Below are 55312 nucleotides of genomic sequence, written 5' to 3' on the forward strand. Positions count from 1 at the left end.
CCTGGAAATGATCGGCGTCCTGTTCGGGCTGACCCGTCGCGACGCCCGCGCCGCTGCGGCCGCGGTGCTGCGGCGACTCGGGCTGCGGGAGGCCGCCGACCGGCGCGTCGGCACCTACTCCGGCGGTATGCGCCGCCGCCTCGACCTGGGTGCGAGCCTGGTGGGGCGGCCGCGCCTGCTGCTGCTCGACGAACCGACCACCGGCCTGGATCCCGCTGCGCGCCACGGCCTTTGGTCACTGGTCACCGAATTGGTCACCGGCGGTACCGATGTCGTCCTCACCACGCAATATCTGGAGGAGGCCGATGCGCTCGCCGACCGGATCGTGGTGCTCGACGGCGGCCACATCCTGGCCGACGGCACACCCGGTGAGCTGAAGGACGCCCATGCCGCCGATGTCGTGACGATACGCACAAGGCGCGCAACGGATCTCGACACGATCCGGGTCACGCTGACCGCGGCCGACCCCAGCGTCGACCGCGAGTCCCGCACCATGACCTGGACCTCGTCGTCCGGTGGCGAGGACGCCGCCCGCTGCTTCGCGGTGCCGGGCGTCACCATCGAGGAGGTCACCGTTCGCAAACCGACGCTGGAGGAGGCCTTTCTGAACCTGACTGCCCCGACCGACGGCCGATTCGAGGTCTTTTCGCGAACAGAGGTGCGGCGATGACCGCGGCGACACTCGACCATCCGGTGGCGCGGCGCGCGAATCCCGTTGCCGCCACTGCGGCCATCGCGCGGCGGGTGCTGCTGATGACGGTGCGCAACCCGCCGGTGATCGTCATGGCGGTGCTGCAGAGCGTGGTGTTCCTGCTGATCTTCCGCTACGTATTCGGCGGCGCCATCGCGGCGGGCGGGCTGCGCTACGTCGACTTCATGGTGCCGGGCATTCTCACCGTCGGCATGGTCTTCTCGGTGATGGGCGTCGGGGCGGCGATGGCGGAAGATCTGCGGCGCGGCGTCATCGACCGATTCCGTTCGCTGCCGATGCCGCGGATCGCCGTACTGTTCGGGCGCGCACTCGGCGCGCACGCGCTGACCGTATTCGTGCTTCTGGTGACGGCCGCGGTCGCGTTCGCGGTGGGTTTCCGTGCGCACCAGGGTGTTACGGGTGCCGTGGCGATGCTCGGGCTGTGCCTGCTGACGGCGGTCGCGTTCACCTGGGTGTTCATCGCGATCGGGCTGGCCACCGGCGATGTGCAGTCGGCGCAGGGACTGGCATTCCTGGTGTTGCCGCTGTCGTTCGTGTCCAGCGCCTACGTTCCGGTCGACACGATGCCCGGCTGGCTGCGGGTGTTCGCCGAACACCAACCGCTCACGGTGATCATCGAGGCGAATCGGTATCTCACCCAGGGCGTGGCCGGACTGCACGGGTTCGGGCACGCCGGCGGCTACTACGTCGCGGCCGCGGTGGCGTGGTGCCTCGGTATCCTCGGCATCGCCATCGTCGCCGCGCTGGCACTGTTCCGGCGCCGGTGACCTCGACCGAACGAGAGCCCGCATGCCGCAACGCCTGAAAACCAGCAGCACCGACCTGGTGTTCGGCGCGCTGGCCAACCCGACCCGCCGCGAAATCCTGGACCTGCTGCTCGACGGTGAGCAGTCGGTCCAGGACATCGCCGAACGGTTCGATATGGCCCGGCCCAGTGTGTCCGAACATTTGAAGGTGCTGCGCGATTGCGGGCTGGTCGGTGAGGAGAAGCGCGGCCGCCACCGCTTCTACCGGGTGGAACCGCAACCGCTGCACGATCTGCAATCCTGGCTCGCGCCGTTCGAACGGTTCTGGCGCGACAGGATGCGCACTCTCGGCACGGTGCTCGATGCCATGCCGGACGACCCCGCCGATGCGGCCGCGCCGCGGTCGCCTCGCGCCGGAGCGTGACCACGGCCCAGCGTGTATCCGAACCGAAGGGAGTGTGCTGGTGATCGACGACCCGACCACGATCGTGCTCGACCAGTTCTATCCGCATCCGCGGCCGAAGGTGTGGCGCGCGATCACCACCCCGGAGTTGATGGGGCAGTGGCTGATGGAGCCGATCGGTTTCGAGCCCGTCGCCGGTAATCGCTTCCGGATGAAGGCGCGCCCGATGCCCGCCGTGAATTTCTCCGGCGAGGTCCGCTGCGAGGTACTGGAGGTCGTCGAACCCGAACGTCTCCGCTTCACCTGGAACGACGCAGCCGCCACCCGCGACACCGGTTGGACCGTCACCTGGGACCTCTACCCGGAGGGGCGAGGCACCCGAATGCTGCTGACCCACAGCGGTTTCGACCCCGACGACCCCACCGCCCAACTGTCCCGCACCATCATGCGCGGCGGCTGGCCCGGCATCGTCCGCCGCCTCGGCGAGGTATTGGACGCCGGTTCCTCAGGCGAATAGTGAACCGCCCCTGAGTATTCCGGTGCCGGGTGCGAAGTGATCCGCGCGGCGGATCGACAGCCTTCGCCTGGTGATCATGGCAGGGCGAATATGGTTGTCGCTCACTGGGCGCCGATGTTGATCATCCAGGTGATGCCGAACCGGTCGACGAGCGAGCCCGCCACATCACCCCAGACCTGCCTTTCCAGTGGAAGGGTGACGGTGCCGCCTTCGGACAGCTTCTGGAAATGGTCATGAAGTTCGCTGTCGTCACCGTCTATGAAGACCGCGACGTTATTTCCCGGCCGATATGGCGGCCAGCCTGGCCTATCCTCGGGAAAGTCCCATGCCATCAGCGTGTAGCCGGCCGGGGTGTCGAGGCGGGAGTGCATGACCTTGTCTGCGTGGGGTGCGTCCGGTGAGCCGAAGTCCGCGACGGTTCCCAACTCCAGCTCGCCGCCGAAGACCTGCTGGTAGAACTCCATCGCCTGCCGCGCGTTGCCGTTGAACATGATGCACGGATTGACCTGAGATCCCACTTGGAACCCTCTCTTGTTACGGGACCGCCGGGCTGTCCGGTGGTCGTCGAAACAAAGCTCTCAAATAATCACGACACCTCCTGTCGTGATTTCGAGGAGATTCCCGCGGGTTGTCGCCGCGGACCGGTCGATGAAAGCTGAACCGCCTGAGCAGATTTCGGGTGTCGGACGCGAAAATATCCGCCGATTCGGGAACTATTGGCTTCGGGCAGGCGAATACGCGAGCCCGGCGTGCGGATACCGGTGCGCGATCGAGGAATCCGCACCGCATCCGACTACGCCGAGGAGCTTCATGGACGCGATGAACGAGACCACCGTCGGCTGGATCGGCACCGGACGGATGGGGGCCGCGATGGTCGTGCGGCTCGCCGGCGACGGCCTGCCGGTCACGGTGTGGAACCGCACCCGTGCCAAGGCCGAGCCGCTGGCCGGGCGCGGCTGCACCGTCGCACACAGCATCGCCGAATTGCGTGGGCTCGACCTGGTTTTCACGATGGTGTCCACCCCGGCCGATCTGGAGCAGGTGCTGCTCGGACCGGACGGGTTGCTGGCCGCGCCGCCGCGCGTACCGCGAGTGGTCGTCGACTGTTCGACGGTCTCGGTGGAATCCTCGGCCGCGATTCGCGCGGCCTGCGCCGAACGCGGTGTCGCATACCTGGCGGCCCCGGTGAGCGGTAACGCGAAAGTCGTTGCGGCGGGCGAATTGACGATCGCCGTGTCCGGACCGCGCGAGGTCTACGAGCGGGTCGCGCCGCTGCTGCGGCGAATCGGCAAGTCCGCGACCTACGTCGGTGAGGGCGATGTGGCGCGTCTGGTGAAGATCTGTCACAACCTGTTTCTGGGCGTGGTCACCCAGTCGCTGGCCGAGGTGACCGTGCTGGCGGAGAAGGGCGGCGTATCGCGCGCGGCGTTCCTGGCGTTCCTGAACGACAGCGTGCTGGGTTCGGCCTTCACCCGCTACAAGACCCCGGCGTTCGTGAACCTGGATTACACACCGACTTTCACACCGGTGCTGCTGCGCAAGGATTTCGATCTCGGACTCGGCGCCGCACACGATCTCGACGTGCCGATGCCGGTGGCCGCCGCGACCGCCCAACTCGTGCAGGCGGCGGTGTCCAGCGGCCGGATCGACGAGGATTTCGCGATCCTGCTCGATTTGCAGGCGCGGAGCTCCGGCCTGCGCATCGAATCCGAGAACGTCGCGGTCGACGATGGACTCGGTGTCCCGAAACCTACTGACACATAAGACGATCGACCGGTCGTACCCCGAAATGCCGGTGAACGCGGCGGAATACAGTGGATTTCGGCTTGCCGATGGAACGGGACGCCGTTGTCTCCGGTGCCGATGGCGTGGGTTGTCAGAGAGTCGCTGTGAGAGAACGCAATTCGGTGATCACGTCTTCGCCGGAGGGCGCGTGCTCGGGGTCCACCAGCCATTGCAGCATCAGCCCGGTCAGCAAGGCCAGGGGTACCGAACCGCCGAGCCCCGCGCGTGCCTCCCGTTGTCCCTGAGCGAGGTATTCGCGGATCTCGGGCGATCTTTCGGCTTGCACGATGGCTTCGAGTTGGGCGACCCACAGGGACCGGTGGGTGGTGAAGGTGTCGATCAGGGCCTGCCAGCGCTGTTCCGGGCTGTCGGCCGGGCCGCGGTGGGCGAGTTCGGCGCCGAGTTCGTCCACCGCGAGCACCAGTGCCTGGGTGAGCAGTGCGTCCCGGGAGCCGAAGTGGTAGCCGATGGCCGCGTGGTTGACCCCGGCGGCCGCGGCGATATCGCGGACCGTCGTGCGGGCCCAGCCGCGTTCGATCAGGCACTGCTTGGCTCCGGCCAACAAGGCTTCGCGGTTTCCCATGTCCTGAAGCATAGCCGCATGCTTATCCATTTGGTTTATCCATTTGGATTGCACAAACGTCTAAACCTCGGCTACAGTTCTTCTCATGACGAAGCCGAAGGTTCTGATCTCGGGTGCGAGCGTGGCCGGACCCGCCCTCGCCTACTTCCTGCATCGCGACGGATACGACGTGACCGTCGTCGAGCGCGCGCCGCTGGTCCGCGACAGCGGGTATGCCGTGGACTTCCGTGATACGGCGTTCGATGTGCTGGCGGAGATGGGCGTGCTCGACGAGATCCGCGGGCACGAGACCAAGATGCGCGGCACGGCTCTGCTGGACGACAGCGGCGCCGAGACCGGGCAGCTGCCCGCCGAGGTGTTCGCGGGTGAATTGGAGGTGCCCAAGTACGAGCTGACTCGCATCCTGCACGAGGTCACCGCCGATGATGTGAACTACGTGTTCGGCGACTCGATCACCGCGTTGACCCAACATGAATCCGGTGTCGCGGTCGAATTCGAGCGTGGTTCGACCGCCGATTTCGACCTGGTGTTCGGCGCGGACGGAGTCCATTCGAACGTCCGCCGGCTGGCGTTCGGTCCACGGGCCGACGCGCTGCGGCATCTGGGGATGTCCGGTGCCGGGTTCAGCACCGCCAACTACCTCGGACTCGATCACCAGGGTCTGTTGCGGCCGGGGCAGGGCACGGCGATCTACCTGTTCAGCGCGGGCGATCCGGACCGGCTCACGGTGAGCCTGTCCTTCGCCACCGCATCCCCCGAGTTGGACCGGCGCTCCCGCGCGGAACAAGAACAGGCGGCGCGGACGGCGTTCGCCGGACAGGGCTGGGAAGTACCCCGCCTGCTGGACGCGATGACCGCCGCCGAGGACTTCTACTTCGCCTCGTCCTGCCAGGTCCATCTGGACCGGTGGTCCAACGGCCGGGTCGCCCTGGTCGGCGACGCCGGCTACTGCGCCGCGCCGACCAGCGGCATGGGCACCTCGCAGGCATTGATAGGCGCACGAACCCTCGCCCGCCAGCTGGCCGCAACCCCCGGCGACCACGAAACCGCCTTCGCCACCTACGAAACAGAGCTACGCCCCTACATCGCGGCGAATCAGAAAAAGGGCCGCCAGGCCGCGGCGATGTTCGGCGGCACGACCGAATAACCGTGAGACACAGTGGGATTCCATCCCATGCGGGCGCAGTCGAGGTCCGCGGCGGTGCCGCCGTGCGGGCCGATGGCAGGGGATGTTTTGTTTCCCGGGCTGATTCAGTTCAGTCGTAGTAGGCCGGCGTCGGTGGCGTTGAAACCGCAGGCTTTTCGGTAGAAGTCGCTCAGGTGCGGTTCGTAATCGACGTGGAGCCAGTCGATTCCGAGTTCGCGAAGATCGTCCGTGAGGGCGGTGACGATCCTGGTTCCGACGCCTTGGTGTTGGTGGTCGGTGGCAATCATGGTGTCGAGGAGGAAGGCGTGGCCGCCGCCGTCCCAGACCGCGTGGACGAAGCCGATGAGCCGGTCGTCGGCGAATGCGCCGACCCAGGATCTGCTGTGCCGTTCCAACCTGGCTCGCCAGGGAATGAGCTCGTATCCGCCGCCGAAGGTTTCGGCATGCAGCCGTGAGAGCGCTTCGTCGTCGATGGCGCAGCGGGTGCGCAACGTGATGGTCATGCCCCCAATCGTGGAATATCGAGTGCAACGGTGCGTCGAAACCGGTTGACGCGCACCATGATGAGCGGGCGTGCGGCGACATTCGCGGTGGAGTTCCGGTGTGCGGATCGAGCCGAGAACGTCGCGGTCGATGACCGGCACGGTGCGCTGAGTCCCGATGACGAGCAATGCAATTGATCGCTCGCGCCGAAAACGGTTGGCAGCGGGCGGAATCAGGGATAGCACCGCCGACCGGTTCGCGCGAAACCCGGAGGGGGCGGGTACGCGCGGACACCGGTCGGCGTTGGGGAGGTGACCGTGAACGGTCACCGAGCTCGACGCCGGGCCTGCCTCGGATCGGCCCGGCGTCGTCGCACGTGCCGGGGTGACCGGCACGAGTCGGAAATCAGCTGGCGTATGCGCGCAGCCGGTCGGCCCGCTCGCCCTTGCGCAGCTTGGACATGACCTCGCGCTCGATCTGCCGGACCCGCTCGCGCGAGAGCCCGAACAGCTTGCCGATCTGGTCGAGGGTGCGCGGCTGACCGTCGTCGAGGCCGAAGCGCAGCCGGATGACCTGTTGTTCCCGCTCGTCGAGGGTGGCGAGCACGGAACGCACGTCGTGGTGCAGCAGTCCGGCGATGACGGCGGATTCGGCCGAGGTGGCCTCGGAATCCTCGATGAAATCGCCGAGCGGAGCCTCTTCGTCGTTGCCGACCGGCATATCCAGGCTTACCGGGTCGCGGCTGTGGTCGAGCAGATCGGAGATCTTGTCGACCGGGATGCCGGACTCGTTGGCCAGTTCCTCATCGGTGGCCTCGCGGCCGAGCTGCTGATGCAGTTCACGCTTGATCCGCGCCAGCTTGTTCACCTGTTCCACCAGGTGGACGGGCAGACGGATGGTGCGGCTCTGGTCGGCCATACCGCGGGTGATGGCCTGACGGATCCACCAGGTGGCATACGTGGAGAACTTGAAACCCTTGGTGTAGTCGAACTTCTCCATGGCCCGGATGAGGCCGAGGTTGCCTTCCTGGATCAGGTCCAGCAGCGGCATGCCGCGGCCGGTGTAGCGCTTGGCGAGCGAGACCACGAGGCGGAGGTTGGCTTCCAGCAGGTGCGATCGCGCGGCCTGGCCCTCGCGGACCAGCAGCGCCAGATCCCGTTTGCGGGTCGCCGACAGCCGTTTGCCGGTTTCCAGCAGGTACTGGGCGTAGAGACCCGCCTCGATGCGCTTGGCCAGCTCGACCTCGTCGGCGGCCGTGAGCAGTGCGGTGCGGCCGATCCCGTTCAGGTACACCCGTACCAGGTCGGCGGCAGGGCTCTGGGCGTCGAGGTCCGATTCGCTGGTGCGCACACGAGTGGTGGCGGGGCTTGTCATGACTTGCCTCCTGTCGGTGGTGTCTCACTCCGAACAACGGACCCGACACGGAGAAAGTTCCCGTTGGCAGCTTCGGTAAACCGCTCTGAACTGCGGTTTTCGTCACTACCGTCTGAGAAGTTCCTGAGAAGTAAGGCATGCCGGAACACCGGACCGCCAATGCGTTCGCCGAATGGCGTTTTGTTGCCGAGCCGTTACGCGGGATGGATCAAACCGTGTCGTACCAGCCCCGTGACGACGCCGAGCGCATCGGTCGCGAATTCGGCCGTCACCTCGTCGGATCCGCTTGCCAGGGCCAGCAATTCGATCAGTTCGTATAACGGCAGTCCGTCCGGCCGCATTCCCGCCAGCAGCGAGATGGTCGATTTGTCCACCTCGTGCTGCCAGCGCGGGCCGTCGCCGCGGTGCAGGCGGGCCACCTCCTGCGCCCAACCCTGCTCGCCCGGCAGGAAGATCCGCTCCAGCGCCGTTGCCCGGTCGACGACGAAACGCGAACGCCACGCCAGGGTCTCGTCACCGGCGACGGCACGCAGCCACGCGGAGCGCTCGAAATACTTGGTCGCCTCAGCGCCCAGCGGGTCGTCGAATCCGTGGGTCAGATCCTCGGCGAGCAGTTCGGTGGGGCCGTCGATGGCGCGCAAATAGACGAAGCCGAAACCGATTCCCTCGACATCGGCGGCGGTGAAGGCGTCCAGCCACTGTTCGGCACGGGCCTGTGCGGCGGGGTCGCGCGGATCGAGGCCCGCGTCGCGCAGCCAGGTTCCGACGTACAGCGCCGGGTCCGCGACGTCGCGCTGCACCACCCAGGCGTCGACGCCGTACGCGGGCAGCCATGACGAGACCCGGTGCCGCCAGTCCGCGCCGTCCACATGCACCCAGGCCGCCAGCATGGCGGCGGTGCCGCCCGGCGCGAGCAGGTCCGGCGCGGTGGAGATGACCAGTTCGCTCGCGCCGTCCAGGGCCAGACCGGAATCGCGATAGGTGTGTTCGACGCGGGCCGGGCCGACCACGAACGGGGGATTGGCCACCACCTGATCGAAGCGCCGGCCCGCGACCGGTTCGAACCAGGAGCCCGCGAGCAGTTCCAGATCGATCTCGTTGAGTGCCGCGGTCGCCTCCGCCAGCCACAGCGCGCGCCGGTTCACATCGGTCCCGGTGACGGATGTCGCGTAGGAGGCCGCATGCACCGCCTGCACCCCGCACCCGGTGCCGAGATCGAGAACGGAACCCACCGGTTCGGTCGGGGTGGCGCGCAGCAGCGACAGCGAGGCGTGGCCGACGCCGAGCACATGGTCCTCGGTGAGGGTGCGCCTGCGCATCGAATCGTCCAGATCCGACAGGATCCACCGGGTGCCCGCGCCGACGTCCAGCGGCCGCAGATCCAGCGCCGCACGCAGTTCGGCGCCGGATCGGTCCAGCAGTCCGGCCGCGACCGCGCGATCGATATCGACGGGCGCGAGCGCGGCCGCCACCTCCCGCTCCGGCAGCGCGTCGCCCAACAGCAGCAGCCGGATCAGCGTGCCGAGTTCACCGGCCCGCGCGGCCGCGCGCCGCACCGGTACCGGTTCCGAACGGCCAAGTGCCGCATGCACATCCGCGCCGAGCGCGGTGAGCAGCGTATCCGCGTCGTAGCCGGTGCGGAGCAATGCCGCCCGCAGATCGGGACACAGCGTGGTGAGCAGGGTCGTTCGGTCGGTATGCACCCGACAACTCTGCCACCGCTACCATTCAGCATCCGCCCCGCCCCGCCGTCACATGTCGAACGGCAGCAACTGAAATGCCGGACCGTGGCCACAATCAGCCGGCGCGGTTGAGTTGGGGCATTCGGTCCGGGGCGCGGAAAGTCTTGCGGTAGGCCAGTGGGGCGATGCCGAGGTCGGCGCGCATGTGGTGGCGCAGGGAGGCGGCGGTGCCGATGCCCGCGGATTGCGCGACGGCCTCGACCGGGAGGTCGGTGGTCTCCAGCAGGTGGCGGGCGTGGCGCAGGCGCTGCTGTAGCAGCCAGGTGCCGGGGGCGAGGCCGGTCTCGGCCTTGAAGCGGCGGGTGAAGGTGCGCACGCTCATCCGGGCATGGGCGGCAAGGGTATTCAGGTCGAGTTCGCGTTCCAGGTGATGCAGGGCCCACGCGCGGGTCGGCGCGGTGCCGTCCGAACCCGGTTCCGGCACTTGACGTTCGATGAATTGCGACTGGCCGCCCTCGCGCCACGGCGGTACGACGCAGTAGCGCGCCGCGCGATTGGCCACCTCGCTGCCGTGCTCGGCCCGCACGAGGTGCAGGCAGATATCGATACCGGCCGCCAAACCCGCTGAGGTGCAGATATTTCCGTCCTCGACGAAGAGCAGATTCTCGTCCAGCCGCACCCGCGGATACAGCGCGCGGAAGCGGTCGGCGTATTTCCAGTGCGTCGTCGCGCGGCGGCCGTCGAGCAGTCCGGCGGCCGCGAGGGCGAACGCGCCGGTGCAGATCGAGATGATCCTGGCATCGGACCGGATGAGCGCGAGCGCCGCGGTGAGCTCCGGCGGGATGGTGCCTTGATGGAACGGGCCGGGCAGATTGTTGCCCGCGACGATCACGGTATCGGCGAGGGCGAGCAGTTCCGGACCGCATTCGGGTATGACGGTGAAGCCCTGGGTCGTCGGCACCGGGTCGGAGTTCATACCGCAGACGCGCACGTCGTAGAGCGATTCGCCCTCGGCGTCGACCGCGGCGCCGAACACGGTCGGCGGGATCGCCATATCGAAGCCGACCACCGACGGCAGCGCGAGCACGGCGACCAGATGCTTGCCGGTGCCCGCCATCAGTCGGCACCGCCGTGGATGACGTGCGGGTCGCGGCCGGTCAGGCAGTACGGCGCGCCCGTCGGATCGGCCATCACCATCCAGTGGGCGCCCTGCCGAATACGTTGTGCGCCAAGGCTTTCGTGCCAGGCTGCCAGTGCCGCGACATCCGTGCACGCGATGTCGATATGGGCGCTGGACCGCCGGTCCTCACCTATGCGCTGCAACAGGATTCGCAGCGGCTGCGGGCTGCGCGGGGTGAGGCGCAGGAATTCGGGCTCGGTCGCGGGTTCGAGCCGCCAGCCGGTCAGGTCCGCCCAGAACCGCGCCTCGTCGTCGAAGCCGGTGGGGCCGATATCGATACAGACCTGATCGAGTTTGCTGCGGGTGCCGTCCGGCGCGGCGACCGGCGCCGCGATCTCGTGCCCGTCGCCGCCACCGTGCATACAGAACGCCAGACCCTGTGGCGAAGTCAGCACTACCAGATCGGGTTCCTCGGCAACGACTTTCGCGCCGAGCCGCTCGGCGTGGTCGGCCGCGGCCCTGGCATCGGCGACGCCGAAATCCAGGTGTACCCCGCCGCGATCGCCGACGGCCTGCGCCTTGACATAGGCGTCGCCGGATTCCGGTAGCAGCGTGACGAATTGGTCGTGCGCACCGCGCCGGGGCGAGAGCCGGGTCCGGGTGACGGCGGTCCAGAAGTCGAGCGCCGCGTCGAACCGATCGGCGGGGCGATCGAGAAATGCCCAGACCCACCGAATCATGCTGCCCTCCCGAAGTTCGTATATGGCTAGATCTTTACGCATTGTGGCATTCAGGCCACTCGATCGGAAGATCCTTTTCCTGCACGCTGCTGTGGTGACTGAATTGCAGAGCCCGGGCGCGTCGGTGCGGAATGCCGTTGAACCACCAATAAGCCCACCCCGCAACAGTTTTCGCATGCCACATCCGGCGTGGACGGTGGCGGCGGTCGGCTTCGTCGCACTGCTCGGCGCGGCGGGCTTCCGCTCGGTGCCCAGCGTGCTCATGGACCCGCTGCATGAGGAATTCGGCTGGTCGCACGGCACCATCGGCAGTGCCGTCTCGCTGAATCTCGTGCTGTACGGCCTTATTTCGCCGTTCGCGGCGGCGCTGATGGACCGGTTCGGCATTCGCAGAGTGGTGGCGGGCGCGCTGGTGCTCGTCGCGGCGGGCAGCGGGCTGACGGTATTCATGACCCAGCCGTGGCATCTGGTGCTGACCTGGGGCCTGCTGGTGGGGGTCGGCGTCGGCTCGATGTCGATGCCGTTCGTGGCCACCATCACCGGGCGCTGGTTCGTCCGGCATCGCGGGCTCGTCACCGGGCTGCTCACGGCCGCGGGGACCACCGGGCAGCTGATCTTCCTGCCGCTGGTCTCGTCGGTGGCGCACGACCACGGTTGGCGGTTGCCATCGCTCATCGTGGCGGGTATCGCACTGGCCGTCGTGCCGCTCGTACTGCTGTTCATCCGCGACTTCCCCAGTGACGCAGGCGTTTGCGCGTACGGGGCGGAGCCGGGTAGTACGGTCGGCGTGCGCGTCGCCGCCGCGGGCGGCGCGGCGCGGGCGATCACCGTACTGGCCACCGTGGCGCGTAAACCCGGATTCTGGTTGCTGGCAGGTGGTTTCGCGATCTGCGGCGCCTCGACCAACGGTCTGGTCGGCACCCATTTCGTCAGCGCCGCACACGATCACGGCATGCCGACGACCACCGCCGCCGGACTGCTCGCGACCGTCGGCATCTTCGATATCGCGGGCACCGTATTCTCCGGTTGGCTCACCGATCGCGTCGACCCACGCTATCTACTGGTCGGCTATTACACGCTGCGCGGGCTTTCGCTGCTGATCCTGCCTTCGCTGCTGGCGCCGCACACCGAGCCGAGCATGTGGGTCTTCATCATCTTCTACGGTCTGGACTGGATCGCCACCGTGCCGCCGACGGTGATGCTGTGCCGCGAACTGTTCGGCGACGACGGTCCCGTCGCCTTCGGCTGGGTCTTCGCCTCCCACCAGGTCGGTGCGGCGATCGCCGCGACCGGCGCCGGTGTCATCCGCGATATGCAGGGCAGTTACGACCTGGCCTGGTATCTCGCCGGTGCGCTGTGCGGCACGGCGGCGGTGATGTCGATCGTCATCCGGCGCTTGCCGCGCGCTGTCACCGCCTGATCGCGGCTGAACCCATCCGATCGTGCTCGCTCCGCGGGTTCGGGGACGACCCGCGGCTCGGCACGGAATCGCCTGTGGAGGGGATGGGCCGATTCCGCTGTGGCGGAACGAATTCCGCCTCAGGATGCCGCACTCCGATCCCGGATTCGCGATCTGCCCGCAGGTCACGACCCGCGGAACGGGGTGCGGCCCGGTCTATTTCGGGCGAACTAGCCGTCGATCGCGTTGTGCGGGCGGGATTCCAGCGCGGGGCGCGGCCGGTCCCAGCGCGACGGTTCGTCCTTGCGGCGGGGCGGGCGGTCGTTGGCGATCAGCACCGCGATCCACGGCAGCGGGATGGAGACGCCGATGATCAGCAGCGAGATCAGCGCGCTGCCCCACACGCTGTACGCGACCGCCGCCAACAGCAGGCACGGGATCCGGAACGCCATGATGATGGTGTAGCGGCGCACCCGCGAGCGGTGCTGGTCCTCCAATGACGACTGCGCGTCGGTGATCAGGACCGGACGGTCGTCGTCGCTGCCCGGAAAGTAACCCTTGGAACTGGGCCGCTCGGGCATCGTGACGTCCGGGCGGTCGCCCGCACCGAGATCGTCGGCGCCGGAGGACTCGCCGTGCTGCTGCATATCCCTGAGTCTTCCACTCCCGGCCGATCAGCGCACATACCGTGGTCAGCCCGCCGCGGGGGTGATGGGGCATCATGGATCCGTGAGCACAGACACTCTCGTTCGTCCTGATACGACCACCGACGAGTCGACCGGTGACGACACCCCGAAGTTCTTCCATTACGTCAAGAAGGACAAGATCGCCGAAAGTGCCGTGATGGGCACCATGGTGGTCGCCCTCTGCGGCGAGGTGTTCCCGGTGACACGGTCCCCGAAGCCCGGCTCCCCGGTCTGCCCGGAGTGCAAGAAGGTCTACGAAGGGCTGCGCAAGGGCGACTGACCCGGCCCCGCCGGTGATCGTTTCCATATGAGGCGGGCGCTGCCTCGTCGGCGCCCGGCATGTCATGCTGCGCCGAGTCGTCGGCGCGCGGGATTCACTTGCGCAGGCGATGGCCTTCGCTGCCGACCTTTGCCGCCGCGGCGATGTTCGTCGGTTCGATGCGGTTCGTGTCGTTTCGGTCCGCGTCACCCGCCGCGGTTGTATCCGCCGCATCCTTTTCCGGCGAATCCGGTTCCGCCTCATCGGGTTCCGGGTCCTCGCCGAGCACCTGCCCGACGATCCAGTCGCGTACCTGCGTAATCCGGGTGGTGCGGGCGGGCCACAGCTCCTGCACGGCGGCATTGAATTCGGCGCCGAGGATGATGGCGAAGCCGAGGAAGAACGTGAACAGCAGGAAGGCGATGGGCGCCGCCAGTGCCCCGTAGCTGACGCCGGTCGCGGTGACCCAGGTCAGATATCGGCGCAGTCCGTCGCTGGCCGCCATGAAGAACACACCGGCCACCAGCGCGCCGAGAAACAGCCGGTGCCATGGCAGCGAGGTGTGCAGCGCCAGTTTGTACAGGGTGGCGAGCGCGACGATGAGCAGCAGCCCGACGCCGGGATAGTAGAACGCGTCGAGCAGCGCCAAACCTGTTGCGCGCCAAGGTGCGGGCAGTATCCGCCCGATCAGCTGCGGACCCAGCGCGACCAGCGGCAGGATGAATACCGCCGCCACCAGGAAACCGAGGTACAGCAGCAGCGCGAAGATCCGCTGCCACACCGGATGCCGGGCGTCCTGCTGATCGTGTGCCTCGACGATCGAATCGACGAAGGTGGCCATCGCCGAGGATCCGGCCCACAGCGACAGCACGAAGCCCACCGAGACCACCGCGCCCCGCCCGCGACCGAGCACATCGTGCACGGTCGGTTCGATCAGGTCGGTGACCACTTGCTGACTGGACAGTTCCCGGCCGAAGTTGACGATCTTGGATTGCACGATATCGACGGTGTCCGGACCGAACCAGCCGCCGACGTAGCCGAGGCTGCCGAGCAGGCCGAGCAGCAGCGGCGCCAGCGAGAGCGTCTGCCAGAAGGCCGCGGCCGCCGACTTCGCGAAAATCGAATCGTCCCAAGCCTTTTTGGCGACCAGCACGATCAGGGTGCGCAGTTGGCGTCCGGTGCGCAGCACCCATGCCCTGATGCGGGGGTACGCGCCTCGGCCCGGTGCGTCGTCCGGGCGGCGTGCGGGATCCGCGCCATCCGATGGCGGCGGGTCGGCGCCCGGGGGCGGAGGTTCGGCGTTCATGGTGCCTACAGCATTGCGCACCTGGGTGTTCGATACCGCGCCGACCGGGAATCGTGTCGGCGAATACGGGGTGTCGTGCGATGGACGACGGCACAACTGTGTGACGAGTGTCGCGTGCACCGCGTCGGTTTGGCGACACGCCGGTCCCGGCGGCTAGGGTCTTCTGCGTGACTGGGTCGGGTGGCGCCGCTGCGGCGGGAGAGGCAACGCCGGGCGGCACCGGGTCAACCGGGGGCGGCGCGGCGACCGGCGGGTCGCTACGCGCCTGGCAGCGCCGGGCACTCACCAAATATCTCGCGACCAAGCCCCGCGATTTCCTCGCGGTGGCCACCCCGGGCGCCGGTAAAACGACGTTCGCGCTGCGGGTGGCGGCCGAACTGCTCGCCGACCGCACGGTGGACCAGATCACCGTCGTCGCGCCCACCGAACACCTGAAGCACCAGTGGGCGGAGTCCGCGGCCCGCTCCGGTATCCAACTGGACTCCAAATTCTCCAACGCCACCGGCGGCACCTCCGGCGATTATCACGGCGTCGTCGTCACCTACGCGCAGGTCGCCTCGCATCCGGCGCGGCACCGGGTCCGCACCGAAAGACGCAGGACCCTGGTCATACTCGACGAGATCCACCACGCGGGCGATGCGAAGAGCTGGGGTGAGGCCACCGCCGACGCGTTCGGTGACGCGACCCGCCGCCTGGCGCTGACCGGAACCCCGTTCCGCTCCGACGACAGCCAGATCCCGTTCGTCACCTACGAACCCGGCGAACACGGTCTGCCGCAATCGAAGGCAGACCACACCTACGGATATGCCGAGGCGCTGGCCGACGGCGTCGTGCGGCCCGTGGTCTTCCTCGCGTATTCCGGTGAGGCGCACTGGCGCGACAGCGCGGGCGAGGAGTACTCGGCCCGCCTGGGCGAGCCGCTGAACGCCGAACAGACCGCACGCGCCTGGCGCACCGCGCTCGACCCGGCGGGCGACTGGATCTCCGCGGTGCTGCGGGCCGCCGATATCCGGCTGCGCCAGAAGCGCGCCTCCGGCATGCCCGACGCGGGCGGCCTGGTGATCGCGACCGACCAGGACCGCGCCCGCGACTACGCCGAACTGCTGGAACATATTTCGGGTGAGCGTCCGGCCCTGGTGCTCTCCGACGATCCGGCGTCCTCGGAGCGGATCGCCGAATTCAGCAAGAACACCCAGCCGTGGATGGTGGCGGTGCGCATGGTGTCCGAAGGCGTCGACGTGCCGCGTCTCGCGGTCGGCGTCTACGCGACGAGCGCGTCGACCCCCCTGTACTTCGCCCAGGCGATCGGGCGTTTCGTGCGTGCCCGCAAACCCGGTGAGACGGCGAGCGTCTTCCTACCGTCGGTGCCCGTGCTGCTGGATCTGGCCGCGCAGCTGGAAGTGCAGCGCGACCACATCATCGGCAAGCCGCACCGCGAGAAGAACGAGCTCGACGACGAACTCCTCATCGATGCGAACAAGCAGAAGGACGAGCCGGGCGAGGAGGAGCGATCCTTCGTCGCGCTGGCCGCCGACGCCGAACTGGATCAGGTGATCTACGAGGGATCGTCCTTCGGCACCGCGACTTTCGCGGGCAGCGACGAGGAGGCCGACTACCTCGGCATCCCCGGCTTGCTCGACGCCGATCAGATGCGGCAGCTGCTGCGTGACCGGCAGGCGCGCCAGGTCGCCGAGCGCGGCGAGCCGAAATCCGAGGCGTCGCCGCAGGTGGCCACGGCCGCCGAACGGGTGGCCACCGCCGACCGGCTCGGTGAGCTACGCCGCGAATTGAACAGCCTGGTCGCCATGCATCATCACCGCACCGGTAAGCCGCACGGTGTCATCCATGGCGAGCTGCGGCGCGAATGTGGCGGTCCGCCAACGGCATTGGCCACCGCCGATCAGCTCACCGAGCGGATCGCGGCGCTGCGTCGCAAGTAGGTTCCGGCCAGGCGAGCATGGCCTGATCGATGGACCGGTTGAGCTCTTCGGCGCTCGCCCCGTCGCGGGCCTGGATCGAAAGTCCGTACAGCACAGTGGTGTAGAAGACGGCCAGGGCCGCGGTGTCGGTGCCCGCGCGCAGATCGCCTTCCGCCACACCGTGGTCAAGGCGCTCACGCACGCTTTCGGTTGTCGCCCTGCGTTTTTCGGCGAGGAAATCGCGAATGTTCGTATTGCGGGTGGTGTATGTGGAACCCGCCAGCACGACCATGCAGCCGCGCGGCGTATCCGGCTGGGTGTACGCGGCGGCGTTGTCGCGCAGCATGGCCTCGATGGCGGCGCGGGCGGTGGGTTCCTCGCGTAGCGCGCGCTCGGTATAACTGCCCCCGGTGCGCCGGTAGAGCTCGATCGCCTCCTTGAACAGCGCCTCCTTACAGCCGAATGCCGCGTACAGGCTGGGGGAGTTGATGCCCATCGCCCCGGTGAGGTCGCTCATCGACGCACCTTCGTAGCCGTGCTCCCAGAACACCTCCATCGCGCGGCGCAGTGCGTCGTCGCGATCGAAGGCCCTCGGGCGTCCGCGTTCGGCCATGGTCGGCTCCATTTCTGTGTCGATCGTTAAATATACCTCTTGACGCCACGGCCCGATCTGCGCTTAGGTATTTATGTACTGATCGACACAAAAATAGAGGAGTGCACGATGACGGATCTGACCGGTAAAGCGGCGCTGGTGACCGGCGGCAGCCGGGGGATCGGGGCGGCCATCGCCCGCCGGCTGGCGGCGGCGGGCGCCGATGTGGCGATCACCTATCAGCACGCCGCCGAACAGGCGAAATCCGTTGCCGCCGAGGTGGAATCGCTCGGACGGCGGGCCGTCGCGCTGCAAGCCGACAGCGCCGACGCCGCGGCCGTCAAGCAGGCCGTCGACGCCGCCGCGGCGGCATTCGGCAGGCTCGACGTGCTGGTCAACAACGCGGGCATCTGGACGGCCAAACCGTTCGAGGAGTTCACCGTCGCCGAGGTCGACAATGCGCTCGCCATCCACGCCAAGGCCGCATTCGTCGGTGCGCAGGCCGCCGTCGCGCATATGACCGACGGCGGCCGGATCATCAGCATCGGCACCAACCTGTCCGAGCGCGCGGCCTTCGGCGGACTCGCGCTCTACAACCTCAGCAAATCCGCGCTCAACGGATTCACCAAAGCCCTTGCCCGCGAACTGGGTCCGCGTCAGATCACGGTGAACCTGGTGCAGCCCGGCTCGACCGACACCGATATGAACCCGGCCGACGGCGCACACGCCGCGCACCAGGTCGGCCTCACCGCCCTCGGCCGCTTCGGCTCCGTCGACGACATCGCCGCCACCGTCACCTTCCTCGCCGGCCCGACCGGCCGCAGCATCACCGGCGCCACCATCACCGTCGACAGCGGCACCAACGCCTGACGTCGCGCCGCCCGGTGGTCGTGGTCTGCGGTCGATTCCGGCATTGGACAGCCGCAACGAGCGCCGCCGAATTCCGGTCCTGGTCCAGTCTCCGGACGCGTCTGCGAGGTTGCGGTCATGGGTAGGCGCAGTGCTGCGGTTGCCGCACATGATGGGATCCAGGGATGAACGAGATCACCTTTCGGCCCGCGACGATCGATGACATCCCTGCGGTGGTGGCCATGCTCGCGGACGACACACTGGGCAGCGCGCGCGAATCTCCGGACGACCTGCGCCCGTATCGATCCGCTTTCGCCGAAATCGACGGGGATCCGCGGCAGGAATTGCTGGTCGCCGAATACCGCGGTGCCGTGGTGGGAACGGCGCAGCTGAGTTATCTGCCCGGGCTGGCTCGCAAGGGCGCGGTGCGGGCGCAGATCGAAGCCGTGCGGGTGGATCGGTCGGTACGTGGTATCGGTCTGGGATCGCGGTTGATCGAGGAGTGTGTGTCGCGGGCCCGCGAGCGTGGTTGCGCTCTGGTGCAACTCACCTCCGACGCCAGTCGGACAGATGCGCATCGCTTCTACGGCAAACTCGGATTCCAGGCCAGCCATGTGGGTTTCAAACTGACGCTGGCCGACGGCTCGCGCCACTGAGCCCGCAGGTAGCGGCGGACGTTCGCCGGGTCGGTTCGGCCGATCGCGGATCAAGGTCGTTCGAGTGGCATTCTCGCGTCCTGGAAGGCCCTGTCGCCCAACCACTTCGGATCGGCTGACCACCGCGGCTGCGCGGAGACGCCGCAGCGCATCTCGCTGACCGCCACGGCGGCCGGTTAAGTGCAACCGTGGGGTTGCGCAGCGGCAATGCATGTGCAACTCTGGGGTTGCACAGCAGGTCGAGTGGAGGAGCACATATGATCAGCGATCGTATCGAGCGCGAAATCGTCATCGCGGCAGCGCCGGAACGGGTTTGGTCGCTGGTCGCCGAGCCGGGATTCTGGGCGACCGACGATGAGAGCATTCGCGGAACCACCGTCGTGGAAGGCGAATCCCTCGTCGTCCGGCATTCGGAACACGGTGAGTTCCCGATGCGGGTGGAGAAGGTCGATCCGCCCCACTACCTGGCGTACCGATGGGTGAGCGCATTCCCGGGAGAGGAACTGCGCGAGGAGAATTCCACCCTGGTCGAGTTCACCCTGACGCCCGAGGGCACCGACACCCGGCTTCGCGTGGTGGAGAGCGGGTTCGCGACTCTGCCGACCTCCGACGCGAACCGCCGCAACGTGATCACCGACCACACCGGCGGATGGGAGCAGTGCTTCGCGGCACTCGTCGCCCGCGCCGGGTGACCGACATGGTCGACCGACATCGCACCGTCGACGGAGCCGTCGACGGTGTCCTGACGGCACTGGCCGACCCGACTCGCCGTCAGCTGTTGGACCTGCTCGCCGCGCACGGCCGGGCCACCGCGACGATGCTTGCCGATGGACTCCCGATCACGCGGCAAGCGGTGGTGAAACATCTCAGTGTCCTCGATACGGCCGGCCTCGTCGACAGCGTCAAGGTCGGCCGTGAAGTCCGGTATTCGGTGCGCAGCGAGGCGCTGGACGCGACTGCCCGCTGGATGGCCGCGCTCGTCGCCGACTGGGATCGGCGCCTGGCCAAGATCAAGCGGGTGGCGGAGGCTGCCGAACGAGGTTCGGAGTAGCCGAATCTCTTGTGATGGCTACTCGGACAAGAGGATTCACAACCGAAGGAATGGCAATGAACGATTCCACAGCCGCGCTGCCTCCTGTTGTCGACCGGGGTCGCTTCCAGACCCTGCTCGACGAACTGCGTGCGCGGGAGAAAGCGCATACCCGGGAAGGTGATGCGATCGCCGCGGCTCGGCGGCGCCTGCCCATGGTCGAGGTGGACGCCGGCCTCACGCTGATCGGGCCGCAGGGGCCGCGGACTCTGCTCGACGCGTTCGAGGGGCGGCGGCAACTGGTCGCCTACTACTTCATGTGGCATCCCGGGCGGCCTGCGTCGGAACAGTGCGAGGGGTGCACGTTCTACACCAGTCAGGTGACCGAGCTGTCGTACCTGCATTCCCGGGATATCACCTATGCAATCTTCTGCCAGGGGCGCAATGTCGCCTACGGCGGTGCGGACCCTGCGGTGTCCTACCAGGAGAGCCTTCGTTACCGCGACTTCATGGGTTGGCAGATGCCCTGGTACTCGGCACAACCGTCGCTGGAATCGCTCCTGACCGGCCGCGAACTCGGTTTGTTCCATCTGGTGTGCTACCTGCGCGATGGCGATCGCGTCTTCGAGACGTATTGGACGACCGGGCGGGGCGTGCAGACGATGGACTACAGCTACGCGCTGATGGATCTCACCGTGTACGGACGCCAGGAGCAATGGGAGGACTCGCCTTCGGGCTGGCCACAAGATTGCTAGAACGTCCGGACCGGCGGCGGCGCGCCGGAATGGCCACCGGTGGCCCACTGGCCGGGCGGGCGTCCCATCGGCCAGTGGTCACGTTTGGCAGCCGGACGCTCCGACGACCTCGGCACCCACCGGACCGGACCGTCACAGACCTTTGAAGCCGTGTGCGGTTGCGACGACGACGGTGGTCTCCGCGGGCCGGACGCGCCCCTGCTGCCGTAGTAGGGCCATGGCGGCGAAAGCCGCATTGGAGCTGGTTTCCCAGCAGTATCCGGCCGACCACATGCGTCGATGCCATTGGGCGGCAACAGGATCGGGGACGACTACGGCGCCACCACCGGAACCCGCGGCCGCGGCGATCGACTGCTGGGTGGTGCTGTCGCCGGCGATCGAGTTGAGCAGTTCGGTCTCCCCCGGAAAGCTCGTGCGCCAATCGGCACCCGCCTCCAGGACGGCCCGCAAACGCGGAAAAGGTTCGACGAGATACAGTCTCGGCACACCCCCGCCCAACTCGATGAATCCGCGATAGATACCGTGCGCGAGATCGCCACGCGAGCTGGGAATTACGACGGCATCCGGACATGAGCCAAGGTCGGCCACGATCTCTTGTGCGATGGTCTTGAAGTACTCGATGCCGAACGGTGAGCAACCGACGACCGGCACCGTGAAGTTGGTGGCATTGAACGCCCGCCCCGACGCACAGTGCCTGGCGACGAATTCCCATCTGGCATCGTAGGTTTCGAACATCCGCACCTCCGCCCCGAGCGCCGACACCCGCTCGGCGAGCGGCGGCGGCACATCCGAGGTCATGGCGATGACGCCCTGTACGTCGTTGGCCGCGCAATAGGCGGCGACCGCCAGCGCCGCATTGCCCGACGATGCCGCGAATATGGTGTCGAACCCGGCGGCCTTCGCCCACCCGACCGCCCCGAGCGCGAAGCGATCCTTGTGTGAGCCGGTGGGATTGCGACTCTCGTCCTTCACCCACCCGTTCGCGCCGAGCCCGAGCCCCTCGCTCAGCCGATACAGGGGAGTCGCTCCGGCTCCCAGCGTCACCGGATCCACCAACGGAAACTGCATATCGGCGGAGTCGTACACGCAGTGCAGATTCGACGGCGTCCCGGCCCGCAGGCAGTCCGGGCATCCCGACGGGTAGTGCCCCGGATCGTAATCGCGCGCACAGCAGATGCATCGCAGCGCCGTCAGCGACGTATTGATCGAAACCGTCACGCCAGCAGCCTAGTTGGGGCCGCGATCGGGCGAACGATTTGACCTCGATCAATGTCGAGGTTTTACCGTCTCCGTTCAGCCGTCTACAGGAAAGGAAACTGATGACTATCAACTCGCCGGCCGAACTTCTGACGAGGTACGAGCGCGCGTTCAACGACAACGATGCCGCCGCGATGAATGCCCTGTTCACCGAGGCGTGCACGTTCGTGAACTTCAGCGGGAAGCTTGTCGACGGCCGCGCCGAACTGCTTGCCGCACAGAAGTTCGTCTTCGACGACGGCGGGCCGCTGACCGGTGTATCGGTCAGCTATGAGCCGGTGAAAACGATCGAACTGTCTGCCTCGCTGGTCCAGATCGTCGCCAGACAACGCACCCGAGGCCACATCGGCCCGGAGCCGGATCCGATGCACGGCATCATCATCCTGACCGCTCGGCGTGACCACGCCGATTGGCGAATCCACGTCGGGCAGAACACGCCGGTACTGGCCGTCGCTTGATGCTGCTCGGCGAGCGGGTTGCTCACGGCGCGGGCAGCCCGCCGAACACTTCGATCTCTGGGTACGACAACGGATCTCGTCCTCGCGATCAACGCCCGTGCGGCGGCCGTTCACGACGTTCGGGCGCGCTCATTCGTGGAGAGGGTGGTCAAGGTGGCGAGTGGTCGCGTTTATGCTGGCTGGGCATGTTCGGCGGCTACACCACACCGCGAGCATCCGGCGCTGTGGCCCGGATGAGGAAGAGGTAGGGCGTCCGTGGCACAGGTGGTTCATGGCGTGATCGCGCGGTCGAAACAGGCGCCGGTCGAGGTGACCCGGATCGAGATCCCGGAACCGGGTCCGCGTGAGGCTGTGGTGCGGATACAGGCGTGCGGGGTGTGCGAGACCGACCTGAATTATCGGGACGGCAAGGTCGGTGACGACTTCCCGTACTTGCTCGGTCATGAAGCCGCCGGTGTTGTCGAGCAGGTCGGCGACCGCGTCGACGAGGTGCGACGGGGCGACTTCGTCATCCTCAATTGGCGAGCGGTGTGCGGAACCTGTCGCGCCTGCCGCAGAGGTAAACCGTGGAACTGCCTGTCCCCGTTCACCGCCGCCCAGTCGATGACGCTCCTGGACGGCACCTCGCTCACGCCGGTCCTCGGGGTCGGGGGCCTCGCCGAGAAGACCCTCGTGCACGCGGGGCAATGCACGAAGACCGATCCGGAGGTCGACCCGGCGGCGGCCGCGCTGCTCGGCTGCGGGATCGCCACCGGGATCGGCGCCGCCCTGCACACCGGGGCGGTCGAACGGGGTGACAGCGTCGCGGTGTTCGGCTGCGACGGTATCGGTGTCGCGGCGATCGCCGGAGCCCGCCTCGCCGGCGCCGATCCCATCATCGCCGTCGACCGCGTTCAGCGAAATCTGGAGTGGGCGAAGAGTTTCGGTGCGACAGACACCATCGATGCGGGTTCCGCGGACGTGGTTTCGCGAATCCTCGCCCTGACCGGCGGTCTCGGTGCGGACGTCGTCATCGACACGACCGCACGACTCGAGACCTGGAAGCAGGCGTTCCGTGCGCGCGGCCCAGCCGGGACGCTCGTCATGCTCGGCTTGCCCGCATCCGACGAGCAGCTCGATATTCCACTGCACGAGCTACGCGTCCGCGGCGGTTCGATCAAGTCCGCCTGGTACGGCGACACCTTGCCCGCACGCGACTTCCCCGCCCTGATCAGTTCCTACCGGCAGGGCATGCTCGACCTGGATGCCTTTGTCACCGAAACGATTTCATTGAGCGAGGTAGAACAAGTGCTGTCGAAGCTGCGCCGACGTGTTGTGCTGCGCTCTGTCGTCCGGCCGTAGTGCGGGCCCGAATCCTGTACTCGCGGCCGTCGGCGGACGCTGCTGAATCGGTGTCGACGGTTGGGCTGTGTGGTGGACCCATCAGGCGGCGAAGTAGCGGCCGGGTGCGGTGCCGACGGTGCGGCGGAAGGCGGCGACGTAGGCGCTGGGGGAGGCGTAGCCGACGCGGGGCGCGATGCGGGCGATCGGCAGGCCCGCGGCGAGCAGGGGGAGTGAGGCGGCGAGGCGGATCTGAGTTCGCCACTGGCCGAACGGGATTCCGGTTTCGGCGACGAAGAGACGGGCCAGTGTGCGCGGACCGGTGGCGACCGCGGCGGCGAATTCGGACAGGGTGCGCGGATCGGCCGGGTCGGCGATCAGGGCGGCGGCGACCTGTTCGGCGCGCGGGTCGGTGGGCGGATGCGCGCCGATCGGGATCACGTCCACCGGCTCGAGCAGATCGAAGATCACCGCCTCGGCGCGGCCGCGGCGGTCGGGTGTGGTGCCCGGCGCGCCCAGATGGTCGAACAGTTCGCGCAGCAGCCGGGTGACGCGGATCATCGTCGGCGCGGCGAACGAGACCGGGGTGCGGCCGGGTTCCAGGTAGATGCCGCGCATTTCGGCGCCGTCGGCGGTGCCGGTGCGATGCGCGGTGCCGCCGGGAATCCACAGCGCCCGCGTCGGCGGCAGCACCCACCGGGATTGCGCCACCTCGACCGCGAGGACTCCTCTTGCGGCCCAGGCGATTTGGTGCTGCGGATGTTCATGGGCGGCAAACCAGTGCCCGGCGGGCAGCACCCCGGCGCCGAACACCATCGCGGTGGCGCCGGGCGGCACCCGGTGCACCGGGATCTGGCCGTTTCGCGACACGATTTGTCACCGTAGCTTGTCGCGGCCACCGGTGTCGCGCCCATAGCGTGCGGTCATGGCAATGAACTACTTTCACCGCATCCTCTGCCGCTCCGCGATGTGGGAGCGGGCCAGCGCGACGCGGATCGTCCCGTGGGCGCTGTCCGGTCTCGAACTCGGCGACGAGACCCTGGAGATCGGTCCCGGTTACGGCGCGAACGTGCGCGCCCTCGGTGCGCGCACCGGCTCGCTCACCGGTCTGGAGATCGATTCCGCGCTGGCCGCCCGGCTGCGCACCCGGCACCCGGGCGCCATCACCGTCGTCGACGGCGACGGCACCCGAATGCCCTTCCCGCCGAGCGGATTCGACTCCGTTGTCTGCTTCACCATGCTGCATCACGTCCCGACGCCCGCCGCCCAGGACGACCTCTTCGCCGAGGCCTTCCGCGTCCTGCGCCCCGGCGGCGTCTTCGCGGGCAGCGACGGACTCGACAGCCGCATCTTCCGCCTCATACATCTCGGCGATACCTGCGTACCCGTTCCGCCGGACACCGCGACCACCCGCCTCGCCCGAGCGGGTTTCACCGATATCGAAATCGAAATCGGCGAGGGAAGTTTCCGCTTCCGCGCCCGTCGCCCATGACTCGGTGCTGGTGTGCGACGGCTGATCTGCCGGATTCGACGAGTCGTCGGTGCGTCGTACGGTGACCGGAATAGTCCGAGTTCGGGAGGTGCCGACCGGTTGAGCGGATCGTCGCGCCGCCACGACGGCGGAAACACCGAGATGGGCGCGGCGGCATGCGACTCCTCGCTTCGGAAAACGTTGTTACGGCCCAGTTTTCGGCTTCCCGCGCATGAAATAGTAGGCGTCGCGAAGCGACTCGTCGGGTGACGGGAGAGCGAGCGCGGGAAGCTGATCGGTGTACCGGAATGGCTCAGCCCAGCGGGATCACCTCGCCGAAGTACTCGGCCGGGTCGAGGCTGTTGATCGGAACCCACTGTGGCATCTCGACAGGTATATCCGAATCATCCTGTGCCGCCTCGAAATAGCCCTGGAGTTCGAGGGCCAGTCTGGGGTTCTGGTCGACGCGGCGGGTGATCTCGTAGAGCAGGGCGAGCAGGTGCAGGCAGCGCGGGTTGCGGGCGGAGCAGGAGCAGTCGGTGCTCGCGATGGCGGGGGCCGGGGAGATATCCGCGTCGCGCAGCATGCGATACATCTCGTCGGTGAGCACCGTGGTGTCCGGGATCAGGGTGGCGATGGCGGTGACGGTGGCGCGGGGCAGCGGCGCGATCTCCAGGTGGGTCACCGACGCCTGGCTGCCGCGATGGATGGTGACCCGCACGATGCGCCCGTCGACCGTCGCGGGCACGCCGTTGTTGCGCGCGACGCTGCGGGCTCGGGGCAGCAGCGGATCGGGGCGGTCCTGGCGCAGCGGCTCGGCGAGCCGGAGCCAGTCCTTGCCCCATGCGGTGTAGCCGAATTCGTTGTCCGCCACTAGTTTTCCCGCTTCCGTCGGAGGATTTCGATGAGTTGGTCGTCGTCGAGTCGGGCCAGCGCCGCGATGCCCGCCGTATCGCCGAGATCGGCCAGCGCGGACTTGCGGTCGTGCATGCCCGCGATATGTTCCTCGACGGTGGTGCTCGAGGTGAGCGTGGTGATGGTGACGGTGCGGGTTTGGCCGATGCGGTGGACCCGATCCGATGCCTGCGCCTCGACCGCCGGATTCCACCAACGGTCGAAGTGGATGACGTCGGCGGCGCGGGTGAGCGTCAAACCGGTGCCCGCCGCCCGCAGGCTGAGCACCAGCACCGGTGGCCCGTCCGAGGATTGGAAGCACCGCACGATCTCGCCCCGCTCGGTCTGGTTCAGCCCGCCGTGGAAGAACGGCGCCCGCACCCCGAACTGTTCGGCGAGGTGCCGGACCAGCAGCTCACCGGTCTCCCGATATTGGGTGAATATTAGTGTGGGCGAATCGGTTTCGAGATTGGTGGCTACGATGTCGGTGCACAGGTCGAGCTTTCCGGAGCGCCCGGCGAGTTCGGTCGTATCCCCGGTGATCAGCCCCGGATGGTTGCAGACCTGTTTGAGCGCGGTGAGCGCGGCGAGTACCCGGCCCTGCCGCTCGATGCCGGAGCCGAAGCCGTCGTCGACGGCGCGGTCGAGCAGTTGATCGTAGAGCTTCTCCTGTTCGGCGGTCAGATCGCAGAGCAGATCGATGCCGATCTTCGGCGGCAGCGTGGCCGCGACCTGAAACTTCTTGCGTGCCAGCAGCACCGGCTCGATCGCGGCGAGCAGCCGGCCGGCCGCGGCGGCCGAGCCCTCCTGGATCGGCCGGGCGAAGCGGCGACGGAACTGTGCGCGGTGCCCGAACAACCTGGGCGCCACCAGGTTCAGCAACGCCCACAGCTCTTCGAGGTGGTTCTCGACCGGTGTTCCGGTGAGCGCGATCCGCGCGTCCGTCTGGAGGGCGCGCGCCGCCTTGGACACCTGTGTCCGCGGATTCTTCAGGGCCTGCGCCTCGTCGAATACGGTTGTGGCCCAATGTCTGCCGCCGAGATCGTCCCCGTGCAGCCGCAGCATCGGATAGCCCGTGACCACCACATCGCCCGCGGCGGCGGCGAGTTCGCCACCGCGCCAGGCGATCACCCGCAGCGTCGGCGCGAACCGGGCCAATTCGTGACCCCAGTTGCCGACCAGGGAGGTCGGGCAGACCACGAGCTGCGGTCCGTCCGCCGCCCGGCCCACCAGGAATCCGATGGTCTGCAGCGTTTTTCCGAGACCCATCTCGTCGGCGAGTACGGCGCCACCGTATGCCGCGGTGGTCTCGCGCAACCAGCCGACGCCGCGCACCTGGTACGGCCGCAGGTCGGCCCGCAGCGCGGAAGCCAATTCCGATGCCGTAGAACGGGTTTCCTGTAAAATCCGCATCGCCCGCGCGGCCGAGACGATCGCGGTCCCGGTGGCATCGGGTACCGCGTGCGCCGCGATCGGCAGGGTCGCTTCGGATTCCACCGAATCCGTCAGCAACGCCCGCCAGGCCTGAACCGATCGCGCGGCCGAACCCGACGGGGTCGGAACAGCCTGTGCCGCTGGCGTATCCACGTTCCCCAGGTAACCGGCATCGTCGATTGTCAAGGCCGCGAAGGTATCCGGGTCGACCAGTGCGCAGTCGACCTCGGTGATCTCGATCGCACCCGCGTCGCCGGCCGGCACGGCGAGCGGGATGGTCGCCGATTCGCCGAGTTCCGGGGCGGGTCCGAGGGCGGTTCCGGTCCATGTCCACAGCGCGAACATGTGCCGGTCGGGCAGGTAGGTGGCTTGTGTCGTTGGCAGAGCGGACCCCTCATATCGGCGTATGGTGTACGGAGTATCTTTTCAACGTACGCCGTACCGACTTTGTTCCCGAGGGGGCAGCTTGTCCGAATCCGCGGATCCGGCGCGGCAGTTGCTCACGCTGCTGTGGCGGGAATACCTGCCGCCCCGGCGTCGCGGGCGCGGCCCGAAGCAGGCGGTGAGCGTCGACGCGGTGGTCGCCGCCGCGATCGCGCTGGCCGATCGGGACGGCTATGCGAAGGTGTCCATCCGCACGGTCGCCGCCGAACTGGGCCTGCGGCCGATGAGCCTGTACACCTATGTGCCGAGTAAGGAGGCGCTCACCGCCCTGATGGCCGATGCGGTGGCCGAGGCGGACGCGCCGATCCCGCCGGAGCTGCCGGTGCGCGACCGGATGGCGGCTATCGCGCGACAGGTCAGGGCGGAGCTGCTCGCGCATCCCTGGCTGCTGGAGGTTTCGCCGTGGCGGATGGTGCTCGGCCCGGGCCGGATGCGCCGGTACGAGCGACAGCTGGCGGCGCTCGACGGCGCCGGTCTGTCCGATCTGGCGATGGACCGGGTGGTCGCGGTGCTCTCGGAGTTCGCGACCGGCAATGCCCGCATGGCGATCGCCGGGTCCCGCGCGACCGCCGAGCTGTCCGATGCCGAGTGGTGGGCCGAGCACGGTCCCGCGCTCACCGAGCTGATGCCCGCCGACCGCTTCCCGCTGTCGTCCCGCGTCGGCGCCGCGGTCGGGGAGTTCTATCAGGCGCCGGCGGATCCGGCGGGCGCGTTCGAATACGGTCTGGCTCGGCTGCTCGACGGCATCCTCGCCGATACCGGAGGCCGGGCCGTGAATACCGAGCCGTGACCACCGAGGCCGGAAACGCCGACAGCGGGCGACCCGTGTGAGGCCGCCCGCTGTCGCGCGCTGTTCTGTTGTCTGATGCTGTTGTAGTAGGACGCGAGGAGTTGGTCAGAGCGCGGGAGCCGACTCCGTGTCGATCACGGCATCGAGCTCACGCAATCGATCCATGTGTTCGTTCGCGTGGTGCTGGCAGAAGAGCAACTCTCCACCCGCGGGCAATACTGCACGCACTCGGGCAGCCGCCCCGCAGCGGTCGCAACGGTCGACCGCGGTCAGTGGGGTGCTTGTCAGGGTTCCTGGCATGACTCCTCCGTCCTGGCTCCCGGCACTCGGGCCGTTCGCCTGGTGTGGGGCCCATGGTCACTCACCATGAGCTCGCTACCGCTACTTCCCAGCAGTGGTATGACTACTCTGTCAGACGTTCGGGACGGGGGCTTTGTTCCCGCTGGCGATTCTTTGTGTTTTCGCTAACACGACCAGGGATTTCGCTACCGGCGAACACCGCTGGTCAGGTAACGGACACCGTAGGATCACCACCTCGAACTACCGATCCAGTTGTCGTACGGGCAGATTACCCGTGCCCTCCGACACCCACACGCGGGTTCAGCATCTTCTCAGCTCGATACCATAACGGCCCCAGCCGGACTGAGCCGCGCCGCGGCGGAACCCCTACGGGGTGAGCCGAATCCGGGGCTCCGCATCGGGACGGTGCCGACACGCGGTCGGTTCGCGCCCGTGTCGATCCCGATGCGGGAACGGTCCCGGGCCGATCCGGGCTTCTCACCGATATCGGCACGTCAGCTGGGGTGGCGTGCGAATCGGCGATCGGCCGATGTGCCTTCCGTCACATATGTATCGGCCGTGCAGGTGTTGGTGTGACTACCCGAGCCCAACGGATCACAAACCGTCCAGTATCCGATTTATCCGGAATGCCCCCAATTCGAGATGTGATGCACGCCACTCCCTAAGGTGCGGACCTCGACCCGAGCGGCGCCCGTACGTGGACACCGGCGACCCGGCCCGAACGGGCGCGCCCCGGGTCGTGATCGACGTGTTACCGAATTGGATAGGGGTTCAGCCGGATTCCCGATCGAGTCGCCGGAATCGGATGTGCTCGAACGCGGTTGGTGTCGGCGAGCAACCCGCACCGGGGTCGGCTACGTTGGGATTCGATGAACGACGAGCGAACCACCCAGATGCCGGACACGCTGGTGCACATCTGCACCACGGCGGAGTGGCTGTCCGCGCGACAGGCAGGCGAATATCGTCCACCGTCGCTGGACGAGGTCGGGTTCATCCACCTGTCCGCGCCGGAACAGGCGCATCTGCCCGCGAATCGGCTCTTCGCCGGACGCGGCGATCTGGTCCTGTTGCGCCTGGACCCGTCCCGGCTCGGCTCGCCGGTCGAATGGGAGCCCGGCGTGCCGACGGATCCCGAATCGATGCTCTTCCCACACCTTTACGGCCCGCTGCCGGTCGATGCGGTGACCGCGGTGGTCGAATACCGGCCGGGTCCGGACGGCAGCTTCGCCCCGCTCGATCACTGAGCACGAAAGCCGAACCGGCCGTTCCGGTTTCCGATGCCCGCGTTTCCGGACTACTTGTCCCGAATCTCGCGTGCCACGATCGCCGCCTGAACCCGTGATCGCACACCGAGTTTCGTCAACACCCGGGACACATGCGTCTTCACCGTCGTCTCACCGATGAACAGCCGCTGCGCGATCTGGGCATTGGACAGACCGTCGCCCAGACAATCCAGCACTTCGCGTTCGCGATCGGTGAGTTCGGCGAGCCCGGAGGGAGCCGGTTCGGCCTGCTCCGTGGGGGCCGTCGCGAATGCGGTGATCACCGCCCGCGTCACCTCCGGGGCCAGCACCCCGTCGCCCGCCGCGACCCGGCGCACCGCGTCGACCAACTCCCGGCCCGACGCCGATTTCAGGATGAATCCGGACGCACCGGCCCGCAGCGTCCGGAAAACGTATTCGTCCAGGTCGAAGGTGGTGAGGATGAGTACGCGGGCCGGGCCCTTCTCGGTGATCCGCTCGGTGGCGCTGATGCCGTCGACGCCGGGCATTCGCACGTCCATCAGCACCACGTCGGGGCGCAGCGCCCTGGCCTGCGTCACCGCGATATCGCCGTCGGCGGCCTCGCCGACCACCTCGATATCGTCCTCGGCGTCCAGGATCATCCGCAGCCCGGCCCGGATCGCGCCGTGATCGTCGGCGATAAGTACCCGGATCATGCCGTCTCCCTGGCGTTTTCATCGGTGTCGGCGGTAATCGACAGCGGCAGTGTCGCGCTCACCCGCCAGACTCCGGAATCCGCCCCGGCCGTGAAGGTTCCGCTCAACGCGGTGGCCCGCTCGCGCATGTTCACCAAGCCGTGCCGAGGGCTGTCGCCCGGTCGATCGCGCACCGCGCCAAGGGGATTGCGCACCGTCAGGGTCAAAGTCGAATCCTCCGTCCGGATATCGATGTCCACCGGGCTGCCCGGCGCGTGTTTCATGGCGTTGGTCAACGCCTCCTGAATGATCCGGTACGCGGCCTGATCCACCGCGCGCGGCGGTGCGACGGTGACCGGATCGCGATGGATCCGCACGGCGATGCCCGCCGACCGCGCCGCGTCCACCAGGATCGGCAGCTGGTCCAGCCCGCGCGGCGCGGCGATGTCCTCGCCGCCGTCGTCGCTGCGCAGCAGCCCGATCATGGTGCGCATCTCCTGCAGCGCGCCGACGCTGTTGGCGCGGATCGACCCGAGGATGCCCGCCATCTTCGGATCCACGTCGGTGCGGGCCAGCACGCCGAGCGCCGCCTCGGACTGGATGGCGATCGCCGACAGATGTCCGGCGATCACGTCGTGCAGGTCGCGGGCCATCGTCTTGCGCTCGTCGGCGATGGCGGCGCGCCGGTCCAATTCGGCGATCATGGTCATGGCCTGTAGCCGGGCCCTTTCCGCATCGGCGACATCCTTGTGTGTGCGCACCGAATTCGCCCACCAGATCGGCGTGCCGACGAAGCTGAACACCGCGATCACCGCCGCCGCGACGGAACGCATATCCTGCGTCAGCACCAGTGTGAGCAGCACCATGGCACCGGCGAAAACGAACCAGACCACCGCGACGATCCTGGACGCGCGCGGCCCGGCGTACAGCACGGCCGCATAGATCAGGTCGGCGTAGATGACCCATACCGACACCGTCGGGCCGAGATGGGTGTCCAGCGCCAATGGGATGAGCCCGCCGAGCATGGCCCACAACGGTTTTCGCCGCCGGAAGAAGGTGGCGACGCAGACCGCGGCCAATATGGCGAGCCGCACCGTGAGCGGTATGCCCTCGCCGCGATTGGTCATCGTGGACAGGTGGGCGAGATACAGAGCGGTGCCGCCGAGGAACGTCGCCAGCGCACCAACAGTGTCCCGCGCCGTCCCGGACAACTCCGACCAATGCCTCACCGCACCATCTCAGCACACCCGGCGCGGCGGGCGGGTCCGCCGAAATGATGAGCGCCCCGAACCGCTGACGTGCGTTTTCGTGCCGGATGCCGAACAAAGTAAAGCAACCACTAGGCGAGTGCCTCGCACAGGAGCTCGGCCCGGCGCGGGCTGTGGACGGCTTCGCCGGCAGCGCCTATTAGGCTGGTTACGTGAACGTCGACGTGACCGCTTTGCCCGGAATTGGTGTGCGGAAGGACTTCCAGGTGCGGTCCGGCCGCCGGATCGGCGTGGTGGACCACCGCGACGGCGCCATCGATCTCATAGTCTCCAAATCCGACGACCCGGATGCCTGCGCCGCACAGATCCAGCTGACCTCCGACGAGGCCGCGGTGCTCGCCAACCTGCTCGGTGCGCCGCAGCTGGTGGCCCAGCTGCGCGAGGACCACCGCGACCTACCCGGGATCACCACCCGCCAGCTACCCATCGCCGAGAGTTCGCCGTATGCGGGGCGCACCCTCGGCGAAACCCAGATGCGAACCAGGACAAAGGTATCCATCGTCGCGGTGATGCGCGCCGGGCAGTTGCATCCGTCGCCGGGCCCCGATTTCACCTTCGCCGACGATGATCTGCTCGTGGTGGTCGGCACACCCGACGGACTCGACGCGGCCGCGAAGATCCTGACCCACGGCTGAATCTCGTGCAGGAAACCGCGCTCGCCTTCATAGAGCTCGGAGCGGTCCTCTTCGCCCTCGGAATGATGGGGCGAGTAGCAGGTCGCTTCGGCGTGTCCCCGATTCCGCTCTACCTACTCGGCGGCCTCGCCTTCGGTAAGGGCGGCATCATCGAACTCGACGCCGCCGACCAATTCGCCCATCTCGCGGGCGAAATCGGTGTCGTCCTACTGCTTTTGCTGCTCGGCCTGGAATACACGGCCGCCGAGTTGATGACCGGCCTGCGCCGCTCCTGGGCGGCGGGTCTGGTCGATATCGTCGCCAACGCGACACCGGGAGCGGTGGTCGCGCTGATGCTCGGCTGGGGCCTCAACGGCGCCATCACGATGGCCGGGGTCACCTATATCTCGTCATCCGGGATCGTGGCCAAGGTGCTCAACGACCTCGGGCGGCTCGGTAACCGGGAAACCCCGGTGATCCTGTCGATCCTGGTCTTCGAGGATCTGGCGATGGCGGCATATCTGCCGATCCTCACCACCGTCCTGGCCGGGCTCAGCTTCCTGACCGGGCTGAAGGCGGTGGCCATCGCGCTGGTCACGGTCACCGTGGTGCTCGTGGTGGCGTTGCGGTACGGCCGCTACGTCTCCGCGATCGTCGACAGCGCCGACCGCGAGGTGTTCCTGCTCAAGCTGCTCGGCGCGGCGCTGCTGGTGGCCGGCGTCGCCTCCTCGTTGAACGTGTCGGCGGCGGTCGGTGCGTTCCTGCTCGGCATCGCGATCTCCGGTTCGACGGCGCACGAGGCGACGAAACTGCTGGAGCCGCTGCGGGATCTGTTCGCGGCGATCTTCTTCGTCGCCTTCGGTTTCGGCACCGATCCGCGTGCCATACCGCCGGTGCTCGGCTGGGCGGTCGCGCTGGCGATCCTGACCGTGCTGACCAAGACGGCGACCGGTTGGTGGGCGGCCAGCAGGCAGGGCATCCGGCGGATGGGCCGGGCCCGCGCGGGCGCCGCATTGATCGCGCGCGGCGAATTCTCCATCGTCATCGCCGGATTGGCGGTGGCCTCCGGCACCGTCAGCGGTGATCTGGCGGCGCTCGCCTCGGCCTACGTCCTGCTGATGGCGATACTGGGTCCGGTCGCCGCCCGCTTGGTCGAGCCGGTCGTGCGGTTGGCGCAGCGGCGGATACGGCCCACGGTCGGTTCCTGACGGGTTCGGGCGGCTTCGGCGAGCGGGATGACCCGGCTCAGCCGGATCCGTTCGTCCCGATGCCGCCCCGCACCGCACCGACGCTGTTCTGATCGAAGCCGTCCGCCGACACCTCGCCGGTTGCGGCCGATGCGACCTCGCGTGACTGCCTGGCCTCCCGGCGCCGCGCCGCCGCCCGATCGATCCAGCGCCAGAACGTCACCGCCAGCAGTGCGGCGAGGAATCCGATCGCCGCGGCGCTCAGGTGGCCGTAGTTGGTGAAATTCGGTGTGCGCCAGGCGGAGACGACGAGCACGACGAACAGGGTGCCCGCCCAGGCCAGCCGGACCAGCCCGGTGAAGCGGAAGGCGAGCGCGGCGAGCACCGCGGTGAACCCGTAGCTGGTGCCGACATCGGAGGCGTAGCTGATTTTGTGCGGGATCAGATTCAACTCGATGGCCCGCGCGATACCGGTGACGGTGAGCAGCGTCGCGCCGACGTGTCCGGTGGCGAACAGCAGAATCCAGCGGCTGGTGCCGAGCCAGCGTTCGGCGGCGGCCATCACGATCAGGAAGCTGATGATGGTGGTCCACGGGAAGCCGCCGTCGGTCCAGAAGGCCGAGGCCACCAACACCTGAATCGGGTTGTGCCGCATGTTGTAGAGGTTGGTGGACGCGGAGAAGATCAGCCTGCGTTCGATGGCGTCGCCGAGTCCGCGCAGCGTCCACCAGGTGACGAACAGCGTGAACGCGTACGCGGTGCTCGCCGGCGCGGCCGAGAGGTGCGTGCGTATAGCCGGCAGCACCCGGCGCCACAGGGCCGGACGGCGCAGCCATTCCTGAGCGGCCTGCAGCTCCGCACCCAGATCGATGGTCTGGGTCCAGGGAGTCCGAAGCCGTGTCGAAACGGGGGCAACCACTCTGCCAGTGTGCCGCGTTCGCGGCGTCGCGCCACCCTCGACGCGCCCCCGCTGTGTGCCTCGTCACCGACCTGGGACCTCGCCCGTAACCTCGGGTCACGTCCGGGCAACAAACGCCGCGAAGAATCGATTCGATCTTGCTCGCGGATCTAGGAGTTCCATGACCCGGTATGTGCAGCGACTCGGCGGCACCGCATACGTTTTCAACGGACTGGTCGAACTGCTCGCCAAGGCGACCCCGCTGCGCAGCGGCGATCAATTGGCGGGTTGCGCGGCCGGATCGGATGCCGAGCGGGCGGCCGCGCAGTGGGCGCTCGCCGACCTGCCGCTCACCACATTTCTGCACGACCCGGTGGTGCCCTACGAAACCGACGAGATCACCCGGCTGATCATCGACAGCCACGATCGTCTTGCCTTCCAACCGATTTCGCATCTGACGGTGGGCGGGCTGCGGGACTGGCTGCTCACCGTCGCCGCGCGGGACGACGGGGCGGCGACGCTGGCGTCGGTCGCGCCCGGACTGACACCGGAAATGGTGGCCGCGGTCAGCAAGATCATGCGCAACCAGGATCTGATCGCGGTGGCCAGGGCGGTCGAGGTGCGGTCCGGTTTCCGGACCACCATCGGCCTGCCCGGCACGCTCGCGACGCGATTACAGCCCAACCATCCCACCGACGATCCGCGCGGTGTCGCCGCGGCCATCCTCGACGGGCTGCTGCTCGGCTGCGGTGACGCGGTGATCGGCATCAATCCGGCCACGGATTCGCCGAGGGCCACCGCCGATCTGCTGCGCCTGCTCGACGAGGTGCGGGTGCGCTTCGACATCCCGACCCAATCCTGTGTGCTTTCGCATGTCACCACGACCGTCGGGTTGATCGAAGCCGGTGCGCCGGTGGATCTGGTGTTCCAATCCGTCGCCGGGACCGAGGGCGCGAATGCCGGTTTCGGCGTGAACCTTTCGCTGTTGCGGGAGGCCGACGCCGCGGGCCGGTCGCTGCGCCGCGGCACCGTCGGCGACAACGTGATGTATCTGGAAACCGGCCAGGGCTCCGCGCTCTCGGCGGGCGCGCATCTGGGCACCGACGACAAACCGGTCGACCAGCAGACCTTGGAGGCGCGGGCGTACGCCGTCGCGAGGGAGCTGCGGCCGCTGCTGGTGAACACCGTCGTCGGCTTCATCGGCCCGGAATACCTCTACGACGGCAAGCAGATCATCCGGGCCGGGCTGGAGGATCACTTCTGCGGCAAACTGCTCGGCCTGCCGATGGGCGTCGACGTCTGCTACACCAACCACGCCGAGGCCGATCAGGACGATATGGATACCCTGCTCACCCTGCTCGGCGCGGCCGGTGTCGCCTTCGTCATCGCGGTGCCCGGCGCCGACGACGTCATGCTGGGCTACCAGAGCCTCGGTTTTCACGACGCCCTCTACGCCCGCCGCGTGCTGAACCTGCGTCCCGCACCGGAATTCGCCGCATGGCTGGACCGTCTCGGCATGCTCGACGCGAGTGGGCGGGTGGTGCCGATCGAACCGCACGTCTCGCCGCTACGGGCACTGGCGGGTGCCCGATGAACGCGAAAGTGTCGCTGCGGCCCCGTTTTTCGGACTCACACGCGGGAGATTTGTCGGGTGCGTCGGCGGAAAATGTCGCAGCACAAGACTTCTGGCGAGAACTACGGTGGACCACCCAGGCCAGGATCGGGCTCGGCCGCTCCGGTGACGCGGTGCCGACCGCCGGGTTGCTCGAGTTCCGGGCCGCGCACGCGGCGGCGCGGGACGCGGTGCACACACCGCTCGATGTGACCGGGCTGGCCGAACGCGTCGCCGCGCTCGGACTCGGCAATCCGGCGCATGTGCGCAGCCGCGCCATGGACCGCGCCGAATACCTGCGCCGGCCCGATCTCGGCCGGTTGCCGGTGGAACCGGGAACCTTTCCGGGACGCGGACTTTCGGCGGTCGGGCGCAGCCGGGCCGAGATCGGCTTCGTCCTCGCGGACGGATTGTCGCCGCAGGCGCTGGCCGAGCACGGTGTGCCGACGCTCCAGGCATTGATGGGCGAGTTGGGCCGCCGCTACACCCTGGCGACACCGGTTATCGCCACTCAGGCGCGGGTGGCGCTCGGCGATCACATCGGTGCGGCGATGGGCGTCGATACGGTGCTCGTCCTCATCGGGGAACGCCCGGGCCTGTCGGTGGCGGCCAGCCTCGGCATCTACCTCACCCACCGTCCGCGGCCCGGCCGCACCGACGCCGAGCGCAACTGTGTCTCGAATATCCATCCACCGGCGGGCCTCGACTACACGCACGCCGCGAAAGTGGTGGCGGGCTTGGTATCCGGTGCGCGACGGCTCGGGCGGTCCGGCGTCGATCTGAAGGACACCTCGGATCACGCGGAACTGTCGGCAGGCTATGCGCTGGAAGCCGACGACGCCGTCGCTTAGGTTGCGGCCATACCCGGGGAGCCGACGGCGGTGGTGCGAGTTCGTTGGCCCGCAGTGCCGTCACCCGGTTACCGTCGCCTGGTGAGCAAGAGTCGAGCGACGCTGGCGGGAAGTTTCGCCGTACTCGTCGCGTGCACCGTCGTGACCGGATGCGGCGCGACCGATCAGCATGCCGATGGTCCGGCGAAATCTGTTGTCACGCGGTCTGATTCGCCAGTAGTTAGGCCGTCCGGCAGCGCCGCGGTGACGATCGGCGAGGTACCGGGCGATGCCGATGCCGTCAAAGCGATACAGCCCTGGGCGCGTGATCTCGCGGGCGGCGATATCGACCGGCTGATCCGCAACTGTTGGACCATCGAACCGGATCTCGCCCGGAAGATGTACGCGGACAGGGACGGTATTCTCGACGCGCTGGCCAGGCGTGGCGTCGACGGGCAGTTCGCGGTGATCTGGCGGGGTCCGGCGGAGACGGTTCACGTGCAGCGCAACGAGATCGCCTCCGGCTACGCGTGCCCACGGGTGATCCGAGCCGGATCCGATGCGATCTACGGCGAGGCCGATGCGCGCTACGTGGTCCGCCGGTATCTGTCCCGACTGATCGGCGCACCGGTGAACCCCGACGATGTCGAGGCGAAGTATCGGCTCGTCTGCCCCGATTCACCGCTGCTCGGCAAACCCGGAATCCTGCCGGGCATAACCGCTTTCGCGGCCGACGGGATCACCTCGCGGCCCGGCCCGAACGCCGAGGTCGCGGTGACCGTTCCGGTGACCGATGCGGCGGGTACGGCGCAGACGATCACTTTCGCGTTGACTGTGAGCCAGGACGGCTACTGCATCAAGGATCTCGCCGCCTGATCCGATATCCGTTGCGGGCCGGAATGTTAACGACCGGATCACCCGATGTTCCTTTGTCATCAATTATATAGTATTGTGGCGCAACGCATTTCGCGAATACCGTCGGTCCATGAAGAGCATCCGGAAAATCGGTCTCCCTGCGCTCGCGGCCTGCGCGCTGCTGACCGCCTGCGGCTCCGGCAGTCACCCGACCACCGAATCATCGACCGCATCGACTCGGCCGCAGCCGGATTCGGCCGTGCAGGGCGCGCCGCAGGCCACCGTGCCGGTCGGTGCGGTGCCCGGCAATCCGGCCGCGGCGCAGGCGATCCAGCCGTGGGCCCGCGATCTCGTCGGCGGTGATTTCGACCGGCTGATCCGCAACTGCTGGACCATCGAACCGTCGCGCGCCCGGGAGATGTACGGCGACAAGGACGGAATCCTCGCGGCACTGGCACAACCCGGACGCGACGGCCAGTTCACGGTCACCTGGGAGGGTCCGACCAAGACCGTGCACGTCTACCGCGACGAAATCGCCTCCGGTTACGCGTGTCCGAGGGTGAGCGCGACCGGAGCCTTCACCACGCTGAACGAGATCGACGCCCGTTACGCGCTGCACCGCTACCTCGGACGTTGGACCGCGTCACCAGTGAACCCGGACGACACCGAGGACAAATACCCGCTCGTCTGCCCCGGTTCACCATTGGCCGACAATCCCGGAAAGGTCACCGGCGCCGACGCATTCGACGAGGGCAAGTCGACCGTGGCAGCGGCGGATTACGGCGGTTACGACATCACGGTTCCGGTCAGCTCCAGGTACCGCCAGTCGCTGACCTTCCGGCTCGCCATCGGCCCGTGGGGGTACTGCGTCAGCGATGCCAACTGATACCACCGTCACGGCATGCCGCCGCCCGCACGCAGGTCGAGGCGGCGCATGACCCGGTCGACCACATCCGGTGGGACACCGGGCTCCCGCCGGGCCGTCAGCGCCTCGGTGCGTCCGGCCTCGAGGACATCGTTGGTGATGGCGCGCATCCGCTTGCTGAAGCGCAGGGTGCGCTCGGTATTGAGTTTGGCGTTGGAGTCCGCGGCGCCGGGATCTGCTTGGGCGAGCCTGCGTTCGAAGCCGTCGCGCAGGCGTTCGTAGACCTCGTCGGGCAGCCGCTCGGTGGCGGCGATCTCCTTGAGCCGGTCCAGTTCGGCGCCGAGTACCCGATTCCACAAGCGCCGCTCCAGTTCTCGCTCGGCCTCGGTGTCGGCGTGCACGCCGGTGATCCGCACCACCGCGGGCAGCGTCGTGCCCTGGACGAGCAGGGTGAACAGCACGACGGCGAAGGCGCAGAACAGGATTTCGCTGCGGTGCGGAAACGGCGCACCGGCATCGGTGCCGAACGGGACGGCCAGCGCGAGCGCGACGGTGGCCACCCCGCGCATACCGGCCCACCAGGTGACGATGGTCTCCCGCCAGGTGTACGGTTCGTCGGCTTCCCTTCTGCGCCAAGCGGTTCGGAAAATGGCCCAGGTGGTGAGCAGCCAGGCCAGCCGCAGCAGCACCACGACCGCGATGACGAGTCCGGCGGAGCCGAGGAAGCGCGGCCATTCCGGTCCGGCGTCGCGCAGCACCGTGCTCAGCTCCAGCCCGATGAGGCCGAATGCGAAACCGGTGACCAGCATTTCGGTGATCTCCCAGAACGAGTCGCCGACCAGCCGGTAATCGCTGTCGCTGAAATCCGTTGCGGCATCGGTCAAATAGAGTGCGCACACGAGCACCGAAAGCACCGCGGAGCCGCCGAACGCCTCGGCGATGCCGTACGCGGCGAAGGGCAGCAGCAGCCCGAGCGCCACCTGCCAGGTGGCCTCCGACAGCCGCGCCATGAGCCTGCTGCCGGTCCAGCCGAGCACCAGCCCGACCACGACGGCGACCACCGCCGACACCAGGAAATCCCAGAGCGCGCCGGCCACCGAGAATTTCCCGGTGACCACCACCTCGATCGCGATGGTGTAGATGACGATCGCCGTCACATCGTTGAACAGCCCCTCGCCCTCCAGCACCGAGACCAGCCGCCGCGGTAGCCCGAGCCGGCTGGCGAGCGCGGTGACCGCCACCGGATCGGGCGGGGCGACGAGGGCGCCGAGCGCGACGGCGGCGGCCACCGGAACCGTCGGCACCCCGGCGTGGAAGGAGATCCCGACGCCCGCCGCGGTGGCCAGCACCAGTCCGACGGCGCGCAGCGAGATCGCACCCCAGTTCTCCGCGAACTGCCGCCACGAGGTGCGCCGCGCCGCGGCGTAGAGCAGCGGCGGCAATATCAAGGGCAGTATCAGTTTCGGCTCGATCCGGATATCCGGTACCACCGGGATCAGCGCGAGCACACAGCCGAACGCGGTCATCAGCACCGCGGGCGCGAGCCCGGTGCGTTTGCCGAGTGGCTGCGCCAGGATGGTGGCCAGCAGGACGACGAAGAGCAACGCCAACTGATGCACTCCAGCCAGTTTGCTCAGCGTATGCGCGAATGTCGACCGACCGGTCCGCGTGTCGCCAGGCGCAGGGCCTAGTGGCGCGCTCCCGAATTGATCGGCCAGCTGCCCGTGGTGGTCGACTCGGTCCAGGACCGGTCGGCGGGCCGCCGCGCCGGGGGAGCGGTGTACCGCCGCGGTCGCGAGGCATACGGCCGGTGCTGTTCGATGTCGTCGTCCGGATGAACGGCGGCGTTGACCGGCACCGGCGCGTCCCGCCACGAGGGTTCGGCGGACGGCTGTTCCGTTTCGGCGGCGCGCCGGGCCGGTTCGGAACGGCGGGAGAACTTCAGCGGCGGCAGATCCATGGTGCTCTCGATCTCGGTCAGCCCGACGCTGATCAGCAACAGGATGGTGATCATGCTGAAGGCCACGATGATCGGTGCGAGCACCTCCATCGCGCCGGAGCCGCTCGGCGGCAGCACATGGTCGGCCCGCCGCGCGCTGATCGAGGCCATCCCGGTGTAGTGCATCCCGGTCACCGCGACGCCCATGATCAGCGCCGCGGCCACGGTCGACAGAAATCCCTTGACCCGCAACGTGAACCAGAGCGCGACGGTGGCCGCGACGACCGCGATCAGCACCGAGAGCCCGACGATCGCGCTGTCGTAGTGCAGCATCGCATCGGTCTGCATGGCGTACATGCCGGTGTAGTGCATACCCGCGACGCCCAGGCCGGTGATGGCGCCACCGGCCAGCAGGCTGACCCAGGTGGGTTCGGGCTTGTTCACCAGGAACAGCCCGATGCCGACGACGATGATCGCGGTGAGCGCGCTCAACAGGGTGAGCGGCACGTTGTACCGGATCTCCGAGCCGCGGATGGTGAAGCCGAGCATCGCGATGAAATGCATGACCCAGATACCGGTTCCGCCGATGGCGATGGCGGCGCCGACGAGCCAGCCGACCCGTCCCTCGTCGGAGCGGGCGCGGGCCGCGCACTGCAGGCCGAGCAGCGATCCGGTGACGGACATCGTGTAAGCGAGCACCGGCGTGAGCCAGCCGTAAGTGAAGTGATATACGTCGAGCACCTAAGCCCCCATTGCCGAACCGGGGTGCGGCGTGAGAAATAAAAACGATTCAGACCATACGTCAGTACGCCGGGGTACGCACCCCAGTCCGCGTGTCGCGCATGGAGTTTCGCGATGAAGGCCCCGAAATGTAGTGCACCCGGCCAACTTTCGTCGGCCGGGTGCTCAAATGTTGAACCAGTTGCGGCTAATCCAGGTAGTCCCGCAGCACCTGGGACCGGCTCGGATGACGCAGTTTGCTCATCGTCTTCGATTCGATCTGCCGGATGCGTTCGCGGGTGACCCCGTACACCTGGCCGATCTCGTCGAGGGTGCGCGGCTGGCCGTCGGTCAGGCCGAAGCGCAGCCGGACGACGCCGGCCTCGCGCTCGGACAGCGTCTCCAACACCGACTGCAGCTGATCCTGCAGCAGCGTGAAGCTCACCGCGTCCACCGCGACGACCGCCTCGGAGTCCTCGATGAAATCGCCGAGCTGGCTGTCGCCCTCGTCGCCGATGGTCTGATCCAGCGAGATGGGTTCACGCGCGTACTGCTGGATCTCCAGCACCTTCTCCGGCGTGATATCCATTTCCTTGGCCAGCTCCTCCGGGGTGGGCTCGCGGCCCAGATCCTGGAGCAGCTCGCGCTGGATGCGGCCGAGCTTGTTGATGACCTCGACCATATGCACCGGGATACGAATGGTGCGGGCCTGGTCGGCCATGGCGCGGGTGATGGCCTGCCGGATCCACCAGGTGGCGTACGTGGAGAACTTGTAACCCTTGGTGTAGTCGAACTTCTCCACCGCGCGGATCAGACCCAGGTTGCCCTCCTGGATCAGATCGAGGAACGCCATGCCGCGGCCGGTGTACCGCTTGGCCAGCGAAACCACAAGGCGCAGGTTCGCTTCCAGCAGATGGTTCTTCGCGCGGTTGCCGTCGCGGATGATCCAGTTGAAGTCACGGCGCTGCGCGACGGGCAGCTTGTCGCCGCCCTCGGTGAGCTCGCGCACCTTCTCCGCCGCGTAGAGACCGGCCTCGATCCGCTTGGCGAGTTCGACCTCCTCCTCGGCGTTGAGCAGCGCGACCTTACCGATCTGCTTGAGGTAGGCGCGCACCGAGTCGGCCGAGGCGGTGAGTTCGGCGTCCTTGCGGGCCTGCCGCAGCGCCTCGGATTCCTCTTCGTCCCAGACGAAATCGCCGGAGGCCTTATCCGCGGCCGACGGCTCGTCGGCCTCCTCGGACTCGGCCCCTTCCTCTTCCTCGGCGACCTCCTCCGCGGCGTCGTCGACCAGATCCTCGGTGAGGTCGTCCTCGGAGACCTCCAGATCGTCGAGATCCTCGAGATCGAGATTGTCGTCCTCGAGATTCTCGTCGATCCCGGGCTCGCCCTCGGCGGAGGTCGCCTTCTTGGCGGCGGCCTTCTTGGCGGGGGCGGCTTTCTTCGCGGCGGCCTTCTTGGCGGGGGCGGCCTTCTTGGCGGCGGCCTTCTTCGCCGGAGCGGCCTTCTTCGCGGCAGCCTTACGGACCGGCCGTTGTGCGGTTACATCTGCGGAGTCGGCCTCGGCCGAGTCGGCGGTCTGACGGGTATTCGTGGCTACCACGTACGCCCTTTCGTGACGGTCTCGTGCGGCGTCACGCCAGAGTAAAAGTTCCGGCGGAGCGGGTTCTGTCGGGTTTCACCGGCGAAAGGCCGGCTGGGGGTTTACCGGCTAACCGCCGGGCACGTTCCATTGTAACGATCCAACCAGCCTACCTAGGCACGATGCCCCGTTGTCGCAGTTCGTGGTGGAAACGCGCTGCCCTCTTACAATGCCCGGCCTAGGGGGAGATGCCCTGGTCGATGGCCATCGCCGCGCCGACGATCCCCGCGGTATTCCGCAGGAAGGCCGGGATGACCGGAGTTCGATTGGTGAGCAATGGAATCCACTGGTCGGCGTCGCGGCTGATGCCGCCGCCCGCCACGAACACCTTCGGCCAGAAGAGATTCTCGATCCCGATCAGCACGGTGCTCACCGCCTCGGCCCACTGCGCGTAGCTGAGCCCGTCGCGATCCTTCACCGAGGCGGCGGCCCGATGTTCGGTCTCCATTCCGCCCACCTCGAGATGGCCCAGTTCGGAATTGGGTACCAGCGTGCCGTGGTAGAGCAGCGCCGAGCCGATGCCGGTGCCGAAGGTGAGCAGCAGCACCAGGCCGTCGAAATCCTTTGCCGCGCCGTACCGGTCCTCGGCCAGCCCGGCCGCGTCGGCGTCGTTGAGCACGGTGACCTCGCGCCCGTCGAGCGCCTTCGCGAACAGGGTGCGCGCGTCGGTGCCGACCCATCCCTTGTCGATATTCGCCGCGGTCTGCACGATGCCGTCGAGCACCACCGACGGCAGGGTGATACCGACCGGGCCGTCCCAATCCGCCTGTGCCACTACCTTGGCGACCGTATCGGCCACCGCCTGCGGCGTCGAGGGATGCGGTGTCGCGATCTTGATGCGCTCGTGCAGCAACTCGCCGGTGGCCAAATCGACCGCGGCGCCCTTGACGCCGCTGCCACCGATATCGATCCCGAATGCGTGCCCCCGAGCGGACATGACTAACCCCTCGTTCTCTGTGCTTGGCCGGTGTGGTGCGCGACCGCACCAGGCCACGCGCCCTCGGCGGGTGGTGCCCGACGCGGCGCTGTGTCGTGCACGACAAGAGTAATGCGCAACCCATACCCCATAGGTCACCGGATCTGTGATGCGATGGAGACCGTGCCGCAACCTTCATCGCAAGTTTTCGAACCGTCCGGTACCGACTCCGTCATCCTTCGTGGTGACGAGGCCGAACTGCGCCGCATCGCCGTCGAACTCGCCGAAACCGCCGCCGCGCACGTGCGCGCCCGGCGCCCCGAGGTCTTCGGGCCCGCGGGCGCACGGGCCGACGACGCGGTGCAGACCAAGGGCCATCCCACCGACCCGGTGACCATCGTCGACAAGGAATCCGAGGAGCTCATCCGGCGACTGCTCGCCGAGCGCCGCCCCGCCGACGCGATCCTCGGCGAGGAGGGCGGCGGCAGCATCGACGTGACCGATACCGAGGTCGTGCACTGGGTGGTGGACCCGATCGACGGCACGGTCAACTTCCTCTACGGCATCCCCGGCTACGCGGTCTCGGTGGCGGCCATGCGCGGCGGCCATCCGGTCGCGGGCGCGGTGGTGGACGTCGCGCTCGCGGCCACCTACAGCGCGGCGCTCGGTCAGGGCTCGACCCGTACGGACGCGGACGGTTCGGTCGAGGAGTTGCGCTGCAATCCGGTGACATCGCTGCCGATGTCGTTGGTGGCCACCGGCTTCGCCTACTCCACCAAGCGGCGCACCCGGCAGGCCGAACTCATCGGCGATGTGCTGCCGCATATTCGCGATATCCGCCGCTTCGGCGCCGCGGCACTGGATTTCTGCCACGTCGCGTCCGGCAGGGTGGACGCGTACTTCGAACACGGCCTCAACGCGTGGGATTGGGGCGCTGGCGCGTTGATCGCCGCCGAGGCGGGTGCGCGGCTGTCGGTTCCGCCCGCGACGGCGGGCGGTGCGGACGGGGATCTGGTTGTCGCCGCCGCGCCGGGCATCGCCGAGGAACTCGGCAAGCTGCTGGATCGGATCGGCGCCACCGAGCCGATTCCGGAGTAGCGTGATTCCCTGCGGGGCAAGGGATCCGGAACCGGTGACCTTCAATTGCCAACCGACACAGACTATCCCAGCTCCTGCACGAAAATAGCTGACCTACAAAGACATTCGGCCCGCGCCGCGATCTGGGTCGCGGGTCGCGGGCCGAGTGATGATGGAATTCGATCGTTTCGTAACACGTGATTTGGTAAGGACATGGGTAACTCGCCGGGTACGGGCTGACTCAGCCCGTACCCTGACCGTCAGCCGCCAACGTTACTCGAGTGGCACCTGAGTCTGGCCCAGAAACCCGGAGAGGCGGAACAGCTCAGCAGCGGGCCTGCCTCGCCGCGGCGAGCAGCTTCGAGTCGATGGCCGGGGAGCCGCCCGGCGCCGGATTCTTCAGCGACCGCAGCACCTCCTCGGCATCGGCGTTCGGGCGCAGCGATTCGCCGAACACCGAGCCGAGCACCAGATCGACGGTGTCGTCCTGGCGCTGGTCCTCGATGAGCTCCGCGCACGGTGCCACCAACTGGACCGAGGCGGCGGCCGGGCGGCCGTTCACGCCGAACCGGATCTGGCCGGTGCAGTTCAGGTCGCCGTTGACGTAGACCGGATCGTTACCGATTTGCACTCCGGGCGCGCTCGCGAAACCCAGATCGCCGAGCAACGAGGCGATATGCGTCGCCTGGCCACTCTTGTTGTTGGCGTTGAGCACCCGCACCTTCGACTGCAGCAGCGGTGCGGGATCCACATCCTTCAGGCGCGACTGCCCGACCCGCTGACCCAGCTGCGCCGGCTGCGGTGATTTCGTGTCGGTGGCCGGGGACGGCGAGTTGCACGCCATCGCGGTGTGGCTGGTGTCCTGCGTGAGGAACGCCTTGAACCAGACGATCGCGCAGATCAGCGCGAGCACCAGGACGAAGATTAGCCAGGTCTCGGGACGTCGGCGGATGAACGGTCGCCCGCTCGGATCGGTCGCGCTGCCCTCGGTGATCAGTGAAACCACGAGCACACTCTACGAAAATGTCGCCGGTTCCGTTGACGGCGGGCCGATGCGAAACGGGCCGGCGGGCGGATTATGTTGCGGAAGGTCTCGGCGAGCTCCAGCGATGGTGTCGATTACCCCTCAGTTTCGACTCGTGCGGGTTTTGGTTGCGACTTTTGCCGCGCCGTCCGCTATTGTCTGGCGGCCCAGATCGAATCATCGAGATGAATATTGGTGCTCGGTCGCGGGAACAAGAAGGGCATGTCCAGCGTTTACCCAGCGCTATCGGGTGTCGGTCAGCACGATCCGCCCTGATAGGCGAGCGGTGTGCGTGTGATGTGCACCACCGGCGGGGCGGTGCGGGTCCATCGATTCCGAGCAGGAGTCGAGGTTACCCGGACCGGTCCGGGATATACGGAGTAAGGACGAGGGGAAGACGACATGGCAACCGACTATGACGCACCTAGGCGCACGGAAACCGACGATGTGTCGGAAGATTCGCTGGAGGAGCTGAAGGCTCGTCGCAACGAGGCGCAGTCCGCCGTCGTGGATATCGACGAATCCGATACCGCGGAGTCGTTCGAACTTCCCGGCGCGGACCTGTCCGAGGAAGTCCTGACCGTTCGGGTGATCCCGAAGCAGGCCGACGAGTTCACCTGTTCCAGCTGCTTCCTCGTGCACCACCGCAGCAGGTTGGCCAGCGATGCCGGTGGCCAGCTGATCTGCATGGATTGCGCGGCCTGAGAACATAGGCGTCGAATCCGATCCGCGGCGCGCGGATCCGGGGCGGATCGATACCGAGGGGGCATCGATCGCACCGTGCGAATTGATCAGCCCGCGTTCGGCAAGCCGAGCGCGGCGAGGACCCGGTCCGGCCGACGCGTACTGACCAGCCAGTACGGGGTCGGATCGTCCGGGTCGTCGAGCACGAGCAGAACCATCGGTCCGATCCAGGGCCGATGCTGGACGTACGCGGCGGGGTCGAGCTGGCGGCCCAGCGCCGCGCTCTTGGCGGTGGGCGCCACCACGGCGGCGCGCGCGATGAAGTTCACCGGTAGATGCGCGCGACCGACGCGCAGTTCCGGCGTACCCGAGGCATCGGGGCCGACCTCGAGCCGGTGCCTGCTCAACCAGATCAGCGCCCAGGCGCCGAACGGAATCATCGCTACGACGGGTATCCAGATGCCGACCTTGGGGATCCCCATTTGGATTGTGGCCGTGATCAATCCGATGAACGCGAGCGCGATCGGCCACCAGTAGATGGGCACCCACTGGCGTTCCTGGTACGACTGCTGCTCTTGATCCATCGTCACGTCGCTGCGCTGGTCCGACACGAATCAACACTAAGTCACAGCGACATCGACCGTACGCGTAGGCTCGACAAACGTGAGCGACCTTCCACCGATTCCGCTTATGCGGCTCGATCCCGGCATCCCGATGCCGACCCGCGCCCACCACGGTGACGCGGGCGTCGACCTGTGCACCACCGAGGACGTCATCCTCGAGCCGGGGGAGCGGGTGCTGGTCGGCACCGGTATCGCCGTCGCGCTGCCGGTGGGCACGGTGGGGCTGATCCACCCCAGATCGGGTCTGGCGGCCAAGGCCGGACTCTCGGTGGTGAACACCCCGGGCACGGTGGACGCCGGATACCGGGGCGAGATCAAGGTATGCCTGATCAATCACGATCCGCGGACGCCGATCGAGCTGCGCCGGGGCGACCGGATCGCGCAGCTGCTGGTGCAGCGGGTGGAGCTGGTCGACTTCGTCGAGGTCGAGCGGCTCGACGAGACCGCAAGGGGAGCAGGCGGTTACGGGTCCAGCGGCGGGCATGCGAGCCTGGCCGCCGCGGGCGATGGGGCGGGCCGGGTGGCCGGCAAGGAGGCATGACGGGAAATGTTCGGTAAGCGAAAGAAGGCGTCGCGCCGCGACGCGGATGAGCACTACGACGAATACGAATCCGGCGAGTACGCCGACGATTACGCCGCGACGGACTACGTCGACGATCCGCCCACCGACGAAAACCCGATCGTCACCGGCGATTTCGGGGACGACGAGCAGGCGGGCCCCTACGACTACGACGATGTCGCCGAACTGCTCGCCGCGGTCGCCGAACAGCGGCTCGATCTGGGTTCGGTGATCCTGCCGGTGCCGCCGGGCGGGCAGCTGCAGGTGGAGATGTCCCCGGACGGCACACCGCAGGCGGTGCACCTGGCCACCGAATACGGGCGGATCACCGTCGCCGCCTACGCGGCGCCGAAATCGCCCGGCCAGTGGCGCACGGTCGCGGCGGATCTCGCCGAATCGCTGCGCAACGACGGCGCCAGGGTCGCGGTGGAGACCGGTCCGTGGGGCCGGGAGCTGCTGGCCATCACCGAGGGCGCGGATCTGCGTTTCATCGGCGTCGACGGATACCGCTGGATGGTGCGGCTGGTCGCGGCCGGTCCGTCCGGCGCGGCCAACGACGGCACCCCGCTGGTCCAGGCGGCGCGGGCCATCCTGCGCGAGACGGTGGTCCGCCGGGGCACCGATCCGCTGCCCGTCCGCGACCCGCTGCCGGTGGTCCTACCTCAGGAACTCGCCGAGCAGTTGGCCGCGGCACATCAGCAGCAGGTACTCGCCGCCCAAGCGCAGTTCGAGGCGCAGCAGCGCGCCGCCCAAACCGGCGCCCAGCCGGTGGTCCCGCGCATGCCCGAGGGCCCGCGCCGCGGTGCGGACGGATCGGCCATGCAGCAGCTCGGGCTGAATTAGCCTGCCGCGGCGACGATTCCGGGTGGAGGCAGCCCGAAATCCGTTATTTCCGAAGGATTTCGGCGAAGGAAGCGAGACCGCGGCGCCCGAGAATCGCTGGGTCGGTTCCCAACTCGTCCAGGGTGATTCGGTGGAGCTCCGACCGCGGCACGAGCCCGGCCCATTCCTCGGCGACGCCGACGGGGTGCACCGGATCGTCGACCGCGGTGACGATCGACACCGGCGTCGGCAGCCCGCGCAACAGTTCGGGCTCCGGCCACTTGTACGAGGCCGCCTCGTCCAGCGCCTGCGGCAGATCGGGCCACTGCGCGCGCCATGACTGGGTGAGCGCGTCCGCCAGCCAGCGCGGGCTGCTGGCCCGCATGCGCTCGGTGACCGCGTCCAGCCCGTCGGCGCGCAGCTGTTCGGCCGTGACGGCGGCGCTCAGGGCGGCGGGACAGGCCGCGGTGTCCGGGCCGGTCCAGCCCGGTAGCGCGGCGACGACCCCTATCGTCTGTTCAGGGTGCTCGGCGGCCCATTCGACGGCGATGGCGGCGCCCAGCGAGATTCCGGTCACCAGGACGGGGCCGGTGCGGGCGGCGGCCTCGATGGCGGCGCGGCAGCTGGCAACCACGGCACGCGGATCCGGTTCGACCGCGACGAGTTCGAATCCCCGTGCGGTGCAGGCCGGTTCGAAGGCGCGCCGGACGAAGTCGGCGTCCGATCCGGTACCCGGCAACGCGAGGATTACCGGGGTATGGCCGGGGGTATCCGGGTCAGTATGTGGGGAGACGAACATCGGACCGAGCGTAGCGGGGGTGCCACTGCCCATCTACAGTGGCGGTGTGCGACCAGCGAACTGGTCGTCACTTCGGAACCACGACGGCGTGCGACCCACGCCGTCTGCTCTAGCAGGAGAGCGTGAAATGCCATCCGCAGCCCTAGGTTATTTTCGCCGTCTGGGCCGCAGACTGACCGAGGATATCGATCGGTTGGACGCCGAGGAACTGGCCGAGACGGTCGACGCGTCGGGAGCGTGCCGGGCGTCGGAGTGTCAGCGCGGCGCCGAAGTGACGATGCTGGGTAGGCTGCGCAGTGTCGAGGCGTGTCCCAAGTCGGCGGGCGCGAGCCTGCAGGCGGAATTCTTCGACGGCACCGATGCCATCACCCTGGTGTGGATCGGCCGCCGCCGGATTCCCGGAATCGAGCCGGGCCGCCGCATCATGGTCCGTGGCCGGGTCGGCGAACGCGACGGCCGCAAGGTGATCTACAACCCCTACTACGAATTGCGCGGGAACAGCTGACATATGCCATCGAGCGAGGACAACGGCGCGGATCTGCGCGCGACGCAGCATCCCGACTTCCGGACGGCCGACCCGGAGCTCGTTGCGGCGGTCGACGGCACGTTGAGTGAAGCGTTGGACGCGGTCGTCGAGGACGAATCCGACGACGAGGCCGAGCAGACGCTCCTCGAGCAGCTCGGCGGGTTCAGCGGCCTGATCTACTCGACGCTGCCGGTGCTCGCATTCGTTCCGGTGAATTCGTTCTGGGGTTTGGCCGCGGCGATCTGGTCGGCGCTCGGCGTCGCCGCGGCGGTGCTGGTGTGGCGGTTGGTGCGGCGCAGCCCGATTCAGCCCGCGATCTCCGGATTCCTCGGCGTCGGTGTGTGCGCGTTCATCGCCTACCGGATGGGTGAGGCCAAGGGCTTCTTCCTGTTCGGCATCTACACCAGCCTGGTGTACGGCGGCGTCTTCCTGGTATCGATCCTGGTGCGCTGGCCGCTGGCCGGTGTCATCTGGGGTGTGTTGAACGGCCACGGCAACGCGTGGCGTTCGGACCGGCGGGTGGTTCGGCTCTACGATCTGGCCACGGTCACCTGGGTGGTCGTCTTCGGCGCCCGCTACCTCGTGCAATCCCAGCTCTACGACACCGATAAGACGGGCTGGCTGGCCGTCGCGCGCATCGGCATGGGCTGGCCGTTGACCGCGCTCGCCCTCGCCGTCACCATCTGGGCGGTCCGCCGGGCCGGGCATCTGCCCGCGAGCACCGTCGCGGCCTGAAAATCTCGGCCGCGAAATCTCCGCTGCGGCAAGGGCGAATCCATCAGGGTGCAAGACTCACCCAGGGAGGTGGGGGACTACCCACCCTGGGGTGTCTGGTTGGTGAGCCGGGTTCATATGACGATCGTTTGCGAGGCCAGAAACGCAACGATCGGAAAGGAACTCGGACGTGGCAACCGAGCACTCCCCTGCGGCACTGTCGCAGAAGAACCCCAATCCCGCGCACTCGGAGAGCAAGCGGGTCTCGGCCGAGCTGGACAAGCTGATCGGCCCGGCCGCGGCGGGCGACCGCCGCGCCATCACCGAGATCGTCCGGATCGTGCATCCGCTGGTGCGCCGCTATTGCGGTGCCCGCCTCGGCAATACCTCACATCTGCACGTGACCGCCGACGATGTGGTGCAGGAGATCCTGCTCGCCACGGTGAACGCCATTCCGCGCTACCGCGATCAGGGCAAATCATTCCTGGCGTTCGTGTACGGGATCGCGGCCAACAAGGTGGCCGACGCATTCCGCCGGGCCCAGTTGCACCCGATGTACCCGACCGCCGATGTGCCGGATGCGGCGTCCAGCGCGCCGGGTCCGGAGGAGTGGGCGCTGGCCGACGAACGCCGCATCGCCACAAGGGAATTGATGAAGGTGCTGGCGCCGGCGCACCGCGAGGTGCTGGTGATGCGGATCGTGCTCGGCTGGACCGCGGCGCAGACCGCCGAGGCCATCGGCACCAGCCCCGGCGTCGTCCGGGTGATGCAGCACCGCGCGCTGAACAAGCTGCGCGCGGAGCTCAAAGCCGCGTCGTAACGCTCAAAACGTATCGGGGTGTTATGTTTTGAGCCCTTGACCGGCCAGCGCGGCGCGCAGCTCCTCCTCGGCTTCCTGTGCGGTGACGAACAGCAGCTCGTCCTCGCCCTCGAACGGGTCGTCGGGCTGCGGCACGATCACCCGCCCGCCGCGCAGGATGGTGACGAGCGCGGTATCGCGCGGCAGGGTGAGCGCGCGAACGGGCTTGCCCGCCAACGCCGTATCGGCGGGCAGCGTCAACTCCACCAGATTCGCCTGGCCCTGCCGCAGCGTCATCAGGTGGATCAGATCGCCCACCGAGACGGCCTCTTCGACGAGGGAGGCGAGCAGCCGCGGGGTGGAGACGGCGACGTCGACGCCCCAGGAGGCGTCGAAGAGCCATTCGTTGCGCGGATCGTTCACCCTGGCCACCACGCGGCGCACGCCGAATTCGGTTTTGGCCAGCAGGCTGTGCACGACGTTGGCCTTGTCGTCGCCGGTGGCGGCGATGACGACCTCGTAGGTTTCCAGGCCCGCCTCCTCCAGCAGCGCGAGTTCGCAGGCGTCGGCGTGCACCCACACCGCGTCGGGGATGGCTTCGGGTTCGATGTGGTCGAGCTGCCGTTCCAGCAGCATCACCTCGTGCCCGCCGCGCAGCAGTTCCCGCGCGATCGATCGGCCGACTGCGCCGGCTCCGGCGATGGCCACTTTCATGTTCAGTCCTCGCTCACGGGTGGCTTGCCGGCCAGCGCGACGGCCTCGCCGACGCTGCCGGAGGTGGCGGCCACGTAGACGGTGTCGTCGGCCTGGACGATGGTTTTGCCGTCGGGCAGCAGGCCCTGGCCGAATCGGATCACGAAGGCCACCCGGGCGCCGATGGCCTGCTCGAGATCCCGGACGGTACGCCCGTACCAGTCCTCGTGCAAGGGCAGCTGGGTGACCGCGACCGTGCCGGTGGGGTCGCGCCAGGTGGTGGTGCTGGTATCGCCGATGAGCGTGCGCAGGAACCGGTCTGTGGTCCACGGCACTGTCGCGATGGTCGGAATGCCGAGGCGCTCGTACACGGCGGCGCGTTTGGCGTCGTAGATGCGGGCCACCACCCGCTCGACGCCGAACATCTCCCGCGCCACCCGCGCGGAGATGATGTTCGAATTGTCGCCGGATGACACCGCGGCGAAGGCGTCGGCGCGTTCGATTCCGGCCCGGGTCAGCACATCCCGGTCGAAGCCGACGCCGGTCACCTGCCCGCCCGGAAAATCCTGGCCGAGGCGCAGGAATGCGCTGGGGTCCTTGTCGATCACGGTGACCTCGTGACCCACCCGGACCAGGGCGCGCGCGAGGGATGAGCCGACGCGGCCGCACCCCATGATCACTACGTACACCGTGGAACCTCGCTCCTGGAACATGGCGTTCGGTCTGGTTGTCTTCCGGCAGCACGGTACCGGTCAACTCTCACCACCGCCCATGTTCCCCCTCCCGGGCGCGACGAAACAGGCTGGCCGCGCCCTTGCGCCGAACGCCGCTAAGCTACCTCCAGTGTCGAAGTTGACGACCGCCGCCAAGCGCATGCTCCTCGGGCGGCCCTTCCGCAGTGACTCCCTGGGGCACACGCTGCTACCGAAGCGGATCGCGCTGCCGGTGTTCGCCTCGGACGCCATGTCGTCGGTCGCGTACGCGCCGGAAGAGATCTTCCTGGTGCTCTCCGCCGCCGGACTCTCCGCCTACGTCTACGCGCCGTGGGTCGGGCTGGCGGTGGCGTTCGTCATGGCGGTGGTGGTGGCCAGCTACCGGCAGAACGTGCACGCCTACCCGTCCGGCGGCGGCGATTACGAGGTGGCCACCACGAACCTCGGGCCCAACGCCGGGCTGACCGTCGGCAGTGCGCTGCTGGTCGACTATGTGCTCACCGTCGCGGTGTCGATCTCCTCGGCCGCATCGAATATCGGGTCCGCGATCCCGTTCGTCGCCACCCACAAGGTGCTGTTCGCGGTGGTGGCGATCCTGGTGCTGACCGCGATGAACCTGCGCGGCGTCCGCGAATCCGGCACGGCGTTCGCGATTCCCACCTACGCGTTCATCGTCGGCATGTTCATCATGCTCGGCTGGGGGCTGTTCCGGATCTTCGTGCTCGGCGACCAATTGCGCGCCGAATCGGCGGGTTTCGGATTGAAGTCCGCGGACGAGAACGTGTACGGGCTGGCCTTCGTCTTCCTGATCGCGCGGGCGTTCTCCTCCGGCTGCGCCGCGCTCACCGGTGTCGAGGCGATCAGCAACGGCGTGCCGGCGTTCCGTAAACCCAAGTCGCGCAACGCCGCGACCACCCTGCTGCTGCTCGGCAGCATCGCCGTCACCCTGTTGATGGGCATCATCGTGCTGGCGCGCAAGATCGGAGTCGTCTACGCGCACGACAACTCCGACCTGACCGGCGCGCCCGCCGGCTATGAGCAGAAGACGCTGATCGCGCAGCTCGCCGAGACGGTGTTCCACGGATTCCCGGCCGGATTCTTCTTCATCACCACGGTCACCGCGCTCATCCTGGTGCTCGCCGCCAACACCGCGTTCAACGGATTCCCGGTGCTCGGTTCGATTCTCGCGCAGGATCGCTACCTGCCCCGGCAGCTGCACACCCGCGGCGACCGGCTCGCCTTCAGCAACGGGATCCTGTTCCTGTCCGGCGCGGCCATCGCATTCGTCGTGCTGTTCGGCGCCGAGGTGACCAAGCTCATCCAGCTCTACATCGTCGGTGTGTTCGTCTCGTTCGTGCTGAGCCAGACCGGCATGCTGCGGCATTGGACCCGATTGCTGCGCACCGAAACCGATCCGTCGCAGCGGGCGCGGATGATCCGCTCCCGGGTGATCAACGGGGTCGGGCTCACCGCCACCGGCGCGGTGCTCGTCATCGTGCTGGTCACCAAGTTCTTCGCGGGCGCCTACATCGCCATCTTCACCATGGTGACGATCTTCGTCATCATGAAAATGATTCACCGGCACTACGATTCGGTTTCGCGCGAGCTGGACGAGCAGGAATGGGACGGTGTGCTGCCCAGTCGCTCCCACGCGATCGTGCTGGTATCCAAACTGCATCTGCCCACCCGCCGTGCGCTCGCGTACGCCCGCGCCACCCGGCCGGACGGGCTGGAGGCCGTGACGGTCAACGTGGACGACGCCGACACCAGGAAGCTGGTGCGGGAGTGGGAGCGCAGCGATATCACGGTGCCGCTCAAGGTGATCGAATCGCCCTACCGCGAAATCACCAAGCCGGTACTGGAATACGTGAAGCGGGTGCGCAAGGATTCACCGCGCGATGTGGTGA

The 55312-nt window shown here is 67.8% G+C and carries 60 protein-coding genes (2 of these 60 cut by a window edge); 33 read left to right on the top strand and 27 right to left on the bottom strand.

Annotated elements, in window-relative coordinates; genetic code table 11:
• The 4 genes in view from LGY53_RS11600 to LGY53_RS11615 are tightly spaced (at most 40 nt apart) and all read left to right on the top strand, a layout consistent with a single transcriptional unit that may run on beyond the window.
• Positions 1-670 carry the 3' portion of an ABC transporter ATP-binding protein gene (locus LGY53_RS11600; RefSeq protein WP_225726658.1) on the top strand. 290 nt of this gene lie to the left of the window's left edge, so only the last 670 of its 960 coding nucleotides appear in the window; its start codon lies off the left edge, out of view; it ends in the stop codon at positions 668-670.
• On the top strand, positions 667-1479 hold the full coding sequence (locus LGY53_RS11605) for an ABC transporter permease (RefSeq protein WP_225726659.1): 813 nt from the start codon (positions 667-669) through the stop codon (positions 1477-1479). Before LGY53_RS11600 ends, LGY53_RS11605 begins: the two co-directional genes overlap by 4 nt.
• Before the next feature lie 22 nt (positions 1480-1501).
• A complete protein-coding gene (locus LGY53_RS11610; RefSeq protein WP_225726660.1) occupies positions 1502-1882 on the top strand; it encodes a helix-turn-helix transcriptional regulator in 381 nt (126 codons plus the stop codon).
• Positions 1883-1922: 40 nt separating this feature from the next.
• Complete coding sequence (locus tag LGY53_RS11615) at positions 1923-2378, top strand: SRPBCC domain-containing protein (protein WP_225726661.1); 456 nt, start codon at positions 1923-1925, stop codon at positions 2376-2378.
• 101 nt (positions 2379-2479) lie between these two features.
• Here the strand turns inward: LGY53_RS11615 and LGY53_RS11620 are convergent, their stop codons facing one another.
• The gene (locus tag LGY53_RS11620) at positions 2480-2896 is read right to left on the bottom strand and encodes a VOC family protein (protein ID WP_225726662.1); all 417 of its coding nucleotides are present in this window, start codon (positions 2894-2896) and stop codon (positions 2480-2482) included.
• Positions 2897-3188: 292 nt separating this feature from the next.
• Here LGY53_RS11620 and LGY53_RS11625 point away from each other — a divergent pair, with 292 nt between their 5' ends.
• Complete coding sequence (locus LGY53_RS11625; RefSeq protein WP_225726663.1) at positions 3189-4142, top strand: NAD(P)-dependent oxidoreductase; 954 nt, start codon at positions 3189-3191, stop codon at positions 4140-4142.
• 112 nt (positions 4143-4254) lie between these two features.
• Here the strand turns inward: LGY53_RS11625 and LGY53_RS11630 are convergent, their stop codons facing one another.
• The gene (locus tag LGY53_RS11630) at positions 4255-4746 is read right to left on the bottom strand and encodes a TetR/AcrR family transcriptional regulator (RefSeq protein WP_225726664.1); all 492 of its coding nucleotides are present in this window, start codon (positions 4744-4746) and stop codon (positions 4255-4257) included.
• Positions 4747-4831: 85 nt separating this feature from the next.
• Between LGY53_RS11630 and LGY53_RS11635 the strand changes: the two genes are divergently transcribed.
• Positions 4832-5893 carry an FAD-dependent monooxygenase gene (locus LGY53_RS11635; RefSeq protein WP_225726665.1) on the top strand — a complete coding sequence of 354 codons (1062 nt, stop codon included), beginning with the start codon at positions 4832-4834 and terminating at the stop codon, positions 5891-5893.
• Positions 5894-5997: 104 nt separating this feature from the next.
• On the opposite strand, the gene LGY53_RS11640 is transcribed toward LGY53_RS11635, so the two are convergent.
• The 5 genes from LGY53_RS11640 to LGY53_RS11660 all read right to left on the bottom strand — a co-directional run bounded on the left by LGY53_RS11640 (position 5998) and on the right by LGY53_RS11660 (position 11292).
• Complete coding sequence (locus LGY53_RS11640) at positions 5998-6396, bottom strand: GNAT family N-acetyltransferase (protein WP_225726666.1); 399 nt, start codon at positions 6394-6396, stop codon at positions 5998-6000.
• Between the two features lie 385 nt (positions 6397-6781).
• A complete protein-coding gene (locus tag LGY53_RS11645; RefSeq protein WP_167476263.1) occupies positions 6782-7750 on the bottom strand; it encodes a sigma-70 family RNA polymerase sigma factor in 969 nt (322 codons plus the stop codon).
• A gap of 194 nt (positions 7751-7944) precedes the next feature.
• Positions 7945-9453 carry a methyltransferase gene (locus tag LGY53_RS11650; RefSeq protein ID WP_225726667.1) on the bottom strand — a complete coding sequence of 503 codons (1509 nt, stop codon included), beginning with the start codon at positions 9451-9453 and terminating at the stop codon, positions 7945-7947.
• A 94-nt stretch (positions 9454-9547) separates the two neighbouring features.
• Complete coding sequence (locus LGY53_RS11655) at positions 9548-10549, bottom strand: GlxA family transcriptional regulator (protein ID WP_225726668.1); 1002 nt, start codon at positions 10547-10549, stop codon at positions 9548-9550.
• Positions 10549-11292, bottom strand: a complete 744-nt coding sequence (locus tag LGY53_RS11660) for a VOC family protein (protein WP_225726669.1) — start codon at positions 11290-11292, stop codon at positions 10549-10551. The genes LGY53_RS11655 and LGY53_RS11660 overlap by 1 nt, the downstream gene beginning before the upstream one ends.
• 175 nt (positions 11293-11467) lie before the next feature.
• Between LGY53_RS11660 and LGY53_RS11665 the strand changes: the two genes are divergently transcribed.
• Entirely contained in the window at positions 11468-12712 is a 1245-nt protein-coding gene (locus tag LGY53_RS11665; protein WP_225726670.1) for an MFS transporter, read from the top strand.
• A gap of 209 nt (positions 12713-12921) precedes the next feature.
• Here the strand turns inward: LGY53_RS11665 and LGY53_RS11670 are convergent, their stop codons facing one another.
• Positions 12922-13272, bottom strand: a complete 351-nt coding sequence (locus tag LGY53_RS11670) for a DUF3099 domain-containing protein (protein WP_225726790.1) — start codon at positions 13270-13272, stop codon at positions 12922-12924.
• Between the two features lie 148 nt (positions 13273-13420).
• On the opposite strand from LGY53_RS11670, the gene LGY53_RS11675 reads away from it, so the two are divergent.
• Complete coding sequence (locus LGY53_RS11675) at positions 13421-13657, top strand: DUF3039 domain-containing protein (protein WP_225726671.1); 237 nt, start codon at positions 13421-13423, stop codon at positions 13655-13657.
• 94 nt (positions 13658-13751) lie between these two features.
• Here LGY53_RS11675 and LGY53_RS11680 read toward each other — a convergent pair whose 3' ends face one another.
• Entirely contained in the window at positions 13752-14942 is a 1191-nt protein-coding gene (locus tag LGY53_RS11680; protein ID WP_225726672.1) for a YihY/virulence factor BrkB family protein, read from the bottom strand.
• A gap of 167 nt (positions 14943-15109) precedes the next feature.
• On the opposite strand from LGY53_RS11680, the gene LGY53_RS11685 reads away from it, so the two are divergent.
• Complete coding sequence (locus LGY53_RS11685) at positions 15110-16882, top strand: DEAD/DEAH box helicase (RefSeq protein WP_225726673.1); 1773 nt, start codon at positions 15110-15112, stop codon at positions 16880-16882.
• Here the strand turns inward: LGY53_RS11685 and LGY53_RS11690 are convergent.
• Positions 16848-17474 (bottom strand): TetR/AcrR family transcriptional regulator, encoded by a 627-nt coding sequence (locus LGY53_RS11690; RefSeq protein ID WP_225726674.1) that lies wholly within the window; start codon positions 17472-17474, stop codon positions 16848-16850. The two genes, LGY53_RS11685 and LGY53_RS11690, sit on opposite strands and share 35 nt — an antisense overlap.
• Positions 17475-17582: 108 nt before the next feature.
• Between LGY53_RS11690 and LGY53_RS11695 the strand changes: the two genes are divergently transcribed.
• From LGY53_RS11695 to LGY53_RS11715, 5 genes are all read left to right on the top strand, one after another.
• Positions 17583-18323 (top strand): SDR family NAD(P)-dependent oxidoreductase, encoded by a 741-nt coding sequence (locus LGY53_RS11695; protein ID WP_225726675.1) that lies wholly within the window; start codon positions 17583-17585, stop codon positions 18321-18323.
• 164 nt (positions 18324-18487) lie between these two features.
• Complete coding sequence (locus tag LGY53_RS11700) at positions 18488-18958, top strand: GNAT family N-acetyltransferase (protein ID WP_225726676.1); 471 nt, start codon at positions 18488-18490, stop codon at positions 18956-18958.
• 257 nt (positions 18959-19215) lie between these two features.
• Complete coding sequence (locus LGY53_RS11705; protein ID WP_225726677.1) at positions 19216-19650, top strand: SRPBCC domain-containing protein; 435 nt, start codon at positions 19216-19218, stop codon at positions 19648-19650.
• 5 nt (positions 19651-19655) lie between these two features.
• Complete coding sequence (locus tag LGY53_RS11710; protein WP_225726678.1) at positions 19656-20009, top strand: helix-turn-helix transcriptional regulator; 354 nt, start codon at positions 19656-19658, stop codon at positions 20007-20009.
• A gap of 56 nt (positions 20010-20065) precedes the next feature.
• Positions 20066-20743, top strand: coding sequence for a DUF899 family protein (locus LGY53_RS11715; RefSeq protein WP_225726679.1), 678 nt, complete (start codon positions 20066-20068; stop codon positions 20741-20743).
• A gap of 132 nt (positions 20744-20875) precedes the next feature.
• Here LGY53_RS11715 and LGY53_RS11720 read toward each other — a convergent pair whose 3' ends face one another.
• On the bottom strand, positions 20876-21961 hold the full coding sequence (locus LGY53_RS11720; protein ID WP_225726680.1) for a PLP-dependent lyase/thiolase: 1086 nt from the start codon (positions 21959-21961) through the stop codon (positions 20876-20878).
• A 38-nt stretch (positions 21962-21999) separates the two neighbouring features.
• Here LGY53_RS11720 and LGY53_RS11725 point away from each other — a divergent pair, with 38 nt between their 5' ends.
• Both LGY53_RS11725 and LGY53_RS11730 read left to right on the top strand, forming a co-directional pair.
• The gene (locus LGY53_RS11725; protein WP_225726681.1) at positions 22000-22458 is read left to right on the top strand and encodes an SgcJ/EcaC family oxidoreductase; all 459 of its coding nucleotides are present in this window, start codon (positions 22000-22002) and stop codon (positions 22456-22458) included.
• Positions 22459-22713: 255 nt separating this feature from the next.
• The gene (locus LGY53_RS11730) at positions 22714-23799 is read left to right on the top strand and encodes an S-(hydroxymethyl)mycothiol dehydrogenase (RefSeq protein ID WP_225726682.1); all 1086 of its coding nucleotides are present in this window, start codon (positions 22714-22716) and stop codon (positions 23797-23799) included.
• A gap of 81 nt (positions 23800-23880) precedes the next feature.
• On the opposite strand, the gene LGY53_RS11735 is transcribed toward LGY53_RS11730, so the two are convergent.
• The gene (locus tag LGY53_RS11735; protein ID WP_308102865.1) at positions 23881-24648 is read right to left on the bottom strand and encodes a helix-turn-helix transcriptional regulator; all 768 of its coding nucleotides are present in this window, start codon (positions 24646-24648) and stop codon (positions 23881-23883) included.
• A 55-nt stretch (positions 24649-24703) separates the two neighbouring features.
• Here LGY53_RS11735 and LGY53_RS11740 point away from each other — a divergent pair, with 55 nt between their 5' ends.
• Entirely contained in the window at positions 24704-25270 is a 567-nt protein-coding gene (locus LGY53_RS11740; protein ID WP_225726683.1) for a class I SAM-dependent methyltransferase, read from the top strand.
• 292 nt (positions 25271-25562) lie between these two features.
• Here the strand turns inward: LGY53_RS11740 and LGY53_RS11745 are convergent, their stop codons facing one another.
• Both LGY53_RS11745 and LGY53_RS11750 read right to left on the bottom strand, forming a co-directional pair.
• Positions 25563-26123, bottom strand: a complete 561-nt coding sequence (locus LGY53_RS11745) for an SWIM zinc finger family protein (protein ID WP_225726684.1) — start codon at positions 26121-26123, stop codon at positions 25563-25565.
• Complete coding sequence (locus LGY53_RS11750) at positions 26123-27922, bottom strand: DEAD/DEAH box helicase (protein ID WP_225726685.1); 1800 nt, start codon at positions 27920-27922, stop codon at positions 26123-26125. The genes LGY53_RS11745 and LGY53_RS11750 overlap by 1 nt, the downstream gene beginning before the upstream one ends.
• A gap of 121 nt (positions 27923-28043) precedes the next feature.
• On the opposite strand from LGY53_RS11750, the gene LGY53_RS11755 reads away from it, so the two are divergent.
• Positions 28044-28811 (top strand): TetR/AcrR family transcriptional regulator, encoded by a 768-nt coding sequence (locus LGY53_RS11755; RefSeq protein WP_225726686.1) that lies wholly within the window; start codon positions 28044-28046, stop codon positions 28809-28811.
• Positions 28812-28916: 105 nt separating this feature from the next.
• Here LGY53_RS11755 and LGY53_RS11760 read toward each other — a convergent pair whose 3' ends face one another.
• Positions 28917-29111, bottom strand: coding sequence for a hypothetical protein (locus LGY53_RS11760; RefSeq protein WP_036538000.1), 195 nt, complete (start codon positions 29109-29111; stop codon positions 28917-28919).
• A gap of 869 nt (positions 29112-29980) precedes the next feature.
• Here LGY53_RS11760 and LGY53_RS11765 point away from each other — a divergent pair.
• Complete coding sequence (locus LGY53_RS11765; protein WP_225726687.1) at positions 29981-30355, top strand: DUF952 domain-containing protein; 375 nt, start codon at positions 29981-29983, stop codon at positions 30353-30355.
• A 50-nt stretch (positions 30356-30405) separates the two neighbouring features.
• Here the strand turns inward: LGY53_RS11765 and LGY53_RS11770 are convergent, their stop codons facing one another.
• Entirely contained in the window at positions 30406-31050 is a 645-nt protein-coding gene (locus LGY53_RS11770; protein WP_225726688.1) for a response regulator transcription factor, read from the bottom strand.
• Entirely contained in the window at positions 31047-32258 is a 1212-nt protein-coding gene (locus LGY53_RS11775; protein WP_225726689.1) for a histidine kinase, read from the bottom strand. The genes LGY53_RS11770 and LGY53_RS11775 overlap by 4 nt, the downstream gene beginning before the upstream one ends.
• Positions 32259-32449: 191 nt before the next feature.
• Between LGY53_RS11775 and LGY53_RS11780 the strand changes: the two genes are divergently transcribed.
• Complete coding sequence (locus LGY53_RS11780) at positions 32450-32932, top strand: cation:proton antiporter regulatory subunit (protein WP_167476242.1); 483 nt, start codon at positions 32450-32452, stop codon at positions 32930-32932.
• Between the two features lie 5 nt (positions 32933-32937).
• On the top strand, positions 32938-34119 hold the full coding sequence (locus tag LGY53_RS11785; protein ID WP_225726690.1) for a cation:proton antiporter: 1182 nt from the start codon (positions 32938-32940) through the stop codon (positions 34117-34119).
• Positions 34120-34156: 37 nt separating this feature from the next.
• Here LGY53_RS11785 and LGY53_RS11790 read toward each other — a convergent pair whose 3' ends face one another.
• The gene (locus tag LGY53_RS11790; RefSeq protein ID WP_225726691.1) at positions 34157-35017 is read right to left on the bottom strand and encodes a rhomboid-like protein; all 861 of its coding nucleotides are present in this window, start codon (positions 35015-35017) and stop codon (positions 34157-34159) included.
• Between the two features lie 160 nt (positions 35018-35177).
• On the opposite strand from LGY53_RS11790, the gene LGY53_RS11795 reads away from it, so the two are divergent.
• The 4 genes from LGY53_RS11795 to LGY53_RS11810 all read left to right on the top strand — a co-directional run bounded on the left by LGY53_RS11795 (position 35178) and on the right by LGY53_RS11810 (position 39179).
• Positions 35178-36590 carry an ethanolamine ammonia-lyase subunit EutB gene (locus LGY53_RS11795; RefSeq protein ID WP_225726692.1) on the top strand — a complete coding sequence of 471 codons (1413 nt, stop codon included), beginning with the start codon at positions 35178-35180 and terminating at the stop codon, positions 36588-36590.
• Positions 36587-37459, top strand: coding sequence for an ethanolamine ammonia-lyase subunit EutC (gene eutC, locus LGY53_RS11800; RefSeq protein ID WP_225726693.1), 873 nt, complete (start codon positions 36587-36589; stop codon positions 37457-37459). Before LGY53_RS11795 ends, eutC begins: the two co-directional genes overlap by 4 nt.
• Positions 37460-37540: 81 nt before the next feature.
• Positions 37541-38314, top strand: coding sequence for a hypothetical protein (locus tag LGY53_RS11805; protein WP_225726694.1), 774 nt, complete (start codon positions 37541-37543; stop codon positions 38312-38314).
• Between the two features lie 109 nt (positions 38315-38423).
• The gene (locus tag LGY53_RS11810; protein WP_225726695.1) at positions 38424-39179 is read left to right on the top strand and encodes a hypothetical protein; all 756 of its coding nucleotides are present in this window, start codon (positions 38424-38426) and stop codon (positions 39177-39179) included.
• 8 nt (positions 39180-39187) lie between these two features.
• Here the strand turns inward: LGY53_RS11810 and LGY53_RS11815 are convergent, their stop codons facing one another.
• From LGY53_RS11815 to ppgK, 4 genes are all read right to left on the bottom strand, one after another.
• Positions 39188-40777 carry a Na+/H+ antiporter gene (locus tag LGY53_RS11815; protein WP_225726696.1) on the bottom strand — a complete coding sequence of 530 codons (1590 nt, stop codon included), beginning with the start codon at positions 40775-40777 and terminating at the stop codon, positions 39188-39190.
• Positions 40778-40845: 68 nt separating this feature from the next.
• Positions 40846-41838, bottom strand: a complete 993-nt coding sequence (locus LGY53_RS11820) for an MHYT domain-containing protein (RefSeq protein WP_225726697.1) — start codon at positions 41836-41838, stop codon at positions 40846-40848.
• A gap of 187 nt (positions 41839-42025) precedes the next feature.
• On the bottom strand, positions 42026-43417 hold the full coding sequence (locus LGY53_RS11825; RefSeq protein WP_225726698.1) for an RNA polymerase sigma factor: 1392 nt from the start codon (positions 43415-43417) through the stop codon (positions 42026-42028).
• Between the two features lie 217 nt (positions 43418-43634).
• Positions 43635-44393, bottom strand: coding sequence for a polyphosphate--glucose phosphotransferase (gene ppgK, locus LGY53_RS11830; RefSeq protein WP_167476232.1), 759 nt, complete (start codon positions 44391-44393; stop codon positions 43635-43637).
• A gap of 153 nt (positions 44394-44546) precedes the next feature.
• Here ppgK and LGY53_RS11835 point away from each other — a divergent pair, with 153 nt between their 5' ends.
• The gene (locus LGY53_RS11835) at positions 44547-45470 is read left to right on the top strand and encodes an inositol monophosphatase family protein (RefSeq protein ID WP_374111167.1); all 924 of its coding nucleotides are present in this window, start codon (positions 44547-44549) and stop codon (positions 45468-45470) included.
• A gap of 304 nt (positions 45471-45774) precedes the next feature.
• On the opposite strand, the gene cei is transcribed toward LGY53_RS11835, so the two are convergent.
• A complete protein-coding gene (cei, locus tag LGY53_RS11840) occupies positions 45775-46455 on the bottom strand; it encodes an envelope integrity protein Cei (RefSeq protein ID WP_225726699.1) in 681 nt (226 codons plus the stop codon).
• 420 nt (positions 46456-46875) lie between these two features.
• On the opposite strand from cei, the gene LGY53_RS11845 reads away from it, so the two are divergent.
• Positions 46876-47178 (top strand): DUF4193 domain-containing protein, encoded by a 303-nt coding sequence (locus LGY53_RS11845; protein ID WP_167476229.1) that lies wholly within the window; start codon positions 46876-46878, stop codon positions 47176-47178.
• Positions 47179-47264: 86 nt separating this feature from the next.
• On the opposite strand, the gene LGY53_RS11850 is transcribed toward LGY53_RS11845, so the two are convergent.
• Positions 47265-47741, bottom strand: coding sequence for a DUF3093 domain-containing protein (locus LGY53_RS11850; RefSeq protein ID WP_225726792.1), 477 nt, complete (start codon positions 47739-47741; stop codon positions 47265-47267).
• Positions 47742-47847: 106 nt separating this feature from the next.
• Here LGY53_RS11850 and dut point away from each other — a divergent pair, with 106 nt between their 5' ends.
• Both dut and LGY53_RS11860 read left to right on the top strand, forming a co-directional pair.
• On the top strand, positions 47848-48321 hold the full coding sequence (gene dut / locus LGY53_RS11855) for a dUTP diphosphatase (protein ID WP_225726793.1): 474 nt from the start codon (positions 47848-47850) through the stop codon (positions 48319-48321).
• A gap of 6 nt (positions 48322-48327) precedes the next feature.
• Positions 48328-49182 (top strand): DUF3710 domain-containing protein, encoded by an 855-nt coding sequence (locus tag LGY53_RS11860; RefSeq protein ID WP_225726700.1) that lies wholly within the window; start codon positions 48328-48330, stop codon positions 49180-49182.
• Between the two features lie 43 nt (positions 49183-49225).
• Here LGY53_RS11860 and LGY53_RS11865 read toward each other — a convergent pair whose 3' ends face one another.
• Positions 49226-49960, bottom strand: coding sequence for an alpha/beta fold hydrolase (locus LGY53_RS11865; RefSeq protein WP_225726701.1), 735 nt, complete (start codon positions 49958-49960; stop codon positions 49226-49228).
• Between the two features lie 127 nt (positions 49961-50087).
• Between LGY53_RS11865 and LGY53_RS11870 the strand changes: the two genes are divergently transcribed.
• The 3 genes from LGY53_RS11870 to LGY53_RS11880 all read left to right on the top strand — a co-directional run bounded on the left by LGY53_RS11870 (position 50088) and on the right by LGY53_RS11880 (position 52020).
• Positions 50088-50465 (top strand): OB-fold nucleic acid binding domain-containing protein, encoded by a 378-nt coding sequence (locus LGY53_RS11870; protein WP_167476225.1) that lies wholly within the window; start codon positions 50088-50090, stop codon positions 50463-50465.
• Between the two features lie 3 nt (positions 50466-50468).
• Positions 50469-51221, top strand: coding sequence for a DUF3159 domain-containing protein (locus tag LGY53_RS11875; RefSeq protein WP_308102868.1), 753 nt, complete (start codon positions 50469-50471; stop codon positions 51219-51221).
• A gap of 169 nt (positions 51222-51390) precedes the next feature.
• Positions 51391-52020, top strand: coding sequence for a sigma-70 family RNA polymerase sigma factor (locus LGY53_RS11880; RefSeq protein WP_225726702.1), 630 nt, complete (start codon positions 51391-51393; stop codon positions 52018-52020).
• Between the two features lie 21 nt (positions 52021-52041).
• Here the strand turns inward: LGY53_RS11880 and LGY53_RS11885 are convergent, their stop codons facing one another.
• Complete coding sequence (locus tag LGY53_RS11885; RefSeq protein ID WP_167476222.1) at positions 52042-52713, bottom strand: TrkA family potassium uptake protein; 672 nt, start codon at positions 52711-52713, stop codon at positions 52042-52044.
• Positions 52714-52715: 2 nt separating this feature from the next.
• Positions 52716-53381 (bottom strand): TrkA family potassium uptake protein, encoded by a 666-nt coding sequence (locus LGY53_RS11890; protein WP_225726703.1) that lies wholly within the window; start codon positions 53379-53381, stop codon positions 52716-52718.
• A 154-nt stretch (positions 53382-53535) separates the two neighbouring features.
• On the opposite strand from LGY53_RS11890, the gene LGY53_RS11895 reads away from it, so the two are divergent.
• Positions 53536-55312, top strand: the 5' portion of a protein-coding gene (locus tag LGY53_RS11895) for an APC family permease (RefSeq protein ID WP_225726704.1). Its footprint extends 212 nt past the window's final position; only the first 1777 of its 1989 coding nucleotides appear in the window; it begins with the start codon at positions 53536-53538; its stop codon lies off the right edge, out of view.

The organism is Nocardia sp. JCM 34519.1 (genome assembly GCF_020361265.1).
Lineage (GTDB): Bacteria > Actinomycetota > Actinomycetes > Mycobacteriales > Mycobacteriaceae > Nocardia > Nocardia arthritidis_A.

Excerpts from the sequence above, each read along its gene's own strand:
- LGY53_RS11605 (WP_225726659.1), top strand. The coding sequence starts at position 667 with ATGACCGCGGCGACACTCGACCATCCGGTGGCGCGGCGCGCGAATCCC.
- LGY53_RS11610 (WP_225726660.1), top strand. The coding sequence starts at position 1,502 with ATGCCGCAACGCCTGAAAACCAGCAGCACCGACCTGGTGTTCGGCGCG.
- LGY53_RS11625 (WP_225726663.1), top strand. The coding sequence starts at position 3,189 with ATGGACGCGATGAACGAGACCACCGTCGGCTGGATCGGCACCGGACGG.
- LGY53_RS11630 (WP_225726664.1), bottom strand. The coding sequence starts at position 4,746 with ATGGGAAACCGCGAAGCCTTGTTGGCCGGAGCCAAGCAGTGCCTGATC.
- LGY53_RS11635 (WP_225726665.1), top strand. The coding sequence starts at position 4,832 with ATGACGAAGCCGAAGGTTCTGATCTCGGGTGCGAGCGTGGCCGGACCC.
- LGY53_RS11640 (WP_225726666.1), bottom strand. The coding sequence starts at position 6,396 with ATGACCATCACGTTGCGCACCCGCTGCGCCATCGACGACGAAGCGCTC.
- LGY53_RS11645 (WP_167476263.1), bottom strand. The coding sequence starts at position 7,750 with ATGACAAGCCCCGCCACCACTCGTGTGCGCACCAGCGAATCGGACCTC.
- LGY53_RS11655 (WP_225726668.1), bottom strand. The coding sequence starts at position 10,549 with ATGGCGGGCACCGGCAAGCATCTGGTCGCCGTGCTCGCGCTGCCGTCG.
- LGY53_RS11660 (WP_225726669.1), bottom strand. The coding sequence starts at position 11,292 with ATGATTCGGTGGGTCTGGGCATTTCTCGATCGCCCCGCCGATCGGTTC.
- LGY53_RS11665 (WP_225726670.1), top strand. The coding sequence starts at position 11,468 with ATGCCACATCCGGCGTGGACGGTGGCGGCGGTCGGCTTCGTCGCACTG.
- LGY53_RS11670 (WP_225726790.1), bottom strand. The coding sequence starts at position 13,272 with ATGCCCGAGCGGCCCAGTTCCAAGGGTTACTTTCCGGGCAGCGACGAC.
- LGY53_RS11680 (WP_225726672.1), bottom strand. The coding sequence starts at position 14,942 with ATGAACGCCGAACCTCCGCCCCCGGGCGCCGACCCGCCGCCATCGGAT.
- LGY53_RS11690 (WP_225726674.1), bottom strand. The coding sequence starts at position 17,474 with ATGGCCGAACGCGGACGCCCGAGGGCCTTCGATCGCGACGACGCACTG.
- LGY53_RS11695 (WP_225726675.1), top strand. The coding sequence starts at position 17,583 with ATGACGGATCTGACCGGTAAAGCGGCGCTGGTGACCGGCGGCAGCCGG.
- LGY53_RS11700 (WP_225726676.1), top strand. The coding sequence starts at position 18,488 with ATGAACGAGATCACCTTTCGGCCCGCGACGATCGATGACATCCCTGCG.
- LGY53_RS11705 (WP_225726677.1), top strand. The coding sequence starts at position 19,216 with ATGATCAGCGATCGTATCGAGCGCGAAATCGTCATCGCGGCAGCGCCG.
- LGY53_RS11710 (WP_225726678.1), top strand. The coding sequence starts at position 19,656 with ATGGTCGACCGACATCGCACCGTCGACGGAGCCGTCGACGGTGTCCTG.
- LGY53_RS11715 (WP_225726679.1), top strand. The coding sequence starts at position 20,066 with ATGAACGATTCCACAGCCGCGCTGCCTCCTGTTGTCGACCGGGGTCGC.
- LGY53_RS11740 (WP_225726683.1), top strand. The coding sequence starts at position 24,704 with ATGGCAATGAACTACTTTCACCGCATCCTCTGCCGCTCCGCGATGTGG.
- LGY53_RS11750 (WP_225726685.1), bottom strand. The coding sequence starts at position 27,922 with ATGTTCGCGCTGTGGACATGGACCGGAACCGCCCTCGGACCCGCCCCG.
- LGY53_RS11760 (WP_036538000.1), bottom strand. The coding sequence starts at position 29,111 with ATGCCAGGAACCCTGACAAGCACCCCACTGACCGCGGTCGACCGTTGC.
- LGY53_RS11765 (WP_225726687.1), top strand. The coding sequence starts at position 29,981 with ATGAACGACGAGCGAACCACCCAGATGCCGGACACGCTGGTGCACATC.
- LGY53_RS11770 (WP_225726688.1), bottom strand. The coding sequence starts at position 31,050 with ATGATCCGGGTACTTATCGCCGACGATCACGGCGCGATCCGGGCCGGG.
- LGY53_RS11795 (WP_225726692.1), top strand. The coding sequence starts at position 35,178 with ATGACCCGGTATGTGCAGCGACTCGGCGGCACCGCATACGTTTTCAAC.
- eutC (WP_225726693.1), top strand. The coding sequence starts at position 36,587 with ATGAACGCGAAAGTGTCGCTGCGGCCCCGTTTTTCGGACTCACACGCG.
- LGY53_RS11810 (WP_225726695.1), top strand. The coding sequence starts at position 38,424 with ATGAAGAGCATCCGGAAAATCGGTCTCCCTGCGCTCGCGGCCTGCGCG.
- ppgK (WP_167476232.1), bottom strand. The coding sequence starts at position 44,393 with ATGTCCGCTCGGGGGCACGCATTCGGGATCGATATCGGTGGCAGCGGC.
- LGY53_RS11835 (WP_374111167.1), top strand. The coding sequence starts at position 44,547 with ATGGAGACCGTGCCGCAACCTTCATCGCAAGTTTTCGAACCGTCCGGT.
- LGY53_RS11845 (WP_167476229.1), top strand. The coding sequence starts at position 46,876 with ATGGCAACCGACTATGACGCACCTAGGCGCACGGAAACCGACGATGTG.
- LGY53_RS11850 (WP_225726792.1), bottom strand. The coding sequence starts at position 47,741 with ATGGATCAAGAGCAGCAGTCGTACCAGGAACGCCAGTGGGTGCCCATC.
- dut (WP_225726793.1), top strand. The coding sequence starts at position 47,848 with ATGCGGCTCGATCCCGGCATCCCGATGCCGACCCGCGCCCACCACGGT.
- LGY53_RS11860 (WP_225726700.1), top strand. The coding sequence starts at position 48,328 with ATGTTCGGTAAGCGAAAGAAGGCGTCGCGCCGCGACGCGGATGAGCAC.
- LGY53_RS11865 (WP_225726701.1), bottom strand. The coding sequence starts at position 49,960 with ATGTTCGTCTCCCCACATACTGACCCGGATACCCCCGGCCATACCCCG.
- LGY53_RS11870 (WP_167476225.1), top strand. The coding sequence starts at position 50,088 with ATGCCATCCGCAGCCCTAGGTTATTTTCGCCGTCTGGGCCGCAGACTG.
- LGY53_RS11875 (WP_308102868.1), top strand. The coding sequence starts at position 50,469 with ATGCCATCGAGCGAGGACAACGGCGCGGATCTGCGCGCGACGCAGCAT.
- LGY53_RS11885 (WP_167476222.1), bottom strand. The coding sequence starts at position 52,713 with ATGAAAGTGGCCATCGCCGGAGCCGGCGCAGTCGGCCGATCGATCGCG.